This window comes from Vibrio sp. R11-SG3-ISO9 (genome assembly GCF_059834255.1).
In genome coordinates this window covers 57,672-114,725 of record NZ_JCBDGU010000035.1, presented here as the reverse complement: position 1 = coordinate 114,725, position 57,054 = coordinate 57,672, and the positions used below count along the sequence as shown (strand labels likewise).

Sequence of the window (57,054 nt, the reverse complement as noted above, 5' to 3'; positions counted from 1 at the left end):
GCCTATCTATACCAACCAACGCTTTGGACTACAGTTCTTGCAGAAAGTTGGTATAGAAAGTCATTTTTTATTAGCTCATTAATAGTGGGCCAAGAGGGCGACCACCTACAAGGTGCATATGAATATGATAAACTTCTTGGCCACCGTGAGAGTTACAATTCACAATCAGTCGGTAACCATCTTCTGCAATACCCTCTTCTTTCGCCAGCTTACGAGCAACCGTAAATAGACGCCCCATCATCGCTTCATCTTCCGCTTCAACGTCATTCGCTGTTGGGATCAGCTTATTTGGAATAATCAGGATATGACTTGGCGCACGAGGATTAATGTCACGAAACGCGGTAACTAGATCGTCCTGGTAAAGAAGGTCTGCTGGAATCTCTTTATTAATTATTTTGCTAAAAATGGTTTCTTCAGCCATGTTTTTCTCCAATAAAACATTTACTTCTAAGAGCTTTGAGTATGCGTCAAGCCACTAGAAACCTCAATCAACCTGAGCTAAAGCATAATAAAAAACAGTGTTCAAATCAAAGAAAACCCTATCAAGCGCAAAAGAATGTTATGTCGCCTATTGCTGACAGCTATTTTTGACGGGTGCGTCATAAAATGTGTTACTGGAACTCAATAGAATGCTGACACTTTTGTTACTTTGTTTTGGACCGGATTTTCGGTCTGTATTTATTTTTAGGGAGAATGGCCATGAAAGGCTCAGTGATAAAACGCATGTATGCGGGCTTCGCACTGATCATCATCATGTTTGCAATTACGATTACAATCATGATGAGCAGCATGAATCAGATACACAGTAATTTCGAAAGCGTCTCAAAATCTTCGCTGCCTCTTGTTACTCTCTCTAATCAAACCAGTGTGCAGCTACTCTCTGCAGACAAATCCTTTAAAGATTACCTCACTACACAGAATCAAGAGCGCATGACAGCAATGCGCAGTGAATTTGCTCAATCACAACAAGCATTTTCTTCTGTACTTAATGAACTTGAAGTAGCTAGCGCGACAAATCCTGTACTTGTAGAGCGTGTTGAACAGCTAAAACAACTCGAAGAGCGCTATTTCTCTGAAGCAGAAGAAGCGATGAACAACTACGTCGCGATGTTTGAAGCACAAGAGCAAGTACAAAAAGCATCACGCGAATTCCAACGCCTACACTCAGAGTTAACAGTTGGGATGAAAGAGTATGTTGCCGATCAGAAAAGCATCTCTGTGAAAGTAATGGCGAAAAGCTACTTCATTAAGCTGAAAGACGCAGAGGTGATCACCTCTGATGCTCTAGCAAGCTCAGATGTTGAGTTAGTTCAAAGCGCAGTAAACAAAAACAAAAAAGCGGTAACACACCTTAACTACGCATACCGTGGTTTAACGACTCAACTGCCTGAGCTAAAAGGCGCGTTCGATGAGTCGGTACAAAAGTTCACCAAAGACGTTGGTCAGAAAGGCGGTGTACTTGATAAACACAATAACTACCTGCAAGCGAAGAAGGCACTCTACATCAACATCGCTAACCTAGCGGTAGACGTTGACCAAGCAATGGCAGTTCTGGACTCATTCAACGTCACGGCGGGTGAACAGCTTAATAGCTCACTGGCAGATGCAGGCGAAGTCTACGACCAAGGCCTGATGAAAGCTATCGCGATTGGTGTTGTAGTGACGGTATTCGCAGCAGCGATTGGCTATCACATTGCACACAGTGTGCGCGAACCTTTGACTCGCATTTTGCATGCACTTGAAGGACTAACACAGGGTGATATGACTAAGCGTATCGATATTCGTTACGACAACGAATTTAGCCGCGTGAGTCGTCATATCAACACTCTTGCCGATAACCTACATAATATTCTAGTTAAGCTAAATGAAGCATCTGATGAGCTAACTGAAACCGCAAGCATCAACCAGAAGACCTCTTCTACAACGCAAGGTCAGCTCAGCAATCAACGCGAACAGACTGCTAATGTGGCAACGGCAATGACAGAGATGTCACATTCGGTGCAAGAAGTCGCAAGCAGCGCGCAGAGCTCATTAACCATGGTTCAACAGGTTGAGTCAGCATCTGAATCCGGTCGTCAAATCATGAACACCAACATCAGCACCATTAATCAGCTAGAGACTCGCCTCAATGAGTCGGTTGTCGCTGTGGGTGAACTTCAACAGATGAGCAGCCAGATTGGCTCAATCCTAGATGTAATTCGTGGTATCGCAGAACAAACTAACCTACTTGCACTCAATGCCGCTATCGAAGCTGCACGTGCCGGTGAGCAAGGCCGCGGCTTCGCTGTGGTAGCTGACGAGGTTCGCGTTCTCGCTCAGAAGACCACGCAATCAACCTCTGAAATTGAAACTATGATCAGCAATCTACAGTCGAGCTCAAAGACAGCAGGTAACGTGATTGAGAGCTGTATGAATGATATGGAGATGTCGGTTGAGCAGGCTTCCAATGCCAATAGTGCGATGGAAGAAATCCAAGCGCTTATCCTAGAGATCAGCCACATGAGTACACATATTTCTCAGGCGGCAGCAGAACAAAGTGAGACATCGAGCGACATTGCGCGCAACATTGAAGACATCAACCACATTGCAGATGCTAGTTATCAAGCGATGTCGTCAATCGCTCAAGCGAGTGAGAACCTAACGATTCTTGCTAACCAACAAGGAGATTTGGTGCACCAATTCAAACTTTAGGTCCACTTTAAAGCGAATAAAGGTAAGACTTTGCTCGCACCAAATCGTTAACTGACTGAACAAGGGTAACTTTTATCAAAGGTTACCCTTGTTTTTTTAAGGCTTTGTCATTATATGAGTATTATGGCTTGCTGCTTTCCGTTACGATCCCATTTTGAGCGAGCCAATATTAAGGAATTTATATGGCTGTTCACGTTGGCATTATTGATCAAGACCCCATTAGGTTGATTACTCCGTTATTGGATAATCGAACCGTCAGTTCTCACATTGTTTTTATCGGTGACAAGACTCAAGAAGGCATGTATCTGCGCCTTCACTCTGTACTCCAAAAGCGCGACATTACCAGTGAGTTCTTTGAGATTCCTACCATCGTCAACACCTCTGTTATCAAAGAATCAATACAAAACTTAGCCGAAGATCTCAAGGCGCGTGGTCAAGAAGTCAAGCTGAACGCAAGTTGTGGTCTAAGGCACCGCCTGCTCTCTGTTTACGAAGTATTCCGCACTTACCACTGGCCGATTTTCGTGGTTGAACCAAACAGTGACAAACTGTGTTGGTTATACCCAAATGGAAAAGAAGACGCACAAGTACAAGACCGCATCACCATTGATGACTACCTAACCGTGTTTGGTGCTCGTGGTGAATTTAATGATTTCGAATTGCCACCACAGCTAGATCAGAAACTCTACGAGCTAGGTGAACGCTGGGCGAGTAATGCCCTTGAATTGGGGCCAGGTCTAGCAACGCTAAACTACCTAGCAACAACATGTCGTAAAGAGCAGAAACTGGACGTTGAGCTTTCAGAGAAGCAACAAGGCTATCGCGAGCTGAACATGCTGCTTACCGATCTCGTCGAAGCAAAGATTGCGACCTACCAAGAAGGTATTTTGACCTTTGCTAACGAAGATGCGCGTCGTTTCTCGAACGGTGAATGGCTAGAAACACTGGTGCACAGCACAGTGAAACAGATTCAAGATGACATGCCAACCATTCAAGACCGCTCGTTGAACGTCCAGGTTTATCGCCAGCTTGGTGAGCGCGAAGTACGTAATGAGCTGGATGTCGCGTCAGTAGTAAACAATAAACTGCACATCATCGAGTGTAAGACCAAGGGTATGCGTGACGATGGTGATGACACTTTGTACAAGCTGGAATCGCTGCGTGACCTACTCGGTGGCCTTCAGGCGCGAGCTATGCTGGTCAGCTTCCGTCCACTACGCCACAACGACATCACTCGTGCAGAGGATTTAGGGTTAGCTTTGATTGGCCCTGATGAGTTGAAAGACCTTAAGACACATCTAACGTCTTGGTTTGCGGCTGCAGGCGGTCACGAAGACCTAGAGTACTAAGCAAGTAAGCGACTAAGCTGTCAAATATTCACTTTTCACACATTAAAGGCGCATCATGCGCCTTTTTATTTGTCTTTATTTTCCCCAAACCTAATCGACAAATACAAAAAAGCCGCACCAGTAAGTGCAGCTTTGGAGGAGTTAAATCAGGCTATCTTGGATGATAACTGAATTAAGCAGTATCGGCGCGATTAAAGCATTTTACGCGCAGCTTCTACAACCACTTTGATTGAGCGTGCTTCTGTCTCTTTTAGAGTATCGTGATCTGGGATCTCTTTCTGTGTACGGTTGATAATAACACCCGCTACACAACCTGCTTTCAGGCCAGAACTTGCACACATAGTTAGCAGTGTTGCAGATTCCATTTCGAAGTTAAGAACGCCCATGTCTTGCCACTCTTGCATAGAACCTTGGAAACGCTTAACAACGCGACCAGAGAACGTGTCGTAACGCTCTTGACCTGGGTAGAACGTATCGCTTGATGCTGTAACACCAGTGTGAACCGTTGCGCCAGACTCTTCTACTGCCGCTTTCATTGCTGTTGCGATTTCGAAGTCAGCTACTGCTGGGAACTCCATTGGAGCAAAGTGTAGGCTTGCACCGTCTAGACGAACAGAACCCGTTGTTACAATCATGTCACCCACGTTTACGTGAGGTTGGATTGCACCAGTTGTACCCACACGTAGGAAAGTGCGTACACCTAGTTGTGCTAGCTCTTCTACAGCGATAGATGTAGATGGACCACCAATACCAGTAGAACAAACAACCACAGGCTTACCGTCTAGCTCAGCGCGGTACAGCGTGTACTCACGGTGGCTTGCTAGAAATACTGGGTTTTCCATTTCGTCAGCAATTTTTTGTACACGTGCTGGATCACCTGGGATGATCGCTAGTGTCGCACCTTGAAGATCAGCTTCAGTAATACCTAAGTGGAAAACAGCTTGAGACATAGTTTGCTCCTTGTGGCTTATTGAGTGTTCATCACTCTTATCTAAGCGCATTATAAGTTTGTGGGGTACGTGTTTACTCTAACCAAGCTATTCACAAAATGAAGTGACAATCGTCACACCTCTCCACGCAACATACACTCAAGTTTCACGAAAAACCGATTGGCATCACATTTTCACCGTAATCGACCAGCTTCGTTGCATAATAATGACGAAAAAAACGCCTCTAATTCATAAAACGCAAATCAAACAACATGCGCTTAATAAACCAGAGGCGTCCTGTAACTAATTAGACGCCCTAATCAGCTTTTGACTTAAATCTTAGTAGTCTTAAAGCATTAAGTGTCACAAGCGCGGTTGCGCCACTATCGGCAAGCACGGCTACCCATAAGCCAGTAATACCAAACAGGCTCGTCACCAAGAAGACACCTTTTAACCCCAACGCCAAAGCGACGTTCTGACGAATGTTTCTTATGGTTGCCTGTGACAGCTCAATCATAGCTGGCAGTTCAGTTAGACGATTGTGAGTCAGTGCCGAGTCTGCGGTTTCCAAAGCGACATCGGTGCCGCCTCCCATAGCAATACCTACGTTGGCAGTTTTCATTGCTGGCGCGTCATTAATACCATCGCCCACCATAGCGACATGAGAACGGCGAGTCAGCTCTTCAACGTAACTCACTTTATCCGCAGGCAATAAGCTTGCTTTGTACTGCATGCCAACCACAGAGCTGATTGCCTCGGCACTGCGCGGGTTATCGCCCGTCAACATAATCGACTCAACGCCCAACTGGCTTAAACGCTCTACTGCAGCTTTGGCGTCACTGCGCAACGTATCTTGCCACACGATTAAACCAATGACGGTTTGAGGAAGCTCTATTGCCACTACCACCGTCTTGCCTTGCATTTCAAGCGAAGCAACCTGTTCTTGTACTGAAGAATCGAGAGAAAATGTCACTTTCGATGGCGAAAGCACCTGATAAGTATGCCCGTCGACGTCACCTTCAACGCCACTACCGATAAGAGCACGTTTATTCTCTGATTCAGGGATATCAATCCCCATCTCTTTAACTTTATTGACGAGAGACAGTGCTAATGGATGACTTGAGCCAACTTCAATCGCACCAACCACACGCAATAACTGTTGCTCGTTCCAACCTTGCAACGGTGTCACATCAGTAACTTGTGGTTTGCCCTCAGTCAGTGTCCCGGTTTTATCAAACGCAATGGTTTCAACCTTACCTAACTGCTCTAGTGCAGCACCGCCTTTAATCAAGGCACCACGTTTTGCCGCCGCAGCCAACCCAGACGTAATCGCAGCGGGTGTTGAGATAACCAAGGCACATGGACATGCAATCAACAGTAGTGCTAGACCGCGATAGACCCAAGTTTCCCAAGGTTGAGCAAACAAGCTCGGCGGGATCACAATCACCATCAATGCCACAAACATCATTAGCGGCGTATACCAACGGCTAAATTTATCTAGGAATCGTTCTAGTGGTGCTTTGCGTGATTCTGCTTCTTCAATCAAATGAAGAATTCGGTCTATCGCATTCTCACCTTGTTTAGAAGTGATCGTGATACGAACAACCTTATCGACCACAACCGCACCCGCCATGATGGCGTTTCCTTTTACATGTTCAACAGGGACAGACTCACCTGTGAGTGCGCTCTCATCGAAGCTAGCGGCGTAAGTGATCAATTGACCGTCTGCTGGCAGTCGAGCACCAGGAGAGACTTCAATAACATCGCCAGGCTTAAGTTCCGTCACTGCAACTTCGACACGTTCTCCATCAACAATTTGAGTGGCATTTTCAGGCACCAACGCCATCAATGCTTGTACACCACTGCGTGCACGGGATGAAGCAAACGCCTCTAAACGTTCACCGATTAAGAACAACAAAAGAACCATGGCTGCTTCTACTGTTTCCCCCAAATACAGGGCACCTAAAGCAGCAACACTCATCAAGGTTTCGATGGCAAAAGGAGTACCAGAACGAGCCAGTTTCACCGCTTGTTTTGCGACTGGGTAAAGTCCAAGTAAACAGGTGACAATGAACAATCGCTCACTTAAAACAGGGCTGAAATCTTTGATTAGGGTCGCGAATAACATCGCTGCGGCAATCGCGATGATTTGGAGGTTTGGCTGAATGTATGATTGCCAGAACGTCGCTGGCTCTTGCTTTTTCTTAGCGCCAACTTCACTCAAACTGAAGCCCGTTTTTTGAACGGCGGTTTCAATGGTTTCTGTGAGTTCAACTTGATCGTATTTCACGACCAGCTTTTCCGTCGCAAACAGAACCTTGGCTTCAATAACACCAGGAATAGCTAAAACGGCTTTTTCTACTTTTCGTGCACAGGCTGGACAGTCCATACCAGAAACAAGCCAACTTGTTGTGAGTTTACTGTTTAATTCAACAACTGAGGACAGCCGGTCTTCTTCTCCACTGTCAGTACCACAACAACTATCGCCGCCAGCAGAGGGCTCAGCTGTTGCACAGCACGAAGATGAGCTGGTAGAAGCAGCAGTAATGCTAGTGATTTTAGGGCTACCGCAGCTTGAAGCTACAGGTTTGTTTTGAATATCCGCTTTGGTTGAGCGGCACGCGGCATGTTTTGCACACATAATAAATTCTCCTTAATACTCGACTGCTGAAGGTGTTCCTAGTTGAGATAGGCGAAATACCCCTCCAGTACACCCGAAGTATAAACCTTGGAGTCACCTCCAGGGTCAAGGAGAAATAACAAGAAATTGTTTAAGATTTTGCGTCGCTCAGCTCTTCTCGGTTAGCAGAGACGTCATCAATTAATACCGCGTCATGAGAACAGAAAGGTTGGGTATTCAAACTCACCATTGATACATCCTCCTGTTCCACTTCAACCTCAGCGCCTTTCATTAGCTCTGCAATATGGAAACGCAACACGAGAACACCCAGTACACCAAACACCACATTCCCTAGCGCTTGGCCATACAAAACACCAAGAGCACCATACCATTGAGAGCCAAGGTAAACGAAAGGCAAAGTTCCGAGCGTCGCTTTACCTAGGTTTAACGCCGTTGAATAGAGAGGTTTGCCCAAGTTGTTGAACGATGTATTCGCAACAAACAGAGCACCATTAAAGGTAAAGGTGATCGCAACGTAGCTACAGAATGCCGCAACAATGATCGAGGCATCGCCTTGTAGGCTGAACATCGAAATAACGAAGTCTTGTAGGAAGTAAAGCAAGATGCAAACGGCAATGGTATACGCGGTTGTAACAAGCAGGGAATTGTTGAGCGTTTCCTTCACTCTATCCATACGCTCGGCACCGAAGTTCTGACCAATGATAGGACCAACAGCACCAGACAGCGCAAAAATTACGGCAAAACAGACTGGCGTTAAACGGCCAATTACCGCAAACCCTGCAACAAAGTCTTCGCCATATTGCGCGATACCCGTTGTCACAATTGCGTTACCGATTGGCGTTGCGGTGTTGGTGATTATGGCTGGCAAAGCAATGGCAAGAATAGGACGAAGGTTGAAACGCCAATGAGCGATTGATGGCTTCGCTACTAAGTCGTGGCTACGAATGAGAGGATAAAGAGAGAAATACAACACGGTAAAACGAGCAATGACTGAGGCCAATGCTGCCCCTTCAATATTCCAACCAAATCCAAATATAAACAGCGGATCGAGAATCGCATTCACGATCCCCCCCGACAGTGTCGCCCACATAGAGCGCTTCGCATCACCAGCAGCTCTCAGTCCAGCACCCGCCGCCATTGCCAAAGCTAAGAATGGACCACTAGGAAGTAGAATCTGCAAGTAGGCTTGTGCTCTTTCTGCGGCAAGCCCTTGTGCACCAATAGCATCCAACAGTTCGGGAATATGAATATACATTGCCGCCGTTACGAGTGAACTGATCGCAAACGCCGTCATCATGATACTGACACTAAGCTGTTTCGCGTGATCTCTATCTTTGGCGCCAATGGCTTTGGAAACTAAAGCACCCATTGCAATCGAGGTACCGATTGAAACAGAGGTTGAGAAAAACGTTAGCGTCCCAGCGAAACCAACAGCTGCGGCCAATTCAACCTGACCCAACATACTGATAAACAGCATATCCAGGAGATCGACCACAAACAGAGCCATCAAACCAACAGAGCCCGCTCCAGACATCACCAAAATGTGGCGCATTGTTGAACCTTCGACAAACTTGGCCGTTTGATTTGACATGAATCGTCTCCGTGGTTGAAAGCGTAAAAGCAGTGTGGACTCTACAAATAACAAAAGGCGCTAGTGCGCCTTTTGTCAATTTAGATTAATCAGTAAAAATAATCATTTCGAACAATGAATTATACAGGATGTTGGAAGCAATCATCTAAGTTTTTACCGATCGCTCTCAAAACGTCAGTACGAGTGATGATGCCAACCAGTCTGTCATTATCGATAACTGGGTATGCTTTTGGTTTGCCGACTTTCATTAAGTCTGCCAGCTCAATAATCGAAAGGTCTGGAGATACTGAAAGCACCTCTCGATACATACAGTCACCAACAGTGTGTGTGTCTTGGCAGAAATAGCTCACCTTCACCAACTTTTCTAACAAATCCTGTTCCGAAAGGAAGCCAATCACTTTCTCACTTTCATCAATTACGGGACCACCCATATGGTGACTGCGCATAACTTTGTCTAGCGCGAGACTTAACGGCATATCAGGAGTGAACGTCACAACCTGTAGCGTCATGTAATCTTTCACTTTAATCGAATTCATCGCTTTCTCCCTAAAAACTCTTAGCCACGTCTTATGTCGTACCTATATGTTAATTGTTGTCTAAAATCTTGATTTTACTAAATGGATTTCAACAATTTTATTGATAGGCAAAACCTAATTTATAAGAAATGTGAGGTGGCATAAGGGCTGAGGCACATAAAGCGAGTTGTAATAAACGTCAGCCATATCCTTACAAGCCATTACTTTTTGATACTTTTTTGTGATTCGAGATCCTGTAATCTTGCTTGCACACCAGTTTTTAGCCGATAAAAGACGTATGCAATATCACCAAGCTCTCTATGCTTTTGTCTATGCAGACAAAGACGGTATCGATAAAACCCTCATTGGTTACTTCAATGAAAAAGAGCGCCCATTGATGTCTAACTGCAGTGAAGAAATCACCAAAATGTCCTACGCTGCCATCGAAATGGCAGCCAAACGCGAACTAAAAATCAGACTCGTCAAATATCAAAAAGAGCATGAAATTGACTTTAGCCGTTTCGTAGAATCTTGATCAGCAGTCAGCTGTATCGAAAAGCAAAGCCGCAAACTCACTCAAGTGATATAGCTTCTTGGCTTTGCCAGAGTTAAAGTTGAAATAGGAGTAGAAATTGAAACAAAGGGCAAGTTTTCGTATCTTAGACGGAGATACAGACACATCTGACTATTTCGACCATTCAACCTCGGCGCATTATGGCTTCCAAACTCCTTACTTCGATCAAATCATTCTTCAACGAAGTCTTAGACTTTCAATCTCGCATCTGGGTTATCCATATCGTAGAAGAAGCGATCACAGATCAGTCTTTCGTCATCAACGAAGATGGCTTCAAAGAACCTTTAGAATGGATGAAAAACCGCGGATATAGCGAGAACATGCTCGAACGCGTCGATAAGATGGGAATCTCTCAAATCATTGAATTGCAGCTGGGTGACACTTCACATCGCTTGATGCGAGTAAAGTAATCGCACATAAAAAAGGCCAGCACTGCTGACCTTAATTCGTCGACTTTCAATAGCTATCGACATTCAAAGCTAAAGGCGACAATACGCTTCCCACAGCTCAGAAGCACGTTTATACGCTTCTGATTTATCGTGAGTCTCAGCAAACAATACCGCCGTCATCGTATCGACTACGCTGTTAGCCATCATCTCCATTTCGTCTTCTGGGGTGCCGAACACACAACTTTCAGGTAGCGATAGTCCTTCATGCATGCTGCCCTTCCAATAAAAAGACTCGACCTTCTCAGGAGAACTCAACCAAACGGTTTGGCTTACCTTCGGGTTATATTCCGATTCACCGTTCTGCCCCTTAAAGGAGATCACCGAGTGCGACTTATTACCGATTACATGCTCAACTTCCGCGTGTAATTGAGGGAAACCTGGGTGAAAGCTGCCACGGACACCTAATCGACCACCACCAGGGTTAAGGGCACGAACCACAGTATTAATTGGCGTGCGTAAACCGTAACGGTGTTTCCAACCAATCATGGTTTGAGCTTCAGGAGCAAAGTTTGCCAAAGGAAGGTAGGCAATGCCCTCTTTCTCTAGGATCTCTTTCGCGTGCTCAGGATTGTCAGCACGCTGCACATTCACATCTTGAAGATGCGTTTCTACATGCGTTCGGCCACTCGGTTTGTCCATATAACCGTGCATTAATATCTTATAGCCACTATCCGCTAAAATTCTCGCAGCCAGCAAGTTCCATGGCTTACCGCTGCTTGAATCGTTGCGTTTACCGGCATAACAAGGCCAATCAATGTCTGCGCCCAAATCTGGAACTCGAGATTGGAATGCTTTAACAAAACCAGCAATCTCTTCATTCGTTTCATTTTGTACACGAATTAGCATCAGTAGCATCGCCATCTGGTCATCTCCAACTTGACCACTCAAATACTCATCCATGATGCGATAGGCCTGTTCAAACGTCAGAGGCTTACGACCTCTTTCTCCTCGTCCAACAGTACGAATACACTCTAAAATACTACTCATTGATGTCTAATTCTCTTCTCTCTAACAACTAAAAATAAGGAACCTGCTTCGATTCTATGCTACCCAGCCAGTCAAGCAAAGCGCTACAGCACAATCCTTGATACTAAAAGTAAACTACTTAGTGTAAAATAATAGAATACCGTGCTAATTTGAGATTGAGTTGTATTTCTAATGACCGTTAAAAAAACACTGAGCCAGAAGAAACGTGAAGCTATCGTTGAAGCTGCTATTGCCGAGTTCACCGAAAATGGATACAAGTCCACCAGCATGGATAAGATTTCGGCGAGAGCAGAAGTATCGAAGCGCACTGTCTACAACCACTTTGCCAGCAAAGAGCTGTTGTTAGATGAGATTCTCGATAGCATCTGGACCAAAACGTTAGCCGCAACTCACTTCCCATATCAGCAGGAGCAGTCACTGGCTGAGCAACTGACTGCAATTGCCAATCAAGAACTCGATTTACTTGAATCTGAGGGCTTTATTAATCTTTCTCGTGTGTTGTTTTCTGAGTACTTCCACAACAAAGAACTCGCTTATCAAGCAATGGAGAAATACTCTCAAGCTGAGAGTGGCTTGACCATTTGGATTAAAGCAGCGCTAGCAGACGAACGCCTAATTGAACTTGACCCTCATTTCGCCTCAACTCAATTTATCGCCCTGCTTAAGTCATTCGCGTTCTGGCCGCAGATCATCGGTCACGCACCTTCTCCAGATACGGCACAACGAAACCACATTATTGACTCTAGCGTGCAGATGTTCCTAAAACAGTACCAACGCTAATCCCGAAAACAGTTGTGCGAAAGCCAGTATCATTACTGGCTGTTCAGCAGCGTTCACGTATACTTCCACTCATTATTTATCTAGCAATACAACGAGTAATTCTATGATCATTTTGACGACAAACTTTGGTGATATCGAAATCGAACTGAACTTTGATAAAGCGCCAGTGACTTCTAAGAACTTTCTGAAGTACTGTGAAGACGGCTTTTATGAGGGGACAACTTTTCACCGAGTGATCGAAGGTTTTATGATCCAAGGTGGCGGCCACACCATTGATATGACTGAAAAACCAACGCGCGCACCTATCGTCAACGAAGCAAACCGCGGTCTAAAAAATGTCGTAGGTTCAATTGCGATGGCGCGTACTGATGCCCCACACTCAGCAACGGCTCAGTTCTTTATCAACCTAGATGACAATGATTTTCTTGATCACACAGCGACGACCAATGCAGGTTGGGGCTACGCAGTGTTTGGTAGAGTCATTGCAGGTATGGATGTTGTAGAGAAAATTGGTGTCGCGCCAACAACGACACGCTGGGGACATGAAGATGTACCATGTGAAGATATTGTCATCTCAAAAGTAACGGTCAAGCAATAAGACTGACGCTTTCCAGTAGAGGCTCTTCAGCAACTACGACATATCACTAGTCGGTGCACAGCACGAACATCTGCTGTGCACCGCGAATCAATACATCACTCACTGTTTAACCCGTCAGTACTCCGACTATTGCGTAGATTAGTACTGCTCGGCGTTTGCACTTTACCAACGAGAACGATAGCTACGGTGGCAGGCCTTGCATGTTCCGTTGGCCTTATCTAAACCACTTTTTGCCGCTGAGCTATTCTGCTCTAAGCTTGCTTGCAGTAGCTCTTGGTAACCTTCGTTCATCTCTAACATCAGACGCTCAAACTTTTCTGGCTTTTTCCAAACATCTGCTTTTGCTTTTCCGCCTTCACTACCCTTATCAAAACTCACCAACAAGGTTTCACCGTGCACCGTTAACTGTTGACTGGTCTGTTGCACCGAAGACCAATCCACATTGTTCTTTCTAAGCCCGGACTTTGCCGACTTACTCAACTTTTCAATCGATTGAAAAGCGTCTTGACGGGCTTGTACCGCATCCACCGTTTGCTCAGCGGCAGCGTTAGAAACTGAAAGTGGTGACAGGGCGATAAAAGTAACAAGGGCAGCTAAAGATAATGGTTTCACGCTAAATTTTTTCATAATCGATTCTCTATTCTGGGCGAATTTTAGGGCGGTTGATAAACTCAATGAAGATTAATTTACACAGCAATAGTTGCAATTGCAACTATTGCTGTGTAAATTAAATTCAAACCTACTTACATCAGGAATCACATTATGAAGATTTGGGACTTACCGACTCGCCTATACCACTGGCTTCAAGCTGCACTCTTCGTTGGACTCGCCGCATCAGGCTTTAATGGACAAGGACCGCATATTTATCTGGGGCTTGCCCTATTCTCGCTTCTGATTTGGAGAATCATTTGGGGTATGGTGGGTAGCGACACCAGTCGCTTCGCTCAATTTATCTCGTCACCAGCCAAGATCGTTCGATATCTATCAGGCAAAGAATCGACCAAGCAAGGTCATAACCCACTTGGTGCATGGATGGTTGTCGCGATGATCGCAGTTCTAACGCTTCAATGTTTAAGTGGGATTGTCATTGCTGGCCTATTGGATAACGTAATCGGACAATGGCTAACCGATGAAGTCTTTAACGCAATGGTCACACTTCACATCATTGCGGCACGTGCTTTGGTCGCGTTTGTAGCCCTGCACCTGCTCGCTATCATCATCTACAAAATACGCTCAAAGCCTTTAGTTTGGGCGATGATCAGTGGGCGAAAAACAATGGATTCAACGGATATACACGGAAACGCTGGCGATGTATTGCACTTTGCCTCGAATAGAAAAGCTTTTGTCGTGCTAATTGCAGCGGTATTAGTTACGATGGCAATAGTTGTAGCATCACTATTCTAGATAGGTATTCGATAATGTCTGAGACGTTTGATAGACAAAACAGTTTTGGCTGGATGATCAATGTGATCGCCAACAAAGCCTCGAAAGAGTTCGATCATGAACTGAAAAAGCATGGGCTCACCATCGCTTTATGGCCAACTTTGATGTGCTTGTGGGAAGAAGAAGGTGTCACGCAAAAAGACATTGCTATCAAGTCAAAGGTGGAGAATTCAACAACGACTCGTACTCTAGACAAACTCGAAAAGCTAGAGCTTGTTGAACGTAGAGCCGATCCTGAAAGCCGTCGCTCATTTAGAATCTATCTAACTGAAAAGGGAAAAGCGCTTGAAGAAACCCTAATCCCAATTCCAATGCGCTTGAACAAGGAACTACTAGGTGCTTTGGATGAGTCCGAGCAACAACAGATGCTTCAGCTACTGAAAAAGATGGTTGCTGATATCTAACTGGTAGCCATGATACCCCGCTTGGATTATGCCAAGCGGTGGTGGATTAGCCCTTTCTCGACAGGCGAATATAGCAAAACAGTGCGCCAATAATCACCGCTCCGCCGGCAAGCTTTTGTAGCTCAACCGTCTCACCAAGCATGGTCACGCTTAAGATCAATGTCCATACAGGTTCAAGGATCATAATAAGCGCGGCAACCTCCATATTCACAGAGTGTTGCCCTACCGTTTGTAACAAGTAACGAATCGCTGTTGCGACCACCGCAGACACCGTAAACCAGAAAACCAACGAACCGGTAATTTCGAATTCAGGCTGCCCCGTCATTGCAGCAAATGCCATCCCGCTGATACCCACCATAAACAGCTGAATACAGATCGAAGCTATAGGCTTAACATTGTTCGTTACTCGTTTGTTCATGACAAAATGCAGCGACAGCATGATTGAAGCGAGTAGAAAGTAGATTTGGCTCTCTTCAAACGCCCAACCGTTAGTGAGCGTGAGCAGTAACATGCCGATGATTGAGATAGGAAACGACAACCAGAACGCACGATTTGGCTTCACACGGAAAATAAGCCAAGAAACAAACGGCGCAATGATCATTGCTAGGCTGGTAATGAATGCCCCTTCAGAGAGACTGTCAGTAATCGAGACAGCATATACCCACACCTGCAGTGAGCCGGATAAAATCAAACCGACACCCGCTATCCCCAACAATTGAGACCAACTCAATTGACGAATCAAACGAAAACAGAATGGCAGAAGAATCAGGCTAGCAATGAAAAAACGCACACCGATGAATAGCGGCCCTGGCATCTCCAGTACCACCAGCTTTGACGCAATCCATCCGACTGCTGCCAATAGCGTTGCGCCTAATAGATAAGCTTCACCACCAAGTGCTTTTAGTTTCATTATTCCTAACCCTAAAGCTTGCTCAGATTAATAATCAACTGAGCCAGAACAAAAAAAGCAACCCCACGTAAGCAAGGTTGCTAATTTACAAAGTAAAACAGTATAAACCGTCTTTATTAATTAGGCAGTATATTCTGGATAATCCGTCAGACCTTTTTCCGCACCACCAAACAGAGTGTTAGGATCGTGCGCAGCCAATGGGTAACCATTTTGAATACGCGCTGGTAAATCAGGGTTCGCAACAAATGGACGACCGAAACCAATCATATCCGCAGTACCTTCTGCCACCGCTTCTTCACCACGTTCACTGTTGTAACGACCAGCCCAAATCAATACACCTTGATACGCTTCACGTACCGCTGTTTTGAATGTTTTTGGCGTTTCTGGGGCATCGTCCCAATCAACTTCAGCAATGTGTAGGTAAACGATCTTGTATAGGTTAAGTAACGCAGCAGCCGCTGTGTAAGTCTCTACAGGTGTCGCATCAACCGTACCATTTAATGACGTGAATGGTGCAAGGCGAACACCAACACGGTCAGCGCCGATGGCATCAACCATAGCTTCAACCACTTCACCTAGGAAACGCAGACGGTTTTCAATAGAACCACCGTATTCATCTGTACGGTTATTCGCTTCAGAATCAATAAACTGGTTCACTAAGTAACCGTTCGCTGCATGAAGTTCAATACCATCAAAACCAGCTTCAATCGCATTCAGAGCTGCTTGGCGGTACTGCTCGACCACCATTTTGATGTCATCTTTGGTCATTTCGCGCGGCTCAACCACGTCAACAAAACCCGGCTCGTCGGTACCATTATCAATAAACACTTTCACGTTTTCCGCTTTCAGTGCAGATGATGAAATTGGTTGTTCGCCGCCGATGTTATCTGGGTGCGTTACACGGCCTACGTGCCATAGCTGTGCGAAAATCTTACCGCCTTTCTGGTGTACTGCATCAGTCACCTTTTTCCAGCCAGCGATTTGCTCTTGAGTATAAATGCCCGGAGTCCAAGCGTAGCCTTGGCCCATTGGAGAGATTTGAGTACCTTCAGCAATAATAAGACCAGCAGAAGCACGCTGCGCGTAGTATTCAGCCATCATCTCGTTCGCAATGTTACCCGGCTGTGTTGCACGAGAGCGAGTCATCGGAGGCATCACAATACGGTTTGCTAGAGTCAATGAACCTAATTGAATTGGTTGAAATAGTGCGTCTTTCATTTTTCTGCCCTTATTATTTTTCTAGTTGGATAAGTTCGATAGCGTAGCCATCAGGATCTTTAACAAACGCGATATGCGTTGTGCCACCAAGAACTGGACCAGGTTCACGAGAAACATTGCCACCCAGAGCTTTAATGTCAGCACATGCCGAGTAGATATCTTCAACGCCTAATGCTAAGTGACCAAAGGCGTTGCCCATCTCGTACTCGTTGGTATCCCAGTTGTAAGTCAGCTCGATGGTTGTACCGCCCTGCTCATAACCAACAAACACAAGTGTGTAGCGATATTCCTGATTTTCGTGACGCTCTAGCTCTTTCATGCCCAACACTTTTGTGTAGAACTCAATCGACTTATCTAGGTCAGCAACGCGAATCATAGTATGTAGGAATTTCATAATTTCACCTTATTGGGCTCTGCGTACTCGCAGAAAAAATCATTGGCACTCGCCATTTCTTGAGATGAATATTACGAAATGAACCTAGAGACGTGAAATTATCATTAGCTATCAATCTAATAATTTTTTGTTATCAACATCAAATCACTGAACAGGGTGAAAGACAGACAGGGCTGGCGATTAGCTAACCAGTCGAGGACAACTAAAAAGGAGTTGGGAGAGACGACTAAAAGACCAAAGGTTTGTCGTTGGTTATGTCTGAAAGCTTGTGAGACGACCCTAAAACTTGCTCTCTAAACCAGCGGTGAGCTGGGTCTGATGTTTGACGCTTAAGCCAGATCAGATAATGAGAAATAGGTTGATACTCGAAAGGTGGCTTAAAGAGCTGTAACTTTAGTTGCGTTTGAAATTGCAATGCCAGCGATGTTGGCAGCGCTGTAACGTAATCCGACTGACTCACCAACAACATACTGCTGAATAGCGACCTTCCACGAAACACAATCTCCCTTTGCGACAAGTCGAGCGATGTATAGTGCTCAAGGCTTCTAGCCTTACGACGCCTTCGCTCTAATACCGCATGTTTCTCTTGTAGGAACTGTTCTTGCGTAATCTTGCCTAGAATCCTCGGATGCCCCTCTCTACAAACCACGACAAAGTCGCTTTCAAGTAACTTTACGCTTTCGATACTTGGATGCTCAGGAACCACGATGTCGATCATTGCATCATACTTGTTAGTCAGAAGATCTTCGTAAATGCTTTCGTCATCATCATCTTGGTCATGAACGGCAAGTTGAAGGTTCGGATTAGGCAATGAACCAAAGTGGTTGAGCAACATCCACTGCAAATGTTCAGGGCTCGAAAGTGAAAACTTACGATGAGAGCTTTGAGGGTCGAAGTCCGCCATTGAACTAAACACACCGTTAAGCTGTTCAATCGGTGCTTTGACCTGCTGGTACAACATCTGAGCATACGACGTCGGTACCACACCACGGCCTTTACGAACAAACAACTCTTGCCCCACCTCTTTCTTTAAGCGGCTCAATGAAGTACTTATCGTGGACTGATTGGTACTCAGTTGAGTTGCAGCTTTGCTGAGGCTTCCTTGCTCCATAACGGCTGAAAAAACCGCTAAAAGGTTAAAATTGGGGATGTCGTTGCTCATAGCTCACGCTCTCAAGGTACTCGATATCTATATAATATCGTAATTTCGATAGGATGATATGGCGAATTAGATATTGTCTAAAGGCTACTTTTTTAACGCAACCCAGAAAGATAATTCATGTATTTCATCGATTTAAATTAAAACCGCAGCCCTATATTTCTAGAGATATAAAACAAAGTTATATTGAAAATAACTTTAAATATGAGGGTGTAAAATTAATTAGAAATACATAAATCAATAAACCATATTGTCTCAAATATTATGACACTGTGTTAATGATAGGCTTATATACATATTATTTTTTAATATTAGACTTGTGCCTACTTTCAGTTAAATAATATTAAGAGCCAATAATAATGAAAAAAATAGTTCCCGCATTACTACTGAGCAGCCTTGCATTGTCTAATTATGCGAATGCTGAAGGTGAGCAACTTTCTGTACAAGAAGCTGCTAAAAAATCAGCTAACCCTGTATCTGATGTTTGGATGCTGATTACACAAAATGACTACACCTTCTTGGAAAAAGAAGACGGCCACCATGAAATGCAAAACCGTTTAAGCTTCCAACCGGTTATGCCCGTCCCTATCATGGATGGCGAGTGGAACTTGGTGAACCGCATTGTCGCTAACCACTACAGTGCTCCTGGCGATCGTGACGATGGTGATTTCTTTGAAGGTCGTACTAACGGAATGGGCGATACCGTATTCCTATCTCTTGCAGCCCCTAACCGAGACGATGGGTTCATATGGGGCGTCGGCCCAACCGTTATAGCACCAACCGGAACAGATGGTTTAACACAAGACAAATGGCAAGTCGGCCCAGCCGCTCTAGTTGCAAGGTTAGGTAAAGAAACCGGACAACCAATGAACATAGATAGCTGGAACGTGGGTGTTCTTGCGCAGCAATGGTGGGATGTGGGTGGTAGTGACGGTATTACAAAGTCAACGAACCAAGCCGATATCCAATACTTCTTAAATTACCGAGTGAGCAACACTGCACTCATTGGTATGACACCCAATATTCAAATCGATTGGGAGAAAAGTGGCTCAGACCGATTCACAGTGCCAGTCGGCCTTGGTTACATTGATATGTTCAAAGTCGGTCCGATGCCAGTACGTTGGGGTGTGGAGCTTCAATACTACGTCATGAAACCAGATGCGAATGTTGGCACAAGCAACCCATCAGAATACATTCCATACTCACCAGATTGGAACTTAAAGTTCTTTGTGGCTCCCGTTACTCTGAACCCGTTTAAATAAACACTTCAAAGAGACAAATCATCAAAATTTGTCTCTTTTCTATAAAACTTATCACCTGTACTTATCCGAGCTTTCTTTGATCTAAGCCAAGCAAGCTGTCGAACTTTTGACAACAAGTTTGAAGCGACGCAATTTTACCGTTCCCCCTCAAACTACCGATATTAACTTATCGCAATTACGATATTGTAAAATCGTAATACTAGGTAGATTCGAGTAATTTCTGTTCTTATTATCGCGGCAACGAATGAATTATTCGATAACACTTACAGAATCTTAATCAATTGCCAATTACGTATTTTTAGCACAAGACACTATGTCAGATACTATTTAATATGGCTTGATTACAACGTTGCGTTTGTAAAATATATTATTACTCTTATTGGTTTTATTGAATATTCATGAGTTAAAGGGGAAATTTGTAGTCCTCTATGCTGAGAATCTGTTGCTTGGACTTTCAACATCCTAACTAATTCTATTTTGAAGGAACCGTGTATTTCCAGTGATTTACACCTTCAATTAACCTTTATGGATGTCGACAGAAGTTATCGAGTCGCTTTCTCTCTCCTTATAAAAGTAGGTTGAGATATGAATATTCTAAAAACTATTTTCCAAAAGATCTGGGCCATTGTGATGGTCTTAGTGAAGTTCTGCCTGTTTATGGCGCTGATGCTTGCGGGAGCTTGGGCACTTGCACCACTAGGCACAATCCATTCAAAAGACATCGACCTCACTCAGTTTAATAACCATCCCAACGAGATGATGATGAACTTCTTTCAGTCAGAGTACTTCTCTGGCTACCTTTTTGCAGTAACCATCGCGGTGACTTTAGCTGTCATCTATGGCCTATGGCAAGTGCATGAATTAGGTGTCCATAAAGCGAAAGAACATAAAAGTGCGCACGTGCAGATTGTCTTCGCCTTATCGCTTTGTGGTCTATTCATCAGTAAAACATTCTGGGTTATCGCACTAGTGATTGCGCTAGCGAACTGGAAGCATATTGGTCAATCAATCAGTGATGTCATCCGTCGCGGTATAACCCCAACCTCACCAACACCACCTAGTCCACTTCATAGTGAGCCTACCACTCGCACAGAAAAAGAGGCAGCATAATGAAAGAGATGATGATCCCATACATTCTGATTGTATGGTCCCTATTCGCGACTGGCGCACTAAAGAAAACCATTAAGAACTACACGTGGGCAGCGATCGGCGGTGTGCTTATTCTGGCTGTATTAGCGATTATTTCTCGCCTTTGGGCGCCGGTTGATCTTACCAACTCAACCACAGTAAAAGCGCCTCACGCGGTGATGTCACCTGTGTTTGGCCAACAGATCGACGAGATCATGGTCGATCACAACCAGTTAGTGAAAAAAGGCGATGTGCTTTACACCCTAGTCGACATCAACTCGGCGGCGGATAAAGCGAAAATCGAAGCCGCAATTGTTCAGAAAGAAGAACAGATTAAGCAAATGACCCGCGATATCTCTCGCGCTGATACCTCTCCAGAGATTTTCAATGCGCGTGATGTTGAGAAATACAACTCAGATCTTCGTGTGATGAATTCACAGCTAGCATCTCTGAAAGCTGACCTACAGAAAGTAAACTGGGCGCAAGAGAAGAAGACCATCACCGCAGAGTTTGATGGTCAGGTCTCTATCGTTAATATCGCTGAAGGTTCAGTGATGGGTAACATGCACCTCTACAACACCAGCAAGAAGTTCTTAGAGATGCGCGTCTCTGACCAAACCTATGGTTACGTTCAAGAAGGTGATTTTGCAGAGTTCTACGTTGATGCTTACCCAGGCCACGTCTTCCGCGCTAAGGTACACAGCTTTAATGCAGGTACAGGTGAAGCAGGTATTTCACCATTCCAAGGCCCACAAAGCGTTGGTCAGCACGTGGTTCGTAACGGCAACGGTTTAGGTCGTACTGTGGTTCTAGAGATCATCGAACCAGAAGGCTACAACATCCCAATCGGTGCAACGGGCGCTGCTTGGATCTCTGCAGAAAAACCGCATCCATTCTGGGGCTTCATCGACGTCATCGGCGCGGCAACAGTCCGCCTCCAATCGTACAAGTCGTACCTAGGTGCTTGGTAATCAGTTGATTGATTAGATTGCTAAGTAAACCTACTGCAGTTTCGAGTTAAATAAAAAGGTGAGGCTCTTTTAGCCTCACCTTTTCTTTACTTGGTTTTCTAAACTATTTGGGAAACTATTACGCTAATGCGGCTGAGGTGTGTAGCCCCTTTTTGCGTGTCATTAGGTGGAACACCACTGGCACGAAGTAGAATGAAATCAATGTAGTAAGTACTGTACCACCAACAATCGCGACCGCAAACGGAGGCCAGAAACCGCCACCAGCGATGATAAGCGGCATAAAGCCCCCCACTGTAGTGATTGTGGTTGAGCTAATATGACGAGTACACGACATGACTGCGTTGACCACTGCATCCACACTGCCCGACGATGCGTCTTCATCTAACTTAAGCTCCGTCAGAATCACAATTGCAGCATTAATGGCAAGGCCTGCGATACCTAGCATTGCAATGATCACTGTGAAACCAAACGGATAACCGAATATCCAAACCGACAATAAACCGAGTCCACCAGCCAAGGCAGCAACCATGAAGATAATGGTACTTAACCTAAATGAGTTGAACGACATTACGACCACCAACACCATCAATACCACAACGACTGCTACATTAGAGATCAAGCTATTCACTGAGTGATCACGCTCGGCAGATTCACCACCAAAATCAATGGTGTAGCCTGATGGAATCTCGTAGCTCTCTAAACGCTTTTGGAACTCGTTGAGCACAGTTTGTGGCAAAACACCCGCCTCAATGTAGCCCTCAATCGTATTCACTCGCTGACCGTTACGGCGAGTAATTGCGCCGCGACTGGTTGTTAACTCCAGCTCTGCCAAAGTTGAGACATTAATCCCCGTCGAATAGATTTCCGAGTTAATTGGCAAACGGATATTGCTTAGGTGCGTCAAGTCTTCACGCGCATCATCAGCCACGCGAACACGAATTGGTACCGATTCGCTGCCCTCAATCACCGAGCCACTCTCGCGGCCAGTAAGCGTGGTTTGCAGTAGCCCAGCAAACTGATTCAATGAAATACCATTTAGCTTGGCAGTATCTTCATCCACTTTGAGCCAAACTTTAGGCGTGCCCGGCTGCAGTGTTTCACGAGTGTGTGTCACATGCGGAATACCCGCTAAGATTAGACGAACATCTTCACCAATCGCTTTCAATGTATCTAGGTTCTCACCGTATACACGCAGTTCCACAGGCGCAGTAAACGGAGGGCCTTGATTCAGTTTACGCACCAGAATTTGAGCTTCAGGCACCTCTTTATCTAACACCTTTTGCAACTCAGGAATCAATGCATTGGCTTGGACAAAATCTCCGGTTTTCACCATTGCTTGAGAGAAGTAAGGCGCGTTGTTTTGCCTTGCTTGAAGGTTGTAATAGAACGATGGGAAGTTCGCACCCACCAGCCAATCAATACGCTCTACCTCAGAGTAGCGATGGATGATTTCATCAATTCGCTCAGAGGTTTGCTTGGTCGCATAAACACTCGCTTGTGGCGGCATGTAGACCTGAATCTCGAACATGTCTCGATCCGAAGGTGGGAAAAACTGCTCGGTCAGTTGCGACATGCTCCAGTAGCCAGTGAACGGCACCAAAAGAACTAAGACAATAGTGATGATGGGATGTGTAACACCAAAACGCACCGATGACGAGAACCAGCGAGTTAACGCAGGAATACGAAGTCCCGTCATGTACCAATGATGCTCTCCTCGCTTATCAACATCACTTAACTGCTTTGGCAACAATCGAGTGGCAAGGCCAGCGATCAGAGTATGAGAAATCACATAAGAGCCAATCAGTGAGAAGGATACGGTAATCGCTATGCCACCCACAAACTCACCAGAAGCACCTGGCATCAGAATGATTGGCGCGAATGCCAATACCGTGGTTAGCGTTGAACCCAATAACGGCACCCATAAATGCTTCAATGCATTCATGGTCGCTTCAGCTCGGTGTTGACCTTTAAGTCGATACGCTTGAATGGTATCCACCATCACTACCGCGTTATCTACCATAATCCCTAGTGCCACAATCAAGCCCGTCACCGACATCTGGTTGATAGGTACGCCGGTCATCTTCATGATGGAAAGCGTGAGCAAAGACGTTAAAGGCAGCGAAATCGCAACCAAGATTGCAGCACGAACCCCAAGGGTGACGAACAGTACAATCAAGATAAGAACAAAACCGATCAACAAGCTTTCGCCGAGATCGTTTAGACGTGTCTCTGTATAACCTTGCTGATTAAAGAGCACGTTAACGTAAACATTGCTCGGCAGCTCTTGCTCAAATTTCTCAATCACCGCATTGGCGCGTGATGTCCAATTATCGACACGCAAATCTGGGTGCATGCGCGCAGCAACAATCACACCCGGCTCGCCATCGATAATCGCGATCTGGTCTTGTGGCGTTTTTTCACCACGTGATACCGATGCGATATCTTCAAGACGAACGATGTGGCCATTGGCGTCGGTTGCAATTGGCACTTGCTTGATGCGTTCAATAGAATCTAGCTCGGACTCAATCTCTAAACCAAAACGAGAATAAGAGCTCACTAACTCGCCAGCCGAGTTCTTAGCATCAGCCCCTTCAAGAGATTCGGCAATATTGGCACTCGAACGACCGAGCGCAGCAGCATCGGCAGTACGCAGGTTAATTTGAATCTCTTCTTGTGGCATACCGTATTCATCAACGAACTCAGTACCCGACAAGGTTCTCAAACGTTTGGCAAGCTCTTTGGCATAACGCCCTAGAGTTAAGCGATCAGGCTCTCCTGCTCCTGTCCATGTTAACGCGGTAATAGTGGTAAACGCGTAGGTGTGGTCACTATCCAAATCCGGAGACTGTGCACCAGCAGGAAGAAGCGGTTCAACGTCGGACAACTTGTCTCGCGCTTGTGACCAAACTGGTTCAGGCTCTGTGATGGTATCGTCCAGCTCAAGTGTCACAATCGACACATTTGGACGAGAAGTTGAACTGACTAGCTTCACCTCACTGAGCTCACGCAGTTTGTTTTCGATGACCTCAGTCACTAAGGTTTCGACTCTCTCTGCGCTCGCTCCTGGGAAGCTAGTGGTGATGTTAGCGTAGCGGTTGATGATGACAGGATCTTCTGCACGCGGCAGAGTCATGAAAGCGGAGATACCGCTCACCATCAGCAAGGCTGTCATTAAGATAAGCAGTCGCGTATTGGCAATCGTCTCGATGATCTTCATGAGCAACCTACTTAGACGCCAGTTGAAGAGGACTCACGGTCTGTCCTGGAACCAAACGATGAAGACCACTTGCGATAACCTGTTCACCTTCACTGATAGCACCCGTTACGTAAGCTTGTTGGTTGTTGGCAAACAACACTTGTACGCTGCGTCGCTCTACTTGGTTATCCTCACCAATCACGAATACATTCCACACTCCGCGCAGGCCATCAATCAAACCCGTTAATGGGATCCAAAAACCTTGATCATCAATGCTCTCTTCAAATTGAAGATAAGCCAATTGACCTTCTAGCACCGAAGCTTGTTCAGGAAAAAGATAACGCAGCCCAACGCTTCGAGATTGAGTATCTACCATCGCACCCGGGTTAAGGAGGCTCACATCGTAAGACTCACCACCGACACGAATATGAGGTTGTGACAATGACGTCACTTTCTGCATTTGGTGCGCAGGAATGCCAATAAAAGCTTCTTTGCCCTCAGAAGCGAGTAACGTCAGCGTCGGATTACCTACATTCACCACATCACCCAGAGAAACAAAACGGGTCGCAATGGTTCCAGAGTAAGGGGCGAGAATTGTCGACTTAATCAGTCTCAGATCGTTGGCTTTCAATGAAGCATCAATACGCAATAGGTTGGCTTGAAGAACGCGCTGCTCACTGGTTAGCGAGTCTATTTCGGCCTCCGCACTAAAGCCCTTTGCTTTCAATGAACGCTGACGCTTTAGGTTCGCGGCCACTAAATTCAACTGAGCTTTGACTTCTTCAGCTTGTGCTTTGAGTTGGCTAAGTTCTGTTTCTAGCAACTGGGTATCTAAACGAATCAGAGGCTGGCCTTTTGTGACTCTGTCACCAACATCAACCATGATCTCTTCTACCTTACCCGCCAACTCGAAGCCGAGATTGGCTTGCTGACCCGCTCTTACCACACCGACATATTCACGTTCCACCGCGTAAGCATCTGACTGTGCCAAAACGAGTGTTTCAACCGTAAGAATGGTTGGCTCAGTGGCTGGCTGTGCTTGCGTTGTTTCACCGCACCCTACAAGAAGAGTAGAAAGCGCGACAGCGACTGCGCTGCTCTTCATCAATTTATACATAATACTGTTCCTGTGCAGTATGTAGTTGTCCTATTTTTAGACTAACCAAACCAAACTAGACTGTCTAGTTTGATTGTGTTAAAAATAGGTTTCATCGTTATTGATTGATAAAAGTGTCACAAAAAGCATAATGCTTACCCTGTGACAAATGACGCCGCATTTTGCACGCCAAAGACTGGCTAATATCGAACCAACGAGAAGACAGACGTGACTAAAATCATTAAAAGTGAACAGAAGAGATCGCAAATTTTAACTGCAGCAAGTGAGCTTTTCTCTGAGTACGGCTACAAGATCAATATGGATCAAATAGCCAAAGCCGCTAATGTATCGAAACAGACTGTTTACTCTCATTTCAAGAACAAAGACGTGCTTTTTGAAACATGCATGCAAACCAAATGTGCCGAGCGAGAACTCAGCCCCGATGCTTTTGATATGAATGCCACGTTGGAAGATGAATTGGTAAAGTTTGGTGTGAAATTTCAAGATTTGCTGTTAGATGAGCAGTCACGACAAACCTTTCAGAACGCTGTCAGTCAATCCAGTACCCATCCTGAGATCGCCTCGATCTATCTGGAAACGGGGCCTCAAAAGACCACCAAGCTACTGGCTGATTATCTACAGGCGAAAATCGACTCTGGTGATCTAACGTTGTCGACCTCTAGCTCAGCCATCATTGCTGCTCGTCAGTTACTGCTGATGTTTCATGGCAAATCGGCTTATTGGTCGTTCTTCGGGCACGACAGCGGAGAATCTAATGAAGAAAGGCTGAACTACACTCGCGAATGTGTTGCCCTGTTCTTAAATGGAAATCAGAACCACTAGGTTGAGATTGAAGTTCAGCGCTAGCGCGAGACAGACTCTAACAGTAGTTCATAGAAGCGTTTTGCTGCAGGGCCTGTCTTTACGCCTTTTGGCAGCGTGAGATGAAGGGGGACGTGATAACCACGACCGTTTTCGACATTAAGCACTGTCAACTTATCACTTCCTCGGCTATCAACAATGTGCTTAGGCAACCTGCAGTACCCTACTCCTTGCTCAACCGCGCCAAAGGCATGGTCGAAATTATCGACCGTAATGCGCTGGCTTGATTTAAGCCAACCAACGTCTTTTTTGTCTGCCAGTTTCTCTGCTGAGCCTAAATCTCTCACCACAATTTGTGGCAACGACGATAGTTGATTGAGTGATAGAGTTTCTTCCTTAGCCAGAGGGTGCGAGCTAGTAACCACAGGCTCCATCACCGTGAAACCAAAAGCTTCCGCTGGGTAATTAGTCACAGGTAAGTTGATGATGGCAACATCGGCTAGCTCTTGCGTGACCATTTCTGTCGTTTTAGATAACGATGTCTCTATAACCTGAATCGATGTGGTGTTGTTCTCGTCTACAAAGGCAGCCATCGGCCCATAAAGGCGTTCAAGACAACATAGATGATCCACCGCCACTACGATTTCAGACTCGACTCCCTTGGCTAACTGCTCACTAATCAATTCGAGCTCTCGGGCTTGCTCTAACATACTGCTTGCCCTACGAAGTAATGCTTTACCATCTTCCGATAACACCGCTTTGCGACCTTCGACCCGAACCAAAGAGACACCAAGCTGGTCTTCCAGTTTCCTCAATGCATAGATCAAGGTGGTATGGCTCTTATTCAGTTGTAACGCCGCAGCTTGAATGCTCCCAGCACGATCAATCTCGAACAGTGTTTGCCATTGGTCTAAGGTCGTCCTCAATCTCATTGGTCTAAAATCCTGACAGTAAATGACAGTATTATGAACTTTTTTGTCGAATTTTTATAGGTAATATCTATCTCAACGGGCAATCAAGCCTTCAAGATTTTGCGAAATGGCAGCTCGCCTCAACGCAATAACTAATAACTAATAACTAATAACTAATAACTAATAACTAATAACTAATAACTGTTTGGAGAGATAACCATGAAACTACTACAAGTCGATTTTGAATTTAATGGCCCATTTGGTGAAGAGATGTCAAACGCCCTCGTTGATCTCGCGAAATCCATCAACAACGAACCGGGCATGATCTGGAAAATCTGGACAGAGAGCGAAGCTGAAAAGCTTGGTGGCGGTGTCTACTTGTTTGAAGACCAATTGAGTGCCGAAGCTTATCTAGCCATGCACAGTGATCGTTTAAAAGAGATGGGTGTAGCGGAAGTGCGTGGCGTGATTTTTGATGTCAACCAGCCGTTAACTAACATTAACAAAGGTCCAGTTAACAGCTAATTGAGCGATTCGCTATTGCAATGAATTGTAGATATTGAAAGACAGAAGAAGAGATACGACATGAACAACAAAACGTTTCTAAGCCTACACGGCATCATTTACGCAGGGTTTGCCATCGCCCTGTTCTTCCTACCGACCGTTATGTGGCCAATGTACGGTGTGGAGATCAATGATAAGTACGCTTATTTTCTGTCTCAACACACCAGTATCTTCCTTGGTGGCATCGCAGCAATAACCTGGTTGCTACGTGATATTGAGTCAGGAATAAGCGCTAAAAAACTTATCCAAGCCTTGGTTGTGACCAACATGCTTGGTGCCATCATCACCTTGTATGCTGCTTTTACAGGCATCTTTGTCGGCTTTGGATGGAGTGACCCTGCATTCTTCAGCTTCCTATCAATATTGAGTATTCGACAGTTACAGCTGCAAAAATCGTAAACTAAAAAGGAGAGCGTAGGCTTTGCGCTCTCCTTTTTCTATCAAGTTACGTGTTAGTTAATAGCGTCGTGCGTGACGTAAATCAGCTCATCGGTATTAAAACCACGCTCTTTCGACATCTGCTTAAACTTCTCTAGTACCTCAGGGGCGACTTGTGGAGTTCTAGACAGCAACCATAAGTAATCCGTATCAGGACCAGAAACAAACGCATATTGGTAACCCTGTTTATCTAACTCAAATACCACATAAGAGCCGTAAAACGGACCAAAAAACGATACTTTCAGATAACCTTGGTCACTCCCCTCCACAAAATACGCTTTGCCTTCCGCTTCTTTCCACTCGCCCTTCTCTATTGAGTAGCCACGATTAATCACTTTCACGCCACCATCGTCACGCAATGAGTATTGAGCGCTGATATTGCTCAGTCCTCTTTCAAACGAATGATCCAAACGGGCAACCTCGTACCATGTACCTAGATAACTATCTAATTGGAATTCATTCACCGGTTTCACCGACTGAGGCATACCCAAACAGCCTCCCAAAAACACCACCGACATCAGCAACAAAAATCTTTTCATTCTTAATCCTTTTTAAATGCATCAACTACAAGCAACTAATACGCTAATAATAGAAAAAGGTTCAGCGTTCACCTATTTAATCAGTGAGTTAACTAACAATTATCTCATTGAAGTCACACATTTTATTTTATAAAACGTAGAATCTCGCTCATCCCATTCAGGGTGTTTCTATAATTAGAAAAATGGATTAAATAAGCGAATCATTATGAGCCTATCTTCATCGGTTATTCCTCGTTTCGGCCTACTGCTTTCCGCTCTGTTGGTTTCCATCCCGAGCAAAGCCAGTGATCTACAAGTGTTCTCCAATGCCATCATTTATGGACATTACGAATCAGACACCTTAGTTACTGAAGGTGGCGTCATCACCTTTATAGGTAATCGAGACAAGGCTCTGTCTTTTGCAGGCTCTAACGCTCCTGAAATCGACCTGGAACAAGCTTTTGTTATGCCAGGCTTCATCGATAACCATAATCATGTATTTGAAGCTGCATCTGAAATGGGTGGCGTGTGTGAACTCGACTCAGAAGCAACGCTAGAAGAGCAGATACCTTATCTTGAAGTGTGCGCCGATGACGACTCCAAAGGCTGGCTCATGGGCTACGGTTTTTCGCTCGATGCGATCATGAACCACCCATCTGATTACACTCCACTCGAGATAATCGATTCTATCTTCCCCGATCGCCCGGTCGTGATCATGGAGCAAACTTCGCACTCTATGTGGGTCAACTCTAAAGCATTGAAAATCGCTCGTATCAGCGAACAATCGCCCAACCCTCAAGGTGGTTATTACCTCAAAGATGAACAGACAGGAAAGCTGAATGGCATCTTGCTAGACAATGCCGGAGACCAAGTCATGGAGATCGCTTGGAACAGCCAAAACGAACTGTTTGAACAGAGTTATGAAGGTTTGATAGCAGGATTGGAAGAAGCCGCAGCGCACGGTATTACCACGATTGGTGATGGGCGCATGTATTGGAAACGCGGTTGGTATGAGGTTTGGCAAGAAGCTGAAGAGAACAAGGATTTAACGGCACGAGTTTCCCTTCGACCTTGGGTTTATCCTGAAATGGCGATGCCTTCTCAGCTAGAGGTATTTGAGAAGATGTATTCCAGCGATAAGTCTCGATTGCTTTTGGTTAATCAAGTCAAAATGTACAGCGATGGCATCGTAATTAATGGTACAGCGAAAACACTCGCCCCTTATCTGGACACCTATCTAACCGACTCACCTTATGGCATTAACTACATTCCACCAGAGCAGATGAAAGATTGGCTTGTGGCACTAAATGAGATCGGTTTTAGTGCTCATATCCATGCCATTGGTGATGGTGCGGTACGCGAGTCCCTCGATGCCGTAGAGCATGTGCGCAAACTTGGCTCAGACAAACCATACACCCTGACTCATGTTGAGCTGATCGACCAACAAGACATTCCACGTTTTCGCCAACTAGGCGTCTCAGCCGACTTTCAAGTGGGCTCAGATTACGTTGCACAACATGACCATGAGTGGGCGATTGCATTCTTAGGAGCAAGACGAGCGAAAGCCATGATGAACCTCAATGCCATTCTCAGAACCGAAGCCAACATTACTCTAAGCAGCGATTGGAATGTGCACGACATTAATCCCCTCGTCGGGATTTCAAACAGTTTGATCATGGGTAAAACAGGGCTCACTGATATCTATACAGCTATCGATGCCTATACGCTTTATCCAGCCAAAAGCCTCGGTATTGATGACATCACTGGCACAATCGAAGTGGGTAAATCAGCAGACTTTGCCATTCTCGATAAAGATATCACGACGCTGACAGCAAGACAGATCGCCAAAACCAAAGTCCTGATGACGGTTCTTCGTGGGGATGTGGTTTACGAATCTGAATAAGTTTTTGGAATCACACATACCAAAAGAGCCAGCATCTACGCTGGCTCTTTCTACTCTAAGTCATCTGTTATGAAGCTTGTGATTGTTCGGCTTGCTTCTGGTTGCTGTCATCCAGTGCGAAGTAAATCTTCGATACCACAATCTCTGAAATCAAGATAACAAACACCACCGCAAAGAACGCTACTACACCATTGAGTGGGCCAGTGAAACTCACCTTGTCGCCAAACAAGATATTAATCGCTTCCAACATCACGAACTTCGAACCCACAAGGATGATGTAAGTCGAGATACCTCGGTAAACCTTTGGTGCCGTACCCGGCTTATTCTTAAAGTAATCGGCAATTTTATGTTCTAAGCCAATCGATAGTTTAAGCAACAACTGAAGTAGAATCGCCGCGATGAACGAAATAGTAAATGACTCAATGTTCACGTACTCCCAATACTCGTCAAAGAAGTTAAGCACCACCAAATCCACCAGCACCGCCAAGGTATAACCAACAAATAGTCGCTGTGGTGTATTAAAGCCGTAAACCTTTTCTACTTTACTCATTCTGTACTCTCTCTACTTTCTTGGATAACTTCGATTTGTGTACAGTCTAGCGTCAGAGATTCTTCAAAACTTACCATTTCATGACACCTCACCAAACGCATAAGTCGCGCCCAACAATTTACAGACTGCTATATCAAAAGTAGATGAGTTCCTACTTTTATCGAATGAGAGACTAAAAATCGTTGCGTAAAACTATTAGCAATAGGCGAACTTCACAAACCAAAGACACCAGTAAGTAGCTTATTAAACTCAAGTAGCATGCTAAACCACTCAGATATTGTAGTTATAGTCCGTTAAGCTGTTTAAGCATGGATCCAAAGAAGAGTTAATTAAGGACATAACCGCACATGAATAAGGTCGTATTTAGAAACTGTATCGAAAACAGTCAACATTGGTTGGAGTTAGAAAAGCTCTTTCAAAACGAATGGCCTGATTTTCTCTTCGCAGATAGCTACAAACACGGTGCCAATCTTCCGCCAGTTCTGGTGGCTATCCGAGAGAATCAAGTGATTGGCGGCCTTGCTTATTCCCATTTCAAAGAGCCTCATGGTGACTCTGACGTTATCTGGCTGAATGCTCTGCTTGTTTTACCCGAATGGCGTGGCCAAGGCATTGCAAGCGAGCTCATCAACCGCGGCATCAAGCAAGTCTCTAACGCCCATCAAAGCCACCTTTATGTTTACACCAACGTGCCAGCTCTTTACGAATCACTAGATTGGTCAGTCGTAGACATAGAAAGCGAACCAAACCATAACGTAATGAGTTTTCCTCTCCAGTCATAAATCGAGAAGAAGTTGGACTAAATTAGTGCTTGTACCTAAAGGTTTTACTGTCATCTACAATTTCGATTTTGACAGGTACTGTGCCCTTCTTTACGTTGCCAATTTGTGCAAATGACTTGTAAGAGAGGTCTATTACACGGCCTTTAACAAAAGGGCCTCTGTCGTTAATTTTAACGTCGACCGATTTGTTGGTGCTTGTATTTGTCACCCTAACGATTGTTCCAAATGGCAAGGTTTTATGAGCCGCTGTGTAAGCATTCATATCATAGGTTTCGCCACTGGCAGTGAGCTTCCCATGAAATTTATTTCCGTACCAAGAAGCTTGGCCAACTAACGTATGGGATTTGGCATACTCCTTTGTTTTCGAGCTGCCAACTGCCGACGTTGAGGTGCATCCAACAAGAATAATGAGAGTAAGAGCGGTAAAGAGAACACGTAGATTTTTCATACTTTGGGTACTGTTTCGATGCGGTTAATTTGGTTGTTAGTCTGAGTATAGTGACTTCCGAGTCCAAGCCACCATTTGTTAGGGCTTGGTATATTTTCACGATCGACAGTGAGTTCCGTCATCGTTTCGAAAGGGTTTATCTGTGGGAGGTTAAATTTAACAAGATGTTGAGAACAGGTTTATCAAACTGACAATCTACAAGCACAAAAAAAGGATTGGTATCTCAACCAATCCTCCAGAACTCGCTATTACATAGGGTAACTTAAGCAGGCTGATACAACATAAATGCCACTACCATCGTTAAGCTTCCCCCCAAACAACGGTTAACCATCACCATCTGCTTTGGTGATTGCAATAGACGCTGCAGCATGGTGCCACAATACGCCCAAACCAACATACACAATACACCGGTTCCCACCATGATGGTGGTAATCGTCACCACTTGAATCAGGTAATCTGTTTGTGTGGTTATGAACTGAGAAAATACGGTCAGTGAAGCAATCCACCCTTTCGGGTTCAACACTTGAATCAAGACACCAGACATAAATCCTGAGCGATTCACAGAATCTTCTTGCTCAATCTCCATGTTGGCAATAGACCACGCCATAAACAGTAAATAAGCCGCCCCAAGGTATTTCATTACCGTGTAGATCTCTGGGTAAAGGGTAAACAAGCTCACCAATCCAGCGCTTGATCCCGCCAGTATGATGATGATGCCAAAAGCGTTACCAGAGACAAAAGGCAATGTTGCCGCAAATCCATATCGGCTTGACATCCCAAGCAATGCAATGTTTCCTGCTCCCGGTGTAATTCCAATTGATATTGAAAACAACAAGAACGCCAGCATTAATTGAGCGCTCATTCTTTCTCTCCTAGTTGATAAAACGTTAGTGGGAGAAGAGTTTACCGATTCGAGTAGGAATTAAATTGCTATATGCGTTAGTATTAAATCAAATTTGAGCAGACTTTTTCCAAAACCATTATGAAAGTGAAAGAATCCACCAACGAAGTACTAGATGATACGGATATTGCCATTCTTGGGCATATTCAAAAAGATGGGCGAATGAGTAACAGCAAGCTCGCCGAGAAGGTAAACCTGAGTGAAACACCTTGTTGGCGTCGTTGGAAGCGCATGGAAGAAACGGGCTATATTGATGGCTATACCGCACAACTAAACCGCAAAAAACTGGGCCTTCATGTGGCAGGTTTCACCTTAGTGACATTAGGTAATCACGAGGTTGAAAACACCGAGCCTTTTGAAGAGTTTGTCGCAGTCACAGACTGGATCACCATGTGTCACTGCATTGCAGGCGGTGCCGATTACATGATTCAGGTTTTGGCGAGAGATCTGGAAGAGTATTTTGAGCGAATCAGCTCAATTCGACGAGTGAAAGGCGTCAGCGCAATTCAATCAAACATTTCAGTGAAGGAGCTGAAAAACAGCTACCAACTGCCACTGCAAGATTAGTTGATCTCAAAATAAAAAAGCCCAGTCAGCGATAATGCGACTGGGCTTTTGTTGTCGTTCTTATAAGAGTATCGTTCTCACAAAGGTTTGAGACTGAGTTGGCCCCTATTCACAAGGGTGTGCGAGATGAATTAGCGCTAAGCCGCCTAGTGAGGTTTCACGATATTTCTTATTCATGTCTTTACCTGTTTGGTACATAGTCGCGATAACTTTATCAAGCGAGATCAAAGATTTACTATTACGCTTCAAAGCCATGCGTGATGCATTAATCGCCTTCATCGCACCCATTGCATTTCGCTCAATACACGGTACTTGTACTAAGCCACCAATTGGGTCACAGGTCATACCCAGCGAATGCTCCATCGCGATTTCCGCCGCAATACAAATCTGCTCATTACTGCCACCACGAAGTGCAGTTAAACCCGCAGCCGCCATAGAAGATGATACGCCAACTTCTCCTTGGCACCCGACTTCGGCACCTGAAATGGAGGCGTTGGTTTTGTACAAAATACCGATCGCGCCCGATACTGCTAAGAAGTCTTTCAGTTGCTTGGTATCCAACTCTTTGATGAAGCGATGGTAATACATCAACACAGCCGGAATAACGCCAGCAGCACCATTGGTTGGAGATGTAACTACCTGACCACCAGCCGCATTCTCTTCACTGACGGCGAAGGCAAACAAGTTAATCCAGTCCATAATTTCCATTGGATCGTTCTCAACCGCTGCATTCGCTTCCAACTTCTTCAGTAAGTTTGGAGCACGGCGAGTAACATTCAAACCGCCATCAAGAATGCCTTCAGTTTCAAAGCCGCGCTCCATACAACGCGACATCACGCGCCAAATCTGGTCTGCCTTTTCTGCAATCGCATCCGCATCTTGGAAGGCGGACTCATTTTTCAGGATCATGCCGCCTAGGCTCATGCCATTTTTTTCTGCCTGCTCAAGCATCTCTTCAGCATTGCTAAAAGGGTACGTCACCTCAACAGACTTAGTTTGAGTGCCATTCTGGAGTTCATCAGCGGTTGCAATGAAGCCACCGCCAATCGAGTAATAGGTTTCCTCAACAATGACATTTCCATCTTGGTCAAAGGCGGTAATCATCATACCGTTCTCATGAAGTGGTAGATTGTCCTCATGGAATAGCATGTCAGTTTTATAGTTGAAACCGATAGTGTGGCTTCCACTTAACTGCATCTCACCACTATCAATTGCTCGACGCATCGCTTCATTAGCACTGGTGATTTTGATGGTGTCGGGCTTGTTGCCGAGCAATCCCAAAATAGTTGCTCTGTCGGTGTGGTGTCCGATTCCAGTGAGTGACAGCGAACCATAAAGATCGATCTGAACACGAACCACTTCTGTGATTTTATCGGCAACTAACTGAGTGAAATGAAAACCCGCAATCATTGGGCCGTTGGTGTGTGAACTCGAAGGTCCGACACCAATTTTGTAGATATCAAAGATCGATAACATAGAACTACCAGTAAAAATCGGTCAATTAAGAAAGAACGGCATAAAGCCAATCAGGAATAACGGTACAAGCAGCGACGGTGACTACGGCAAATACCAATAAGCCGTAATGACTTGTCGTCGGCTTGGCAAACAAGTGCTTTTGCTTTGCAATAAATTCATTTTGTTGTTGAGTAACTTCACCAAAGAAACGGCTCACGACAACGCCCAATACTAGGAAAACCACGGTACCGATGAGTGCAAACCAAGGCCAAGAAACACCGCTGTACTTAGCCACAAAAACCACAACAACACTGCCTAGGCTGCCCGCAATCACGCCTTTCTCATTCGCTTTCTTGAAAAACAGCCCAAGAATGAAAGAGCCAAGACGAATACCAACAAAAATTGAAGTAAGGCTGGCAATGGTTTTTAGTACAGATTCGTTTGAAACAGCGAGCAAAGCAGGCACCACCACCGATGCAGCGGCAACAAGGCTCATCTTTCTGGCTACCGATTCATAGTGTGCATCGGAAGCTGACTTACGGAAAAAGCGCTTGTAAAAGTCGAACGTTGCGACGGTTGCCATTGAGTTGTAGGTCGAGTCCAGAGTCGACATAGCCGCTGCCGATAACGCAGCAATCACCAGGCCGACAATAATTGGATTGGTATGGTTAAACACAAAGTCGAGAATCACTTCATTGCTGTTTTCAAAACTGTTGTCTTGATAAAAGACACTCAGCAGTACGCCCATCACCGCAAAAAATAGGTAGATGAAAAACGCCCCGTAACCACACAGCAGCATAGATCGCTGTGCTGTTTTCACATCTTTTGTCGCCAGCGTTCTTTGAATAATCAACTGGTTAGTGCCATACACGCTAAGGTGCAAAAAGCTCACGGCGACCAAGCCCGCCCATAGAGTAGTATCAACGCCCAAGTCGAAATCTAGGTTGATGATGTTAAGTTGTTCTGGTGAAGGCATCTCGCCAGCTTCAATTTTCATTAGAAGCAAACCAAAAATCGCAATGCTGCCGACAATCAGTACCGCAGACTGCAGCATGTCCGTCCATATGACGGTAGAAATACCGCCCGCATAGGTATACAGCGCAGTGAACAAACTGATGTAAATAATCGCTTCGGAAATACCAATCGGTAGCACTTGCACCACAATCAAAGCAACGGCATACAAAATCACCCCCGCCGAAATACACTGCACGACAATAAACACAATCGAGTTGATAGTACGAGCAACAACGCCAAAGCGGTGTTCTAGGTATTCATAGATCGAAGTCAGGCCAAGCTTGTAGAATACGGGAACAAAGAAAACGACAGCGAAAAAGATGACGACCGGATAATTTAAGTGAACACTCATCGCTTCCATACCTGAGCTATAAACCCAGCCCGGCATGCCTACGAATGTCATCGCACTGATGTAGGTCGCAAGAATAGATACCCCTGCAGTGAACCAACCAAATTGCTTTCCACCTGTAGAAAAGTCGCCACCTACGCTATAGCGCTTGTTCACTAAGTAGCTGATAAATAGTGTGGTTAACACATAAAGAGCAATCACCACAAAGCTTGAGTACGTAACCATTTTGAGATTCCGTTTATTGTATTTCGCAAATCATTCGCTGCCAATATTACTTAAAATTGGATATTTTCCCTCAAAAACCCCTAATAAGTGTGAGTACTGTCACTAAGATTGATGATTAAACGCTCAAAAAGTCCCAAAACGGCAAAAATGGCGTTCAAATGGGATCAAGATCACCAAAACACATAAAATGGGTACGCACTCATTTTAAAATTGACTTTGATCACGGATCTAATAACCACAAAAACTCTATTATCTCTCCCGAAACGAAGACAGCGTAGTAAACACCAATACCTACTACACTGGAATCAAAACTCATAACACCCTATATAAAATAAAGGTTTATCGGTCATGACTACGAAAAAACACATGAGCGAAGTTCCTATGATTCAAAGGGTAGCTGCTTATCTTGCAATTCTAGTAGGCTACTTTTTCTATTGTTATAACTTTGTAATTATTGACTACGTACGCCCATACATCGTTGATGCATATGACGGCATTAACTTAGCAGATACGGCTCAGTTCTATACATGGCAATCGATTGGCGCACTTATTGGTGCCCTAAGCTGTGCATGGGTGGCATCAAACTTTGGTAAGAAATCGACTCTTATTGTCATCACTGCACTGAACGGCGGCGCAACCATCATCAACATGATGTTTACTGACTACGCTATGTGGGCAGCAATGCGTTTCATCATCGGTATTTCTTTGGGTGGTTACTTCACAGTAGCGGTAAGCCTAATGATCGGCCTATTCACGCCAACGGTTCGCGGTAAGTTAACGGCATTCGCATCTTCTATGTTCTCGGTTGCTCTTATGGCAATGGGTGCTTACGCAGCATTTATCTCTAGCATTGACGCACCATGGCAGAGCCTAATGTGGGTAGGTGGTATTCCTCCTCTAGCAGCTGCGGTAGTGATGATCTTTATCCTTCCGAGTGACAAAAAAGTGATCGCTTACGGTGAAGAAGATCAAGCGAAAGCGGAAGCATCAAATGCACCAGCGAAGAAAGGTTCTTGGGGCGAAATGCTTAGCGCGCCTTACCGCAAGCTAACCATCACTTGTCTATTGCTAGCAGGTCTTAACTTCTACGGTTACCAGTTCTTCTCTGGCTTCGTGACAACGTACCTAAAAGAAGTTCGCCAATTCGACGGCGCGACCATCGGCATCATCTTCTCTATCTCGGCATTCGGTTCTCTATTCGGTGCTTGGGTATGGGGTGCAATTGCAGACAAATACGGCCGTAAGGTCAACGCATTCGGTTTCATCCTAGCGGGCATCATGGCATCGGTATTCTTCGTTGCTCCAAGCGACGTGATGATCGGCAGCCTAAACATGCTGGCTATCCTGGGTCTTATCTACAACTTCGGCCTATCAGCTTCAGCAGTATGGGGTGGTTACTTCTCAGAACTGTTCCCAGCTCACCTACGTAGCTTCGGCGCAGCTCTATTCCACGGTGGTCGTATCATCGGCATGTGGGCACCAATGGTGCTGGTATTCATCCAAGAGCGCAGCGACCTTGCAACGGCAATGTGGGGCTCACCAATCGTATGGATTGTGGCTGGTCTACTGTGGCTATCTCTACCAGAAACATTGAAAGGCGGCATCTTCGACAAGAGCAAAAAAGCGGAAGCGGCAAAAGCTTAATCCCCTTTAGTTGAAAGTCTCTCAAGACAAGAAATAAACATTGATCCGGCTGAGCAATCAGCCGGTAACAAAATCCAAATCGAGTCCTGTTCCGAATGTTGACTCGACAACATAAAGAGAATGAATTATGTCTAAATATCAAGAAGCTAAACGCATTGTTCGCGAATACTTTGACGCGATGGAAAATGCAACTCACGAGAACGTTGCTGAAGTACTAAAAGCACACACTTCTGAAGACTACTTGTGGCGCGGTGTTTACCCATTCCGTGAGCAAGAAGGCGCTCAAGCGGCAGCTGACGTATTTTGGGCTCCAATGATGAAATCAATGACTCGCATGCAGCGTCGTCAAGATATCTTCATCGGCGGTAACAACGAAATCAACCCAGATGAAATTTGGGTAATGAGCATGGGTCACTTCATGGGTCTATTCGACGCTGAATACCTAGGCATGCGCCCTACTGGCAAAATCATGAACGTTCGCTACGCAGAGTTTAACTGTGTTGTTGACGGCAAAATCACTAAGACAGGCCTATTCCTAGACCTACTAGGCATGATGGACCAAGCGGGTTGCTACCCACTACCGCCATCGACAGGTAAGCACTTCGTATACCCTGGCCCACGTAACCACGACGGTCTACTGTTTGAAGATGCAGCTCCAGAAGAGGGCGTAGCTACGCTTGCTCTAGTGAACAAGATGGTTGATGACCTATCTGCACTTAACGACAGCGGCGCAATGGGTTGTCCACCTGAGGTTCTAGAGAAGAGCTGGTCTAAAGATATGATCTGGTACGGCCCTTGTGGTATCGGTGCATCTTACACAATCCCACGTTACCAGAAGCAACACCAACTTCCTTTCCGTAATAACCTGAAAGACAAGAAGTTTAATGGTCACGTTTGTCGCTTCGCTGAAGGTAGCTTCTCTTGTTTCTTCGGTTGGCCAAACCTATCAAACACACCAACAGGTGGCTTCCTAGGTATGACTGGTGGCGAAGTTCGCGCAGACATGCAGGTGGTTGACGTTTACTACCGTGACGGCGACAAGCTATCTGAAAACTGGGTACTGATTGATCTTCCTTTCTGGCTAAAACAGCAAGGTCTAGATGTGTTCGAACGCACTTCTTCAATCCTAAACCCAACGCTGTAACTCTGTCCTATTGTCTATCTAGTCCATACCTACACTAGGTCGACATGACTGCCGAGGGCTCCTTCTCGCCCTCGGCAACCTGCTCCACTCAAAATAACCAACCTGTGCCTCACGGATGGGTGCACCCTCTGAACCATTACATTTAACGGGCTTGAAAGCACGGTGGCTTTCGACGGCCTGAATAAAGTGAAAACAACAATGAAAAAGTCGATTATCTCTGCAGTGGTCTTCGCTGCGCTTACTTCTAGCTCTGCTTTTGCAGCCCACACATTTACTAATGAAGCTGGTGACAGCTTAACCCTGGACGGCCGTTTTGACGTTCGTTACCACGACAAAGGTGGCGATCATAACGGCGAATGGAACAGCGGTAGCTCTCGTTTTGGCCTGAAAGGTAAAATGGGACTAGACAATGATTGGACTGGCTTTGGCCATGCCGAATGGGGTTACAACTCCGGTGCCAACGGCGACAACATTTATGACCGACTTCTATACGCAGGCGTAGAGCACGATAAATACGGCAAGATCGCAGCGGGTACTAAGCAGTGGTCTACCTTCTACGATGTAGCTTGGTTTACCGATATGGGTCGTGTATTTGGCTCACGTGGTTCTGGTTATTACAACTTGTCTGACTGGGGTATTGCTTCAGGTACTGGTCGTGCGGAAAACTCAATCACCTACCGCAACAACATCAACGACAACTGGAAATATGGCTTCACCTACCAAACCACTCGTGAAGATGTTGGCCTAGCTGATGGTAAAACAGCAACACTGAAAAACGGTATGGGTGCCTCAACGCTATACACGGTTATGGATGGCCTAACCATTGGTTTAGCCTACCACCAAAATGAGTTTGACGATATTGAAGCGGGTGTTCAGAACATCAAAAATGGCGATACTCAACGCATCGGTTTATTGGGTGTGAACTACACTAATAACGGATTGTTTGTCGGCTTCACTTACAGCCAAGGTTCAAACTGGGAAACCACCAGCCAAGCAGAATTCTACGATCACCGCGGCGCTGAATTCTTTACTTACTACCACTTTGAGAATGGCCTACGTCCAACCTTTAACGTTAACTACTTAACGGACACGGACGACAATGCCAATGGTTACGAGCGTCAGTTGATTATCCCTGGCCTTGAGTACCACTTTAAGAAAAACAAATTCTTAGTATGGACCGAGTACCAATTCGATAATGGCAAAGACTCATACAATGGTGTGAAATACGAAAACAGCGACGACCAGTTTGCTGCAGGTATTCGTTACTACTTCTAATATGAGTAGGATCTTCTAAGCTCTAAACAAAGCTCTGCGATGTTATCTCATTAACTCAGCAGAGCTTTTTGGGTTATACCCAGCCTATAACCCAATATAATCTCTTAAGCCTTATTTTTCATAGAATTTGATTTAATTGACTTTTTGAATACGTACCTACTTATGATACTCTACACGCCATTAATTCGGCTTAAAATGCATGGTCTATGAACTCTCCAAAACACTCCTCGGTACCGAAAGCAACCGTAACTTCAAAAGATGTCGCTAAACTGGCTGGCGTTTCTCAATCTACCGTTTCTCGTGTATTTGTACCGGGCAGTTCGGTATCGGAAAAGACCAAGCAAAAAGTATTCGAAGCCGCTAAAGCCCTCAACTATCGTCCTAATGCTTTTGCACGAAGTTTGACTACCAACGAATCTAAATTGATTGGATTGGTCTTCCCTGATGCAGATTACCCTATCCACATGAAAACCCTGCAACTCATCTCTACTGAGTTACAAAAGCAAGGGTACTCAGCAGTACTTATTCCGTGGCAGGTGGATGCAAATGACAACCACTCGATCCCTAATATCTTCCAATATCGAGTCGATGGTGTAATTGCCGCATCTGCAACCTTTAATAAATCACTTTATGAAGAGTGTGAAGAGTTCGATATCCCTATTGTTCAGTATGCTCGTGTGGTTGAAGGCACTAAGAGTAGTCATGTTGTGAGCGACAACTATGCAGCCGGACAACTAGCAGCACAGCAGTTTCACAGCAGTGGCGTCACGTCTGCAGTTTATCTAACAGGTAATGTTCCAACGTACACCAATGATGAGCGCGAATCAGGTTTTTGCGCTGAGTTTGAAGATTTAACGGGTAAACAAGCGCGCGTTGTTGAAGCCGATTATGACTACCTTGATGCCCTAGAAACGATCAGAACTCTGTTTTCAGAACCTTCTAAACCAGAAGCCATCTTCTGTGCGACTGACAACCTCGCAATGGCGGTCATGGATGTCGCTCGTTTGGAATTCAATCTTAGAATCCCTGAGGATCTACAGGTGATTGGCTTTGACGATATCCCGCAAACACAGTGGCTGAACTACCAACTAAGTACCTTTAAGCAAGATTTCAAACGTCTTGCGCGCGAGTCAGTGAAAATTGTTGTTAACCAAATCCAAGACCAAGAGACAAGCTTGGTTAAATTGATGGTTCCAGTTAAGTTCATTGAGAGAAAAACAACGCACAAGTAACGAGACTGAAGGGTACATTCCTATAAAAAATCCCGCTCATCGAGAGCGGGATTTTTACATTTGAAAGCGGTTAGTTTCCTACACCACCAGTGTTTTCAGGTTGAGTTTCCGGTGTTTTAGGCGGCCACTCTTTGAAGGTCGCTAGGTGTTGTTGTACCGCTGCCTGTGCAGGGCCAAATGCCCACATTTTCTGTCCCATCCATTTAAGGTACATACCCGACTCTTCCGCCGCTCGCTCATAAGGGTCGCGTCGTAAGTTAAACAGTAGTGGCGCGTTCAGTTCTTCTTTAGGGCCGCTCCAACCATGGTTTTGAACCACAAAGTGTGCCTTCCAATCCCCGACTCGAACCGCTTGCAGCTTGTCTCTTTCATAGTAGTAAATCTCTTTACGGTTGGATTCGCCTTTTTCAGTCAGCATATCAACTTGGTTATAGCCATCGAGGTGCGCTTTAAAGCCATCGTAACCTTTGAGCATTTTCTCTTTCAGATCCGCTGGACCACCAGCTGCTGCAACAAGCGTTGGTAACCAGTCCATACCATCAAAGATGCCGTTGCCAACACTACCTGCTGGAATCTTACCCGGCCAACTCACGAGAGCCGGAGCACGAACACCACCTTCCCAAGTTGTACCTTTTTCACCGTGATATGGCGTCATACCCCCATCTGGCCATGTCATGATTTCAGGGCCATTATCCGCAGTGAAAATGATGATGGTGTTATCGGCAATACCCAGCTCTTCCATTTTCGCCATCATTTCACCGACATGATCATCAAGATCTTTCATCACCACTTCTTGAAGTCCCCAACCATTTTGGCCAAGCATAGCTTCATATTCAGGTGAAAGATGCGTCCAAACGTGACCGCGTGATGGACAATACCAAGTGAAGAATGGCTTATCCGCCTCAACTGCCCTTTCGATGAAGTTGATCGCGTGTTTATTTACTTCATCATCTAATGTGCGCATACGCTCGATAGTCAGCGCGCCATCATCCTCAATGGTTTGACCGCCTTTACCGTCCGACTTAGCGTAAATCACATTACGTGGTGCGAATGCATCCAATGAACCATCTTTTGGCCAATCAGGGTCTTCGGTGTATTCCATCGCATTCAAGTGATACAACCAACCCCAATACTCATCAAAACCATGCATAGTCGGTAAAAATTCATCTCGGTCACCTAAGTGGTTTTTACCGAACTGGCCTGTCACATAACCCATGGTTTTGAGAATTTCTGGCAGCGTTGGTGTGTCAGCATGCAGCCCAACAGGCCCACCCGGCAAACCCACTGTGTGCATGCCCGTTCGAACAGGCAATTGTCCAGTTAGGAAAGCTGAACGCCCCGCTGTACATGAAGGTTGAGCATAATAGTCTGTGAGCAACATGCCCTTCTCGGCGATGCTATCAATATTCGGTGTTTCACTGCTCATCACCCCATTGTGATACGCACTTAGGTTTGAAATCCCAATGTCGTCGGTAAAGATAACAAAGATATTCGGTTTATCTTGAGCCGAGAAAGCAGACAAAGACCAGCTTCCCATAACGACCAACACCAACAAGTGAAGTATCCTTTTCATCGTTCCTTCCTTAAGCCATTTTAGACTGTTCGTTTCTAATCATTTTTATTCCCACCACGCCAAAGCCAACCTCTAGCACCAAATACACAATCAACAACCAATGTGGCATACCATCAACCACCAAACTCAGTACGCGACCTGCAGCAAGCCCCAGCATAAAAATCACTAAGCTATAGAGAGCAGGAAGACGATACTTTTGAATCATTGCGCCAGAGAGCCAAAACAGTACCAAAGCCAAATACAGCCCCATCACAGCCCTAAAGATATGAGAGACGTTCACCGGAGTCGCATCGATAGCGAAAAGATAATCAAGAGATACAGTCGGCGCGTAACCGTAAGAGAGGGCAATGGGTGTGAGACCGAGGGCGGCAACAATGAGAAAAATACTCTGTGGATTCATGCGATTGCTCTTTATTTGACCTGTTTCAGAAAACATAGCCTACAATCAGAATTAAACAAGTTGCATAATCAACAAGTAAGTTTCTTGTCATAGTTATTCAACTAATCATTCGCACATTAAAACGTTATAAGGATATTTGTATGGCTCGATGGAACTACTTGCTTACTCCCCTTATCTGTACCGGCTTTGTCACCGAAGCTCAAAGTAACGAAGGTCTTGATTCAACAAAACAGTGGCAACACAGCGTAGAGATCTATGCACTGGCTCTTAACATTCGAGGCGATACCTCGATTGCAAACCTCTCAACTGATGTCGATGTCGATCCTTCGTTCATCATGGATCATCTCGACATGGGCGCTATGTTGAGACTTGAAGGTATTTACGACAATCAATGGGGCTACTATGTCGACTACAGCTTCATGAAGTTAAGCGGTAAAGCCGACTCAATCGTTGGGAATTCTGGGTTATTGAAAGGCGAAGTAGACATTAGGCAAGGCGTACTCGAAACCAAAGGCTTTAAACGCTATCACTATGATTTTGGTGCTATTGACTACATGGTGGGTTTTCGATGGTGGGACAACGACATTGATACCAAGCTTTACTCTACCGGTGGAGGAGGTTTGATTAATAACTCGCGGTCATTGGATGAGGATTGGATCGATTATCTAATTGGGGTGCGTTGGACACAAAAACTCAATGCTAACTGGCAAACTCATGCGAGCCTTGATATCGGTCTCGGCAGCGATACCGACTTCACATCAGGTCTACTGCTGGGGGCGCGCTATCAAATTAATGACTGGTCCGATTTAAACATCGCCTACAAATCCACTTGGGTCGACTACAGCAACCCGGGCACCTTCAGTTACGACACAGCGTCACAAGGTTTCTTAGTCGGTTGGGCTGCTCATTTCTAAGCCTCATCTTCCTTTGCTACTGGAATAGGCCTGCTTGCGGTTCATCTGGCACGCTTAATCTTTATTAAAATGGTGATCAATTCATACGATATTGAGCTCTAGCGAACGTTTAGTTACTAGAGCTTTTTATACAAGAATTGACAATGAGAACCTAAAAAAAACCATTAAGATCAACAATTAAATATCAAATAACAAATCTAAAAAAACATCGTTTTAGACCTCAAAACACTAAGGCTAGGTATTGATAAATTTAATACTTGTTTAAACGTCCTTAATCTTTTTGAACGCTGTTTTTTATTTTAAAAGTGCCGCTAGAATCCTCTCTCGAAATTCACACACTTCGGAAGAAAACATGAAAAAACTACACGTAGCAGCACTAACTTCTTTGATGGCAATGGCAGCCACTTCGGCATTCGCGTCAAATGAGATGTATGTATTAGGTGGTGTCGCGATCGACAACAGTGACATTGGTGGCGAGTTCACGCTTGGTAGTCAGATTATGCAAAGCAATTGGTACATCGAATCGTCACTGCTTATGATCAACGCTAATGACAGATACAGCTATATCAATAATCCAACAGTCACCGTCGAGGAAGATTTAGATTCCTTACTCGTTTCGGTGGCACCTATGTACAAACATAGTCTCAGTAATAACTTTGCTATTTACGGTAAGTTAGGGGCTTACCATATAAAGTCAGAAGTAAAATCAAAAAAAAGCGACGGCACAAGCACCAAAGGTTCAACAGTTAACTTCGGCGCCACTTACGGGATTGGTGTTGAATACAAGTCACTAACACCTATTTTGGGTCAATCTCAATTCCTAGCTCGTGCAGGGTATGATTGGTACGAATTCAGCAGCAGTAACGACTGGCACAACAGAGATTCAACCTTTGGTATCCAGGCTGGTTTTACTTTTTAAAAGAAGCGCTACGGATAAAACACATATAGGCTAGGATAGCCAAGGCTTAACTGGCTCAAAGCTTATTTAACAACACACTCTTGCTTCATAATCTTAAGGCCAATATCGAGTGTTTCGGTCCAAGCTTGTTCGACCTGCGCATCATAGTGCGGGTCGAACTTTTTGACCGTATTAAGCAGAGATTGAAACCACTCATTGAGCTCTTGCTCTGAGATATCCATCCCTAAGTCTTTGTGTTGCTTACCCAAGCGCTTTACCGAGTTTCTTACACTTGGTAAGCCAGAAGAATTGTAGATCAAGATAATCGACGCCTTAAGCATCTTGGTTTGTTGCTCTAAGCCAACGTTGGCGAATCGCTCAGAAAACCGTGGGTTATGTTCACAAAAATCACTAAGGAAAGCTTCCAAAAACTCTTGATCGATTCGACAGCGTTCAAAGCTCTCATAAAACCGTTCATTATGTTCCATGTCACTCTCCTCAATGCAATCCTCTGACTCTAATTTTAGTATATGCAACTATGGCATAAAATGGGTCGCACAGACTTTATTACCATCGGGATCACGCAAATATGCCATATAAAGTCGGCGCACACCTGAGTCTCTCACACCTGGAGCGTCTTCAATACTGGTACCGCCGTTTTCCAAACCGATGCGATGCCACTCATCCACTTCTTCTGGAGACTTCGCGACAAACCCTACCGTCATCCCATTACCGACACTAGCAGGATCACCATTAATTGGCTGGGTTAAACCCAGAACGCCATTTTCAGATAGGTAAATACAGCGACCTTTAGGATCCACTACACCTTCGCTTTGGCCTAATGCAGCTAAGGTTGCGTCATAAAATGACTTTGCTCGCGCGATACTTTCTACACCTAAAAATACATGACTAAACATAAACTAGCATTCCTTCGTTATAGGATTGCTACCAAAATAAGAGGTTACCGAGAGCTTGTCCAGAGTGATTTATGAACACTCATCATGCCCAAATAGTCCGATGATTTTGTAAACGTAAAGTGGAATAATTTTCAATTCGCTTACGTTCAGTGTTTACAATTGAGGTATGATTTACATTCAGCTCTTACTCAACTCACAAAGACAATCCTATGCCTTCACTCTCTTTCTCGTTCATCCCCGTTGGGGTTCGTTTTATGTTGCTATCCGCATTAGGTTTCGCTCTGATGTCGGCATGCGTAAAGTATGTGAGCAACTATGGCATTCCTGTCTTTGAAATTGTCGCCGCTAGGGCTTTGGTGTCTCTTATCATCAGCTATATTGACGTTAAGCGTAAAGGCATCTCAGTTTGGGGTAACAACAAACCGCTGTTATTTGTTCGAGGAGCAGTCGGAACCGCAGCATTGATGTGTGTTTACTATGCGGTGACGACACTTCCGCTGGCAGAAGCGACCATCCTTCAGTACGTGCACCCTGTATTTACTGCTCTACTTGGTGTTCTGTTTCTAAAAGAGCGTGTTCAAACCTCAACCATGATCTGTATTGCCTTCTGCCTTGCAGGTCTATTTGTGATGGTTCAACCCAATATGAACAGCAGCATGACCAATGAACTGCCTCTGTTCAGCATCATGATGGCGTTGATTGGCGCATTGGGTAGCTCGATTGCCTATGTGATTGTACGAAAGCTCAGCCAAACCGAGGACAGCTCAGTGATCATCCTCTACTTCCCAATGGTGGCACTGCCTATATCAATAACCCTGATTTGGAATGACTTTGTTTGGCCAAGCTTATTCATCACCATCATGTTGGTATTAGTCGGTGTATTCACTCAGATCGGTCAATATGGCTTAACCAAGGCAATGCAAACCCAAGCCGCTGGTAAAGCCTCAGCTTACTCTTACGTACAGATTGTCTTCTCCGCGCTGCTTGGTGTATGGCTATTTAATGAAATACCATCGATTTGGACTTACCTAGGTGGTGGCTTGATTGTGACGGGCGCACTTATCAATGTATTTGGAAAACAACTGCTCAAACCGTTTAAAAGGAGCGCATAAGCAGTTAGGTCTTACCCCTTCATTTACAAAGTCGCCCTCGTGGCGGCTTTTTCTTTATTACTTTTTCATAATTTAATTACATTTCAACTAGATAGAGTGCTATTTGTCGGTCTATAAATAAAGAAAGCACCACGGTTTCTGCCTGTTCAAGTTGAAAATATTCAAACAAGTTTGTGGATTGGCTCAAACACGGTGTTCGCAATAAACATGTAACATGAAATCGTTAATGTTTTTCTTTCCACGCTAAAACCAGTAGCGAGACGCCAGTGACTTTTAAACACAATTACGACTTCGATCCGACCTACGGATACGATCTAGACAAACTCTTACAAGTTGAAGCGAGCATTACACCAGCGGACTTCGCCTACTTTTGGCAACAGAAGTATGAGCGAGCACTGCAGGTGACACCCTATGTTAGCTTGCAAGACACTGGACGTATTGTGAATCACTGGCGTGTATTCGATTGTTACTACAACTCGACCGATGGCGTACGCGTAGGTGGTTGGCTGTTACTACCCGAGAAAGAAGAGATTCACTGCGCGGTGGTATGGGCTCACGGTTACGGCGGACTTGATGAACCAGATACAACTTGGAAACTAAAACATACAGCGATATTGGTTCCCTGTGTGCGTGGTATCAGTCGCAGCCATCATCACCCGATCTCAGACGACCCGTACTGGCATGTACTGCACAACGTTCAAGACAGAGAACACTACATCTTAGGCGGATGCGTTCAAGACTTGTGGTGTGGGATCTCCGCGGTACTTACTCTATACCCCAACCTCAAATACAAAATTGGCATGATTGGGAATAGTTTAGGGGGCGGCCTTGCTATCTTTGCTACAGCCTTTGATAAGCGCATCAAACGTTGTCATTTTCATGTACCTACTTTTGGTAATGTATCGCTACGCTTAACTATGCCGACCATTGGCAGTACACAAGCCCTCATCGACTTTGGTAATCAAGCCCTGCTTGCTCGTAACCTCCCCTATTTTGATACCTCTTGTGCTGCCAAGTTTATCTCTCAGCCTTCTCATTGGGGGCTAGCACTGTTCGACCCATACGTTGCACCTCCCGGGCAATTCAGCGCCTACAACGCCTGTAAAGGTCAAAAAGAGCTGTTTGTATTAGAAGCAGGACACTTTATTTACCGAGGGGAAGGCAAACAGCGTCGTGAGCTACGTAAAAGTGTTGAGTCATTCTTTAAAACCTTGGGGGATTGTGATGAAACGTGAGTATCACAAATGGTGGAGCCCCAACCTCAATCGCAATATGGAGCTACTGATATTCGGTCATGCAGGTGCCAAGGTTCTGGTCTTCCCTACTCGTACTGGCCGCTTCTACGAATATGAGAACCTTGGGTTAGTCGATTCAATCGCCGACAAGATCAATGCGGGGCAACTGCAACTCTACTGCGTGGATAGTGTCGATACCGAAAGTATGTATTGTTTCTGGGCACATCCTTTTGGCCGAATGCACCGCCATTGTCAGTATGAAGAGTATATTCTCAAAGAAGTGCTACCATTGATGGCGAGTAAGAACAACCACCCTTGTACTATTTCGCACGGCTGCTCTCTGGGCGCTTACCACGCTGCAACTCTATTTTTTAGACACCCTCACCTGTTCCAGAAATTGGTCGCCTTTTCTGGTCGCTACGACCTCACTTGGAGTACTGAGTCATTCAAAGACCTATTCGACGGCTTGTACAACGATGAAATTTATTACCACACCCCAACCCACTTTCTGCCGGGTTTACCGCCTTCTGACCAACTCACTCAAATTAAAAATAGCGATATTGTTTTTGCGATAGGCAAGGAAGATCCATTTCTACAGAATAACCACCAGCTCAGCCGTATCCTGAACCAAAAAGGAATTAAGCACCGAATGTATGAGTGGGATGGACGCGCGCATCGAGGGCGTTATTGGCGTCAAATGATCCCGCTCTATCTATGATTTTCTAGTCGCGGAATCAATTTGAGGCTAGGTAGGCTCAATCAAACAGCTCTATAACAAGCTTATTGTTCTTGATCACTAAGTTCGGTTCAGCCGACTTTAACAGTGCTTCTTGAACCTTTGCTCCATCAAGCTTGTAAACAGGTTCTTGTGATAACGCCAACCCAATCATAGACACTGCGGGTTGTAATAGATTAGATATGTTATCAGGCAACTGTTTACCACTTTCATTGAAGTTCTCTAAACGCAACGATTTCAAATACACTTCGCCACTTTCTTTGTCATATTCAGGAATCGCACTGAACTCAATATCGAGATCTAGTCCAATATCAGGCATATTGAATACTTGTACTTGAGCATTCGTGTTTGCAAAAACTGACACGCGATCAGCGTCTGCCCGTCCAATCTTGACTTGTAAGTCTTCGACCGCGACTTGCGCATACATCATATTCTCAACACCAACAGACTGGTTGATTTCGACTGACTCTTGCAAGTACTCGGTCATATCCTGCTCTGAAATACTATAACTAGCGCAGCCTGCCAGAACCGAAAAGACAACGGCAAGGAAAGAAAATTGTGAGACTCTTTTTATCATGAGTATCCACTCTAGATGATGACTGGGGACGTGAGTTTACCTAGAAGATGCAAAACAGCAATGTTAGGCTCACTTTGATCAAGTATAGTTTTTCATAGAGCGGCGTCTAACCTAGCTGAAAAACAACCGATTATGATGATCAAACGGGAGTCACCTTGCGTATGTCTATAACGGAAAAAAACAAAGCAACCAGTGGAAAAGCAATGCCTCAACTGACGATATTCTATGATGGAACCTGCCCTTTGTGCTCAAAGGAGATGAATGCTCTGACGCAACAAGATACCCGTGGTCAAATCAAGACAGTCGACATCTACAGCGATGAATTTGCTCATTACCCAAACATTGACGCCAGCGCGGCCAACACGGTTTTGCATGCATTGAATGACAAGGGTGAGTTGATACTGGGGTTAGACGTTACCCATAAGGCTTGGGATTTGGTGGGGAAAGGTTGGTTATACGCGCCATTGCGCTGGCCACTCGTGAAGCCATTGGCAGACTGGTGTTATCTACGCTTCGCTAACAACCGCTACAAAATATCTTACTGGCTAACTGGCGTCGCGCGTTGTGATAAAAACGGGTGTAAAATTGACAGTGACGCCAAATGACGTCACTGCGTGGAGATTTCTCTACTCAATATGCGTGATAAATTGATACTTATCTGAATCCGCTTTGGTCACCCAGTGTTCTCCATTGAATGGAGCGGAATCTAACGTGAACAGATAAAAGTCGATACCCTTCTCACCCATTACGGTATTGAAGTAAGTCGCTTGTTTGCGGTGACTTTCATCCGTGTATGGGAAGTCTTTTGCTGTTTTACCTTCAGTACCCCAACTATGAACGCCAATTTGCTCGAGGGTTTCGAAGTTATCAATCTTCTTCGCGCGCTGGAGAGTACGAGTTTGGCCAGCTGCGAAAAGGTCAGTACCGCCAGAGAAAACCGATCCGTTAGGTGTGACTACCGTATTTATTTGATGATTATGGATCATCAAGCCTGTATACATATTGATGTCATCATCAGCACTACCGCCGATATGATTGTCAAATCTCAGCCACATGTCTTCGCCAACATGCTTTGTTACAATATCACTCAGCTGCAGGAAGGTTGTAAGACCTAGAGTGGAGTTTGCTCTACTGCCATCACTATTTAGCCCAGCGACTCGGAAGAAGTCATCAAAGGCAAAAGTTGTCGTAATATTAACTCGTCCATCTCGCTCTAACGCTGTCATGATTGTAGAGCCAATTGATCCAATCTCCTCAATGCCATCTGTGTAATATTCCAATTGCAGGGTTTGATTGCCATTTGTTGTCTTTGATTGAATCAAAGTTTGTTCACCAGAAACCGTCTGTGTTTTTTTACTGCAATCAAAACCATCAAGCACACCATTAGTCGGCAAAATAAAACAACTACCGGATTCGACACTCAGCAGCACATCAATTTTGTTTCCGTTACGGTCGACAAGCTTTGCTAATACTTCATCACTACCAAAGCCCTCTGAAAACTCAGTTTTCTCATAGACTTTTCCATCAAAGGTAAGCGTTATTCCCTCTAGAAAGTCCATGCGTTCACTAACTGTCTCCCTCAAATCACTGTCAGTAAACTTATAGTCTGCCGCAGGTTTCGTAACTTTAGCTTTATGAGTACCGCTCGAACTCGAGTTGCATCCTGCTAGCACAATCAGCGGCAAGGCTAATAATAGGTTTCGATATTGCTTCATAATTTCTCTCCAATGTTGGTATGGAGAGAATTCTATGGAACGTTTTTGTCATTAGCTGTCTGAATGATGTATGGAAATGTCGTACTGCATCATTACAATACATTTCCATGTTTTATAATAAAGCACTCGAACAAGAACAAACTATAAACTTGGCATTCATGATTTACGCTGTGCCCTGCGTTCTTAATCTAAGTCTTTCATACCAAACGGCCGAAAATTTATGACACAACATTCCATGCTCATCGTTGAAGACGACTTGAAACTTCAACAGCTATTAAAGAGTTACTTTGTTACCCAAGGTTTTGATGTGACGACATTAGATGATGGCAGTGAAGCCATTGACCACATGCTAGACCACCAGCCCGATATTGTTCTGCTTGATCTGATGCTGCCTGTCGCAGATGGCCTGACAATTTGCCGACAGACGCGTACAAAATTCCTCGGTAAGATTTTGATGCTAACAGCCAGTGATGATGACTTTGACCATGTCGCCGGATTAGAAACCGGGGCTGATGATTACGTGACGAAACCCATTAAACCACGCGTTCTTCTTGCTCGTGTCAGAAGCTTATTGCGACGTGCAGAGCCCGTTGACGCTGTCGATGAAGACAAAGATCAAATCACTTTTGGCCAATTAGTACTAAAAAACAAATACAAACGATGTGAATTAGACAGCAAGATTGTCCAGCTAACAGACAGTGAGTTCGACCTACTTTGGATACTTGCTAACCAGCCGGATACTGCGCTCTCCAGAGACACCTTAACTCAAGAATTACGTGGCATTGAATACGATGGATTCGACAGAACAGTAGACAACAAAATCGTACGTCTGAGAAAAATGCTTGGTGATGACCACTCCCCTGCAGAAAAGATCCAGACACTGCGAGGAAAAGGCTACTTGTTTGTCTCCACAGCTTGGGGCTAATTTGCGTTAATTCACCCAGTAGCGAAGAGAATAATGAAACGCATATACCTAGAATCACTCATCGGCCTGTTTGCTTGCTTTATGGCGAGCATCTTCGCTTATGAAGTCACCGTCTATCAGTGGACAACCGACTACGAGTTCGTGTTGTACGATTACGAGGCGTTGGCTCACCAACAGCTGATCAGCAATATAGCCACTAATCAGGGCGTTGAGGCCGCAGAAGAGGCTATTGCTCAGTTTGCCGACATGACTCGACATATCGTGACCACGTTCCCTCTTGGCCAAGGCGCACCCTCTGAAGTTGTCGAGTTTTTTAAAGCTCAATCAGATATGCCGGTCCTGTTTGATGACGACAGGGATCTCTGGTTTCACTTCCCTGGATCAGATGCCATTTATCGCTATGCGCCTGACGAAGAAGCCTTTGTGCGACAAAAGATTCAGCTCGAAGATGATTTGCTCTGGTTATTCTTCTCTCTCAGCTTTGTCATTTACGCTTCAGGGCACCTGTTCGTCATTCACCGTAGAGTGAAGAAGCTAGAGCGCGCAACTCTAGGCTTCGCTTCTGGCGATTTTTCGATAAGAGCGGAAACCCGTAGCGGCAGCGCAATTGGTACGCTGAATCGCTCTTTTAACCTCATGGCAGACAAAATTCAGCACCTTATCGACAGCAATCGTGCACTGACTAACGCTGTTGCCCATGAACTCAGAACGCCAGTTTTCCGCATTCAATGGCAAGCTGAACTGCTGAAAGACACACCGCTCGACCAAGACCAGAGAGCCACCATCGATAGCATTGTAGAAGACACCGAAGAGATGGAAGGCATGGTGGATGAACTGCTCTATTTTGCCAAACTTGATAACCAAAAATTGGATTTAGAAAAGAGCCGTTTTGAGCTTTCAACTTACGTCGATAAATTGATACCACGATGGCAAAAAGAGACCAAGCTAACGCTAGCGATGACGTCTCACCTCAATACTGACCATCAATTGGACGCTGACAAACATCAGCTCAAACGTGCTCTCGATAATGTCGTTCGCAATGCATTTAAGTTTGCCGAATCACAAATCGACATTCATCTTGTCGAAAAAGAGAAGTACCTGTGTATTGAGATCCACGATGACGGACCGGGTGTCGATGAAGAACATATCGCTCACCTATTTGAACCCTTCTATGTGGGCAATAAAGCTCGTAATAAAGGTAAGAGTGGCCATGGCCTTGGCCTCTCAATTGTTGAGAAGATCTGCCAACAACACGGTGGTTACGCCAGCGTGAAACGCAGTACAAAGCTAAACGGCGCACTGTTTACGTTATGCTTACCGAAATGTAATTCTGAGCCTGACAAACCTATACAGTAACAAAATAGGAACTTTGGAATAATTGACTCCATCAACCGTTAGCCAACACCGCTGAGTATTGGTTAACCGAAACATGATTACTCAATGGAGAACACTATGAAAAAGCTAATTCTTATCGCGGCACTATCTATGGTAGCAACAGGCTGTGCTCAACAAACATTTGTTATGGCACCGGACGAAGCAGAAGTAACAACAGAAGCACCACAACACTTCTTTATTAACGGTCTGGCTCAAGAGAAAGAAATCGATGCTGCGAAAGTTTGTGGCGGTGCAGATAAAGTAGCAAAAGTAGAAGTTCAAGAGACGTTTGTTAACGGTCTACTACGCACAGTAACATTTGGTATCTACACGCCACGTGATGCGCGTGTTTACTGCAAAGCGTAATCAAATCTAAAAAAACAACTCCAAGACTTTTGACATGCAAAAAAACCCCCAATCAGAGGCTAGACTGATTGGGGATTTTTATATTCGTTTGATTATTTAAGAGGGTCACCCTCTGGCAAGGCACTGTGAATCCAAACGGCAAGGCGCTTTTTAATGTCCTTACCTTCTTGCTTGTCAGCAGGGAGAGGCGTAATTTGCTTTGCATCGACTAAAAATAGATAGATAGCCTTTGCTTTTACCGACTGTGACATGCTCGGGTCATTGAGCTTAAAGCCTTGCATTTCGGCTAGCTTAGTTCCGACTTCCATCGCCTTTTTAAACAGTTTGTCTTCGTTTTGTAGCTTAGTGGTTTTCGACATTTTGTCACCTTCGTGGTTACAAAGCAGTGACTTCAGTATATATCATTTATTAACGTAAGCTTTTTGCATACTTAGCAGTTTCGAACAAAACAAATCTTAGTTTTGAGGGGCAATACACAGTCTCACCCTACTCACCAAAGCGGCGGGCTAAGCCTTTTTCACATACTTGGCAGTCACCATCATTTCGCCCGCACCGTCAAGCTTACAGTCTAATTGGTGATCTTTGCCATCGTTCATTCGTTTGATAACCCCTTTGGTGCCAATCTTTAGTACAAGAGAACTGCCTTTTACTTTTAGGTCTTTAGCCAAAGTAATCTTATCCCCTTCCGCCAATAAGCTCCCATTCGCATCTTTGATGTTGAGTTCGTTCTCTTTCGCGACTTCTTCAGGGTTCCACTCATAAGCGCATTCAGGACAAACAAGGTGGCTTTGGTCTTGATAAACATATTCAGAGCTGCAGCTCGGGCAAGGAGGAAAAGACATAGTAATTACTTCCAAATACAAATTTATGCTACATGGTAAACGCTCTGTCTATACATAGCGAGTGGAATTGCCCAGTAACCAGATGGGCTTGTTCATGGTTTGATCCAACCTGACAAATAACCCTAGAATAATGACAACTTTTCTTGATGCTCAGGTCTTATTTTGTCTACAATGACGCACTTTTTATTTACTGTAAGTAAGCATCATGACAGATAACACAGCAAAGCCAGCTCTACCAGATCGTCTAGCAGGTAACCCACGCAGCCCACACCACGTAGCTGAGTGTTTCGAACACCACATCGGCATTCGTCTAAACGGTAAAGAGCGTACTGACGTTGAAGAGTACTGCATCAGCGAAGGTTGGGTAAAAATCCCTTCACCTAAAGCGCTAGACCGTTTCGGTCGCCCAATGCTAATCACATTGAAAGGCACAGTTGAAGCTT

Annotated in this window: 59 protein-coding genes (1 of these 59 cut by a window edge); 31 read left to right on the top strand and 28 right to left on the bottom strand. The window is 44.9% G+C overall.

What is annotated here, in order from left to right; genetic code table 11:
* Positions 1-70: 70 nt before the first annotated feature.
* Positions 71-421 carry a purine nucleoside phosphoramidase gene (gene hinT, locus AC6R05_RS11390; protein WP_150871736.1) on the bottom strand — a complete coding sequence of 117 codons (351 nt, stop codon included), beginning with the start codon at positions 419-421 and terminating at the stop codon, positions 71-73.
* 278 nt (positions 422-699) lie between these two features.
* On the opposite strand from hinT, the gene AC6R05_RS11385 reads away from it, so the two are divergent.
* Both AC6R05_RS11385 and AC6R05_RS11380 read left to right on the top strand, forming a co-directional pair.
* Positions 700-2,691, top strand: coding sequence for a methyl-accepting chemotaxis protein (locus AC6R05_RS11385; RefSeq protein WP_032549506.1), 1,992 nt, complete (start codon positions 700-702; stop codon positions 2,689-2,691).
* A gap of 182 nt (positions 2,692-2,873) precedes the next feature.
* Complete coding sequence (locus AC6R05_RS11380) at positions 2,874-4,040, top strand: DUF1887 family protein (RefSeq protein WP_500647417.1); 1,167 nt, start codon at positions 2,874-2,876, stop codon at positions 4,038-4,040.
* A gap of 191 nt (positions 4,041-4,231) precedes the next feature.
* Here AC6R05_RS11380 and udp read toward each other — a convergent pair whose 3' ends face one another.
* From udp to AC6R05_RS11360, 4 genes are all read right to left on the bottom strand, one after another.
* Positions 4,232-4,990 (bottom strand): uridine phosphorylase, encoded by a 759-nt coding sequence (udp, locus tag AC6R05_RS11375; RefSeq protein ID WP_032549508.1) that lies wholly within the window; start codon positions 4,988-4,990, stop codon positions 4,232-4,234.
* 295 nt (positions 4,991-5,285) lie between these two features.
* Positions 5,286-7,610, bottom strand: a complete 2,325-nt coding sequence (locus tag AC6R05_RS11370) for a zinc/cadmium/mercury/lead-transporting ATPase (RefSeq protein WP_500647416.1) — start codon at positions 7,608-7,610, stop codon at positions 5,286-5,288.
* Between the two features lie 130 nt (positions 7,611-7,740).
* Complete coding sequence (locus AC6R05_RS11365; protein ID WP_500647415.1) at positions 7,741-9,201, bottom strand: MATE family efflux transporter; 1,461 nt, start codon at positions 9,199-9,201, stop codon at positions 7,741-7,743.
* Positions 9,202-9,320: 119 nt separating this feature from the next.
* Positions 9,321-9,737: a CBS domain-containing protein gene (locus AC6R05_RS11360; RefSeq protein WP_152468427.1), complete on the bottom strand. Its 417-nt coding sequence runs from the start codon at positions 9,735-9,737 to the stop codon at positions 9,321-9,323.
* 220 nt (positions 9,738-9,957) lie between these two features.
* Here AC6R05_RS11360 and AC6R05_RS11355 point away from each other — a divergent pair, with 220 nt between their 5' ends.
* Positions 9,958-10,251 (top strand): hypothetical protein, encoded by a 294-nt coding sequence (locus AC6R05_RS11355; protein ID WP_500647414.1) that lies wholly within the window; start codon positions 9,958-9,960, stop codon positions 10,249-10,251.
* A gap of 179 nt (positions 10,252-10,430) precedes the next feature.
* Positions 10,431-10,700, top strand: coding sequence for a hypothetical protein (locus AC6R05_RS11350; protein WP_500647413.1), 270 nt, complete (start codon positions 10,431-10,433; stop codon positions 10,698-10,700).
* Between the two features lie 69 nt (positions 10,701-10,769).
* On the opposite strand, the gene AC6R05_RS11345 is transcribed toward AC6R05_RS11350, so the two are convergent.
* Complete coding sequence (locus tag AC6R05_RS11345; RefSeq protein ID WP_500647412.1) at positions 10,770-11,726, bottom strand: glycosyl transferase family protein; 957 nt, start codon at positions 11,724-11,726, stop codon at positions 10,770-10,772.
* A 171-nt stretch (positions 11,727-11,897) separates the two neighbouring features.
* On the opposite strand from AC6R05_RS11345, the gene AC6R05_RS11340 reads away from it, so the two are divergent.
* Entirely contained in the window at positions 11,898-12,506 is a 609-nt protein-coding gene (locus AC6R05_RS11340; protein ID WP_500647411.1) for a TetR/AcrR family transcriptional regulator, read from the top strand.
* Between the two features lie 103 nt (positions 12,507-12,609).
* On the top strand, positions 12,610-13,104 hold the full coding sequence (locus AC6R05_RS11335) for a peptidylprolyl isomerase (RefSeq protein WP_500647410.1): 495 nt from the start codon (positions 12,610-12,612) through the stop codon (positions 13,102-13,104).
* Between the two features lie 162 nt (positions 13,105-13,266).
* Here the strand turns inward: AC6R05_RS11335 and AC6R05_RS11330 are convergent, their stop codons facing one another.
* A complete protein-coding gene (locus tag AC6R05_RS11330) occupies positions 13,267-13,731 on the bottom strand; it encodes a c-type cytochrome (RefSeq protein WP_500647409.1) in 465 nt (154 codons plus the stop codon).
* 135 nt (positions 13,732-13,866) lie between these two features.
* Here AC6R05_RS11330 and AC6R05_RS11325 point away from each other — a divergent pair, with 135 nt between their 5' ends.
* Both AC6R05_RS11325 and AC6R05_RS11320 read left to right on the top strand, forming a co-directional pair.
* Positions 13,867-14,508 carry a cytochrome b/b6 domain-containing protein gene (locus tag AC6R05_RS11325; protein WP_500647408.1) on the top strand — a complete coding sequence of 214 codons (642 nt, stop codon included), beginning with the start codon at positions 13,867-13,869 and terminating at the stop codon, positions 14,506-14,508.
* Between the two features lie 14 nt (positions 14,509-14,522).
* Positions 14,523-14,951: a MarR family winged helix-turn-helix transcriptional regulator gene (locus AC6R05_RS11320; RefSeq protein WP_150895265.1), complete on the top strand. Its 429-nt coding sequence runs from the start codon at positions 14,523-14,525 to the stop codon at positions 14,949-14,951.
* A gap of 46 nt (positions 14,952-14,997) precedes the next feature.
* On the opposite strand, the gene AC6R05_RS11315 is transcribed toward AC6R05_RS11320, so the two are convergent.
* The 4 genes from AC6R05_RS11315 to AC6R05_RS11300 all read right to left on the bottom strand — a co-directional run bounded on the left by AC6R05_RS11315 (position 14,998) and on the right by AC6R05_RS11300 (position 18,635).
* Positions 14,998-15,864, bottom strand: coding sequence for a DMT family transporter (locus AC6R05_RS11315; RefSeq protein ID WP_500647433.1), 867 nt, complete (start codon positions 15,862-15,864; stop codon positions 14,998-15,000).
* Between the two features lie 117 nt (positions 15,865-15,981).
* Positions 15,982-17,079: an alkene reductase gene (locus AC6R05_RS11310; protein ID WP_152468418.1), complete on the bottom strand. Its 1,098-nt coding sequence runs from the start codon at positions 17,077-17,079 to the stop codon at positions 15,982-15,984.
* Positions 17,080-17,092: 13 nt separating this feature from the next.
* A complete protein-coding gene (gene gloA / locus AC6R05_RS11305) occupies positions 17,093-17,473 on the bottom strand; it encodes a lactoylglutathione lyase (protein ID WP_032549520.1) in 381 nt (126 codons plus the stop codon).
* Between the two features lie 226 nt (positions 17,474-17,699).
* Entirely contained in the window at positions 17,700-18,635 is a 936-nt protein-coding gene (locus tag AC6R05_RS11300) for a LysR family transcriptional regulator (RefSeq protein WP_500647407.1), read from the bottom strand.
* A gap of 356 nt (positions 18,636-18,991) precedes the next feature.
* On the opposite strand from AC6R05_RS11300, the gene AC6R05_RS11295 reads away from it, so the two are divergent.
* The 3 genes from AC6R05_RS11295 to AC6R05_RS11285 all read left to right on the top strand — a co-directional run bounded on the left by AC6R05_RS11295 (position 18,992) and on the right by AC6R05_RS11285 (position 21,993).
* Positions 18,992-19,894: a hypothetical protein gene (locus AC6R05_RS11295; RefSeq protein WP_500647406.1), complete on the top strand. Its 903-nt coding sequence runs from the start codon at positions 18,992-18,994 to the stop codon at positions 19,892-19,894.
* A gap of 585 nt (positions 19,895-20,479) precedes the next feature.
* Positions 20,480-21,004 carry a magnesium transporter gene (locus AC6R05_RS11290; protein ID WP_500647405.1) on the top strand — a complete coding sequence of 175 codons (525 nt, stop codon included), beginning with the start codon at positions 20,480-20,482 and terminating at the stop codon, positions 21,002-21,004.
* Positions 21,004-21,993, top strand: a complete 990-nt coding sequence (locus AC6R05_RS11285) for an HlyD family secretion protein (RefSeq protein ID WP_500647404.1) — start codon at positions 21,004-21,006, stop codon at positions 21,991-21,993. Before AC6R05_RS11290 ends, AC6R05_RS11285 begins: the two co-directional genes overlap by 1 nt.
* 118 nt (positions 21,994-22,111) lie before the next feature.
* Here AC6R05_RS11285 and AC6R05_RS11280 read toward each other — a convergent pair whose 3' ends face one another.
* Positions 22,112-25,210: an efflux RND transporter permease subunit gene (locus AC6R05_RS11280; protein WP_500647403.1), complete on the bottom strand. Its 3,099-nt coding sequence runs from the start codon at positions 25,208-25,210 to the stop codon at positions 22,112-22,114.
* A gap of 7 nt (positions 25,211-25,217) precedes the next feature.
* Positions 25,218-26,306 carry an efflux RND transporter periplasmic adaptor subunit gene (locus tag AC6R05_RS11275; protein ID WP_500647402.1) on the bottom strand — a complete coding sequence of 363 codons (1,089 nt, stop codon included), beginning with the start codon at positions 26,304-26,306 and terminating at the stop codon, positions 25,218-25,220.
* A 207-nt stretch (positions 26,307-26,513) separates the two neighbouring features.
* Between AC6R05_RS11275 and AC6R05_RS11270 the strand changes: the two genes are divergently transcribed.
* The gene (locus AC6R05_RS11270) at positions 26,514-27,128 is read left to right on the top strand and encodes a TetR/AcrR family transcriptional regulator (RefSeq protein ID WP_500647401.1); all 615 of its coding nucleotides are present in this window, start codon (positions 26,514-26,516) and stop codon (positions 27,126-27,128) included.
* A gap of 20 nt (positions 27,129-27,148) precedes the next feature.
* On the opposite strand, the gene AC6R05_RS11265 is transcribed toward AC6R05_RS11270, so the two are convergent.
* A complete protein-coding gene (locus AC6R05_RS11265) occupies positions 27,149-28,039 on the bottom strand; it encodes a LysR family transcriptional regulator (protein ID WP_500647400.1) in 891 nt (296 codons plus the stop codon).
* A gap of 198 nt (positions 28,040-28,237) precedes the next feature.
* On the opposite strand from AC6R05_RS11265, the gene AC6R05_RS11260 reads away from it, so the two are divergent.
* Both AC6R05_RS11260 and AC6R05_RS11255 read left to right on the top strand, forming a co-directional pair.
* A complete protein-coding gene (locus AC6R05_RS11260; protein ID WP_500647399.1) occupies positions 28,238-28,543 on the top strand; it encodes a monooxygenase in 306 nt (101 codons plus the stop codon).
* Between the two features lie 60 nt (positions 28,544-28,603).
* Entirely contained in the window at positions 28,604-28,981 is a 378-nt protein-coding gene (locus AC6R05_RS11255; protein WP_331441371.1) for a hypothetical protein, read from the top strand.
* A 53-nt stretch (positions 28,982-29,034) separates the two neighbouring features.
* Here the strand turns inward: AC6R05_RS11255 and AC6R05_RS11250 are convergent, their stop codons facing one another.
* Positions 29,035-29,559 carry a lipocalin family protein gene (locus tag AC6R05_RS11250; RefSeq protein WP_032549531.1) on the bottom strand — a complete coding sequence of 175 codons (525 nt, stop codon included), beginning with the start codon at positions 29,557-29,559 and terminating at the stop codon, positions 29,035-29,037.
* A 205-nt stretch (positions 29,560-29,764) separates the two neighbouring features.
* Between AC6R05_RS11250 and AC6R05_RS11245 the strand changes: the two genes are divergently transcribed.
* Positions 29,765-31,441, top strand: a complete 1,677-nt coding sequence (locus AC6R05_RS11245; protein WP_500647398.1) for an amidohydrolase — start codon at positions 29,765-29,767, stop codon at positions 31,439-31,441.
* 67 nt (positions 31,442-31,508) lie between these two features.
* Here AC6R05_RS11245 and AC6R05_RS11240 read toward each other — a convergent pair whose 3' ends face one another.
* The gene (locus tag AC6R05_RS11240) at positions 31,509-31,991 is read right to left on the bottom strand and encodes a hypothetical protein (RefSeq protein WP_150871672.1); all 483 of its coding nucleotides are present in this window, start codon (positions 31,989-31,991) and stop codon (positions 31,509-31,511) included.
* 347 nt (positions 31,992-32,338) lie between these two features.
* Here AC6R05_RS11240 and AC6R05_RS11235 point away from each other — a divergent pair, with 347 nt between their 5' ends.
* The gene (locus AC6R05_RS11235; protein WP_500647397.1) at positions 32,339-32,773 is read left to right on the top strand and encodes a GNAT family N-acetyltransferase; all 435 of its coding nucleotides are present in this window, start codon (positions 32,339-32,341) and stop codon (positions 32,771-32,773) included.
* A gap of 22 nt (positions 32,774-32,795) precedes the next feature.
* Here AC6R05_RS11235 and AC6R05_RS11230 read toward each other — a convergent pair whose 3' ends face one another.
* Entirely contained in the window at positions 32,796-33,221 is a 426-nt protein-coding gene (locus AC6R05_RS11230; RefSeq protein WP_152468404.1) for a septal ring lytic transglycosylase RlpA family protein, read from the bottom strand.
* 262 nt (positions 33,222-33,483) lie between these two features.
* Positions 33,484-34,083 (bottom strand): LysE family translocator, encoded by a 600-nt coding sequence (locus tag AC6R05_RS11225; protein WP_500647396.1) that lies wholly within the window; start codon positions 34,081-34,083, stop codon positions 33,484-33,486.
* A gap of 120 nt (positions 34,084-34,203) precedes the next feature.
* Between AC6R05_RS11225 and AC6R05_RS11220 the strand changes: the two genes are divergently transcribed.
* Complete coding sequence (locus AC6R05_RS11220) at positions 34,204-34,689, top strand: Lrp/AsnC family transcriptional regulator (protein ID WP_004739989.1); 486 nt, start codon at positions 34,204-34,206, stop codon at positions 34,687-34,689.
* A gap of 105 nt (positions 34,690-34,794) precedes the next feature.
* Here AC6R05_RS11220 and AC6R05_RS11215 read toward each other — a convergent pair whose 3' ends face one another.
* The gene (locus AC6R05_RS11215) at positions 34,795-36,165 is read right to left on the bottom strand and encodes an L-serine ammonia-lyase (RefSeq protein WP_500647395.1); all 1,371 of its coding nucleotides are present in this window, start codon (positions 36,163-36,165) and stop codon (positions 34,795-34,797) included.
* 25 nt (positions 36,166-36,190) lie between these two features.
* Positions 36,191-37,732, bottom strand: a complete 1,542-nt coding sequence (locus AC6R05_RS11210) for a sodium:solute symporter family transporter (protein ID WP_500647394.1) — start codon at positions 37,730-37,732, stop codon at positions 36,191-36,193.
* A gap of 348 nt (positions 37,733-38,080) precedes the next feature.
* Here AC6R05_RS11210 and AC6R05_RS11205 point away from each other — a divergent pair, with 348 nt between their 5' ends.
* The 4 genes from AC6R05_RS11205 (at position 38,081) to AC6R05_RS11190 (ending at position 43,027) form a co-directional block, all read left to right on the top strand.
* Positions 38,081-39,376 (top strand): MFS transporter, encoded by a 1,296-nt coding sequence (locus AC6R05_RS11205; protein WP_500647393.1) that lies wholly within the window; start codon positions 38,081-38,083, stop codon positions 39,374-39,376.
* A gap of 127 nt (positions 39,377-39,503) precedes the next feature.
* Positions 39,504-40,520 (top strand): nuclear transport factor 2 family protein, encoded by a 1,017-nt coding sequence (locus AC6R05_RS11200; protein WP_285464070.1) that lies wholly within the window; start codon positions 39,504-39,506, stop codon positions 40,518-40,520.
* Positions 40,521-40,718: 198 nt separating this feature from the next.
* Positions 40,719-41,795, top strand: coding sequence for a porin (locus AC6R05_RS11195; protein ID WP_500647392.1), 1,077 nt, complete (start codon positions 40,719-40,721; stop codon positions 41,793-41,795).
* 206 nt (positions 41,796-42,001) lie between these two features.
* Positions 42,002-43,027 (top strand): LacI family DNA-binding transcriptional regulator, encoded by a 1,026-nt coding sequence (locus AC6R05_RS11190; RefSeq protein WP_500647391.1) that lies wholly within the window; start codon positions 42,002-42,004, stop codon positions 43,025-43,027.
* A 70-nt stretch (positions 43,028-43,097) separates the two neighbouring features.
* Here AC6R05_RS11190 and AC6R05_RS11185 read toward each other — a convergent pair whose 3' ends face one another.
* Together AC6R05_RS11185 and AC6R05_RS11180 are read right to left on the bottom strand one after the other, a co-directional pair.
* Positions 43,098-44,600: an arylsulfatase gene (locus tag AC6R05_RS11185; protein WP_500647390.1), complete on the bottom strand. Its 1,503-nt coding sequence runs from the start codon at positions 44,598-44,600 to the stop codon at positions 43,098-43,100.
* 10 nt (positions 44,601-44,610) lie between these two features.
* Positions 44,611-45,000: a DUF4345 domain-containing protein gene (locus AC6R05_RS11180; protein ID WP_500647389.1), complete on the bottom strand. Its 390-nt coding sequence runs from the start codon at positions 44,998-45,000 to the stop codon at positions 44,611-44,613.
* A 140-nt stretch (positions 45,001-45,140) separates the two neighbouring features.
* On the opposite strand from AC6R05_RS11180, the gene AC6R05_RS11175 reads away from it, so the two are divergent.
* Together AC6R05_RS11175 and AC6R05_RS11170 are read left to right on the top strand one after the other, a co-directional pair.
* Complete coding sequence (locus AC6R05_RS11175) at positions 45,141-45,914, top strand: hypothetical protein (protein ID WP_500647388.1); 774 nt, start codon at positions 45,141-45,143, stop codon at positions 45,912-45,914.
* Between the two features lie 352 nt (positions 45,915-46,266).
* Positions 46,267-46,833 (top strand): outer membrane protein, encoded by a 567-nt coding sequence (locus AC6R05_RS11170; protein ID WP_500647387.1) that lies wholly within the window; start codon positions 46,267-46,269, stop codon positions 46,831-46,833.
* Between the two features lie 62 nt (positions 46,834-46,895).
* Here the strand turns inward: AC6R05_RS11170 and AC6R05_RS11165 are convergent, their stop codons facing one another.
* Together AC6R05_RS11165 and AC6R05_RS11160 are read right to left on the bottom strand one after the other, a co-directional pair.
* The gene (locus AC6R05_RS11165) at positions 46,896-47,300 is read right to left on the bottom strand and encodes a globin family protein (protein WP_500647386.1); all 405 of its coding nucleotides are present in this window, start codon (positions 47,298-47,300) and stop codon (positions 46,896-46,898) included.
* A gap of 48 nt (positions 47,301-47,348) precedes the next feature.
* The gene (locus AC6R05_RS11160; protein WP_285464059.1) at positions 47,349-47,729 is read right to left on the bottom strand and encodes a VOC family protein; all 381 of its coding nucleotides are present in this window, start codon (positions 47,727-47,729) and stop codon (positions 47,349-47,351) included.
* A gap of 209 nt (positions 47,730-47,938) precedes the next feature.
* Between AC6R05_RS11160 and AC6R05_RS11155 the strand changes: the two genes are divergently transcribed.
* The 3 genes from AC6R05_RS11155 to AC6R05_RS11145 all read left to right on the top strand — a co-directional run bounded on the left by AC6R05_RS11155 (position 47,939) and on the right by AC6R05_RS11145 (position 50,794).
* Positions 47,939-48,841 (top strand): DMT family transporter, encoded by a 903-nt coding sequence (locus AC6R05_RS11155; protein WP_500647385.1) that lies wholly within the window; start codon positions 47,939-47,941, stop codon positions 48,839-48,841.
* A gap of 266 nt (positions 48,842-49,107) precedes the next feature.
* Positions 49,108-50,076 (top strand): acetylxylan esterase, encoded by a 969-nt coding sequence (locus AC6R05_RS11150; protein ID WP_500647384.1) that lies wholly within the window; start codon positions 49,108-49,110, stop codon positions 50,074-50,076.
* Complete coding sequence (locus AC6R05_RS11145; protein WP_500647383.1) at positions 50,066-50,794, top strand: esterase family protein; 729 nt, start codon at positions 50,066-50,068, stop codon at positions 50,792-50,794. Before AC6R05_RS11150 ends, AC6R05_RS11145 begins: the two co-directional genes overlap by 11 nt.
* A 37-nt stretch (positions 50,795-50,831) precedes the next feature.
* On the opposite strand, the gene AC6R05_RS11140 is transcribed toward AC6R05_RS11145, so the two are convergent.
* On the bottom strand, positions 50,832-51,389 hold the full coding sequence (locus tag AC6R05_RS11140; RefSeq protein WP_500647382.1) for a YceB family lipoprotein: 558 nt from the start codon (positions 51,387-51,389) through the stop codon (positions 50,832-50,834).
* 203 nt (positions 51,390-51,592) lie between these two features.
* On the opposite strand from AC6R05_RS11140, the gene AC6R05_RS11135 reads away from it, so the two are divergent.
* Positions 51,593-51,994, top strand: a complete 402-nt coding sequence (locus tag AC6R05_RS11135) for a thiol-disulfide oxidoreductase DCC family protein (RefSeq protein ID WP_500647432.1) — start codon at positions 51,593-51,595, stop codon at positions 51,992-51,994.
* Between the two features lie 21 nt (positions 51,995-52,015).
* Here the strand turns inward: AC6R05_RS11135 and AC6R05_RS11130 are convergent, their stop codons facing one another.
* Positions 52,016-53,104: an alpha/beta hydrolase gene (locus AC6R05_RS11130; protein ID WP_500647381.1), complete on the bottom strand. Its 1,089-nt coding sequence runs from the start codon at positions 53,102-53,104 to the stop codon at positions 52,016-52,018.
* Positions 53,105-53,324: 220 nt separating this feature from the next.
* Here AC6R05_RS11130 and AC6R05_RS11125 point away from each other — a divergent pair, with 220 nt between their 5' ends.
* The 3 genes from AC6R05_RS11125 to AC6R05_RS11115 all read left to right on the top strand — a co-directional run bounded on the left by AC6R05_RS11125 (position 53,325) and on the right by AC6R05_RS11115 (position 55,769).
* Complete coding sequence (locus AC6R05_RS11125) at positions 53,325-54,029, top strand: response regulator (RefSeq protein ID WP_032549554.1); 705 nt, start codon at positions 53,325-53,327, stop codon at positions 54,027-54,029.
* Between the two features lie 33 nt (positions 54,030-54,062).
* Positions 54,063-55,385, top strand: coding sequence for an ATP-binding protein (locus AC6R05_RS11120; RefSeq protein ID WP_285464043.1), 1,323 nt, complete (start codon positions 54,063-54,065; stop codon positions 55,383-55,385).
* A 96-nt stretch (positions 55,386-55,481) separates the two neighbouring features.
* Entirely contained in the window at positions 55,482-55,769 is a 288-nt protein-coding gene (locus tag AC6R05_RS11115; RefSeq protein WP_032549556.1) for a Bor family protein, read from the top strand.
* A 92-nt stretch (positions 55,770-55,861) separates the two neighbouring features.
* On the opposite strand, the gene AC6R05_RS11110 is transcribed toward AC6R05_RS11115, so the two are convergent.
* Complete coding sequence (locus AC6R05_RS11110) at positions 55,862-56,128, bottom strand: DUF5062 family protein (protein ID WP_032549558.1); 267 nt, start codon at positions 56,126-56,128, stop codon at positions 55,862-55,864.
* 147 nt (positions 56,129-56,275) lie between these two features.
* Entirely contained in the window at positions 56,276-56,611 is a 336-nt protein-coding gene (locus AC6R05_RS11105) for a zinc ribbon domain-containing protein YjdM (protein WP_032549559.1), read from the bottom strand.
* A gap of 205 nt (positions 56,612-56,816) precedes the next feature.
* Here AC6R05_RS11105 and AC6R05_RS11100 point away from each other — a divergent pair, with 205 nt between their 5' ends.
* Positions 56,817-57,054, top strand: partial view of a DUF3297 family protein gene (locus AC6R05_RS11100; RefSeq protein ID WP_032549560.1) — the 5' portion only. The gene runs 11 nt beyond the window's last position; the window shows 238 of its 249 coding nt (coding positions 1-238); it begins with the start codon at positions 56,817-56,819; its stop codon lies off the right edge, out of view.

Excerpts from the sequence above, each read along its gene's own strand:
- AC6R05_RS11325 (WP_500647408.1), top strand. The coding sequence starts at position 13,867 with ATGAAGATTTGGGACTTACCGACTCGCCTATACCACTGGCTTCAAGCT.
- AC6R05_RS11285 (WP_500647404.1), top strand. The coding sequence starts at position 21,004 with ATGAAAGAGATGATGATCCCATACATTCTGATTGTATGGTCCCTATTC.
- AC6R05_RS11130 (WP_500647381.1), bottom strand. The coding sequence starts at position 53,104 with ATGAAGCAATATCGAAACCTATTATTAGCCTTGCCGCTGATTGTGCTA.
- AC6R05_RS11220 (WP_004739989.1), top strand. The coding sequence starts at position 34,204 with ATGAAAGTGAAAGAATCCACCAACGAAGTACTAGATGATACGGATATT.
- AC6R05_RS11330 (WP_500647409.1), bottom strand. The coding sequence starts at position 13,731 with ATGAAAAAATTTAGCGTGAAACCATTATCTTTAGCTGCCCTTGTTACT.
- AC6R05_RS11135 (WP_500647432.1), top strand. The coding sequence starts at position 51,593 with ATGCCTCAACTGACGATATTCTATGATGGAACCTGCCCTTTGTGCTCA.
- AC6R05_RS11335 (WP_500647410.1), top strand. The coding sequence starts at position 12,610 with ATGATCATTTTGACGACAAACTTTGGTGATATCGAAATCGAACTGAAC.
- AC6R05_RS11200 (WP_285464070.1), top strand. The coding sequence starts at position 39,504 with ATGTCTAAATATCAAGAAGCTAAACGCATTGTTCGCGAATACTTTGAC.
- AC6R05_RS11340 (WP_500647411.1), top strand. The coding sequence starts at position 11,898 with ATGACCGTTAAAAAAACACTGAGCCAGAAGAAACGTGAAGCTATCGTT.
- AC6R05_RS11140 (WP_500647382.1), bottom strand. The coding sequence starts at position 51,389 with ATGATAAAAAGAGTCTCACAATTTTCTTTCCTTGCCGTTGTCTTTTCG.
- AC6R05_RS11370 (WP_500647416.1), bottom strand. The coding sequence starts at position 7,610 with ATGTGTGCAAAACATGCCGCGTGCCGCTCAACCAAAGCGGATATTCAA.
- AC6R05_RS11180 (WP_500647389.1), bottom strand. The coding sequence starts at position 45,000 with ATGAATCCACAGAGTATTTTTCTCATTGTTGCCGCCCTCGGTCTCACA.
- AC6R05_RS11380 (WP_500647417.1), top strand. The coding sequence starts at position 2,874 with ATGGCTGTTCACGTTGGCATTATTGATCAAGACCCCATTAGGTTGATT.
- AC6R05_RS11385 (WP_032549506.1), top strand. The coding sequence starts at position 700 with ATGAAAGGCTCAGTGATAAAACGCATGTATGCGGGCTTCGCACTGATC.
- AC6R05_RS11275 (WP_500647402.1), bottom strand. The coding sequence starts at position 26,306 with ATGTATAAATTGATGAAGAGCAGCGCAGTCGCTGTCGCGCTTTCTACT.
- AC6R05_RS11245 (WP_500647398.1), top strand. The coding sequence starts at position 29,765 with ATGAGCCTATCTTCATCGGTTATTCCTCGTTTCGGCCTACTGCTTTCC.
- AC6R05_RS11225 (WP_500647396.1), bottom strand. The coding sequence starts at position 34,083 with ATGAGCGCTCAATTAATGCTGGCGTTCTTGTTGTTTTCAATATCAATT.
- AC6R05_RS11235 (WP_500647397.1), top strand. The coding sequence starts at position 32,339 with ATGAATAAGGTCGTATTTAGAAACTGTATCGAAAACAGTCAACATTGG.
- AC6R05_RS11255 (WP_331441371.1), top strand. The coding sequence starts at position 28,604 with ATGAACAACAAAACGTTTCTAAGCCTACACGGCATCATTTACGCAGGG.
- AC6R05_RS11250 (WP_032549531.1), bottom strand. The coding sequence starts at position 29,559 with ATGAAAAGATTTTTGTTGCTGATGTCGGTGGTGTTTTTGGGAGGCTGT.
- AC6R05_RS11215 (WP_500647395.1), bottom strand. The coding sequence starts at position 36,165 with ATGTTATCGATCTTTGATATCTACAAAATTGGTGTCGGACCTTCGAGT.
- AC6R05_RS11210 (WP_500647394.1), bottom strand. The coding sequence starts at position 37,732 with ATGGTTACGTACTCAAGCTTTGTGGTGATTGCTCTTTATGTGTTAACC.
- AC6R05_RS11320 (WP_150895265.1), top strand. The coding sequence starts at position 14,523 with ATGTCTGAGACGTTTGATAGACAAAACAGTTTTGGCTGGATGATCAAT.
- AC6R05_RS11170 (WP_500647387.1), top strand. The coding sequence starts at position 46,267 with ATGAAAAAACTACACGTAGCAGCACTAACTTCTTTGATGGCAATGGCA.
- AC6R05_RS11295 (WP_500647406.1), top strand. The coding sequence starts at position 18,992 with ATGAAAAAAATAGTTCCCGCATTACTACTGAGCAGCCTTGCATTGTCT.
- AC6R05_RS11165 (WP_500647386.1), bottom strand. The coding sequence starts at position 47,300 with ATGGAACATAATGAACGGTTTTATGAGAGCTTTGAACGCTGTCGAATC.
- AC6R05_RS11155 (WP_500647385.1), top strand. The coding sequence starts at position 47,939 with ATGCCTTCACTCTCTTTCTCGTTCATCCCCGTTGGGGTTCGTTTTATG.
- AC6R05_RS11125 (WP_032549554.1), top strand. The coding sequence starts at position 53,325 with ATGACACAACATTCCATGCTCATCGTTGAAGACGACTTGAAACTTCAA.
- gloA (WP_032549520.1), bottom strand. The coding sequence starts at position 17,473 with ATGAAATTCCTACATACTATGATTCGCGTTGCTGACCTAGATAAGTCG.
- AC6R05_RS11300 (WP_500647407.1), bottom strand. The coding sequence starts at position 18,635 with ATGAGCAACGACATCCCCAATTTTAACCTTTTAGCGGTTTTTTCAGCC.
- AC6R05_RS11280 (WP_500647403.1), bottom strand. The coding sequence starts at position 25,210 with ATGAAGATCATCGAGACGATTGCCAATACGCGACTGCTTATCTTAATG.
- AC6R05_RS11160 (WP_285464059.1), bottom strand. The coding sequence starts at position 47,729 with ATGTTTAGTCATGTATTTTTAGGTGTAGAAAGTATCGCGCGAGCAAAG.
- AC6R05_RS11205 (WP_500647393.1), top strand. The coding sequence starts at position 38,081 with ATGACTACGAAAAAACACATGAGCGAAGTTCCTATGATTCAAAGGGTA.
- AC6R05_RS11105 (WP_032549559.1), bottom strand. The coding sequence starts at position 56,611 with ATGTCTTTTCCTCCTTGCCCGAGCTGCAGCTCTGAATATGTTTATCAA.
- AC6R05_RS11175 (WP_500647388.1), top strand. The coding sequence starts at position 45,141 with ATGGCTCGATGGAACTACTTGCTTACTCCCCTTATCTGTACCGGCTTT.
- AC6R05_RS11260 (WP_500647399.1), top strand. The coding sequence starts at position 28,238 with ATGAAACTACTACAAGTCGATTTTGAATTTAATGGCCCATTTGGTGAA.
- AC6R05_RS11350 (WP_500647413.1), top strand. The coding sequence starts at position 10,431 with ATGGCTTCCAAACTCCTTACTTCGATCAAATCATTCTTCAACGAAGTC.
- AC6R05_RS11115 (WP_032549556.1), top strand. The coding sequence starts at position 55,482 with ATGAAAAAGCTAATTCTTATCGCGGCACTATCTATGGTAGCAACAGGC.
- AC6R05_RS11185 (WP_500647390.1), bottom strand. The coding sequence starts at position 44,600 with ATGAAAAGGATACTTCACTTGTTGGTGTTGGTCGTTATGGGAAGCTGG.
- AC6R05_RS11290 (WP_500647405.1), top strand. The coding sequence starts at position 20,480 with ATGAATATTCTAAAAACTATTTTCCAAAAGATCTGGGCCATTGTGATG.
- AC6R05_RS11310 (WP_152468418.1), bottom strand. The coding sequence starts at position 17,079 with ATGAAAGACGCACTATTTCAACCAATTCAATTAGGTTCATTGACTCTA.
- AC6R05_RS11360 (WP_152468427.1), bottom strand. The coding sequence starts at position 9,737 with ATGAATTCGATTAAAGTGAAAGATTACATGACGCTACAGGTTGTGACG.
- AC6R05_RS11190 (WP_500647391.1), top strand. The coding sequence starts at position 42,002 with ATGAACTCTCCAAAACACTCCTCGGTACCGAAAGCAACCGTAACTTCA.
- AC6R05_RS11240 (WP_150871672.1), bottom strand. The coding sequence starts at position 31,991 with ATGAGTAAAGTAGAAAAGGTTTACGGCTTTAATACACCACAGCGACTA.
- AC6R05_RS11265 (WP_500647400.1), bottom strand. The coding sequence starts at position 28,039 with ATGAGATTGAGGACGACCTTAGACCAATGGCAAACACTGTTCGAGATT.
- AC6R05_RS11345 (WP_500647412.1), bottom strand. The coding sequence starts at position 11,726 with ATGAGTAGTATTTTAGAGTGTATTCGTACTGTTGGACGAGGAGAAAGA.
- AC6R05_RS11230 (WP_152468404.1), bottom strand. The coding sequence starts at position 33,221 with ATGAAAAATCTACGTGTTCTCTTTACCGCTCTTACTCTCATTATTCTT.
- AC6R05_RS11120 (WP_285464043.1), top strand. The coding sequence starts at position 54,063 with ATGAAACGCATATACCTAGAATCACTCATCGGCCTGTTTGCTTGCTTT.
- AC6R05_RS11110 (WP_032549558.1), bottom strand. The coding sequence starts at position 56,128 with ATGTCGAAAACCACTAAGCTACAAAACGAAGACAAACTGTTTAAAAAG.
- hinT (WP_150871736.1), bottom strand. The coding sequence starts at position 421 with ATGGCTGAAGAAACCATTTTTAGCAAAATAATTAATAAAGAGATTCCA.
- AC6R05_RS11145 (WP_500647383.1), top strand. The coding sequence starts at position 50,066 with ATGAAACGTGAGTATCACAAATGGTGGAGCCCCAACCTCAATCGCAAT.
- udp (WP_032549508.1), bottom strand. The coding sequence starts at position 4,990 with ATGTCTCAAGCTGTTTTCCACTTAGGTATTACTGAAGCTGATCTTCAA.
- AC6R05_RS11365 (WP_500647415.1), bottom strand. The coding sequence starts at position 9,201 with ATGTCAAATCAAACGGCCAAGTTTGTCGAAGGTTCAACAATGCGCCAC.
- AC6R05_RS11195 (WP_500647392.1), top strand. The coding sequence starts at position 40,719 with ATGAAAAAGTCGATTATCTCTGCAGTGGTCTTCGCTGCGCTTACTTCT.